We start from the raw sequence: 48,330 nt of genomic DNA, 5'->3' as shown, positions 1-48,330 counted from the left end.
GATGCGGACTAAAGTCCTCACTACAAACCAAGATGGATGCGGACTAAAGTCCTCACTACAAACCAAGATGGATGCGGACTAAAGTCCTCACTACAAACCAAGATGGATGCGGACTAAAGTCCTCACTACAAACCAAATTATAATTGATGGATGCGGATATGATATCAGATAGAATAATAAAGTGGAAATGACTTGGCATCTTTCGGCTTGACGAACACTCTTTGCTGCGGCTGCAACTGCAAGTTATCGAATCTTTCTCTCGTCAAATTAGCATTCAGCACTTGACCGTCATCTAAGGTTAATTCTACCTGGATTTCCCATCCCAAATGAATCAAACGACTGATTCTTGCAGGCACTGTTGCACTATTTTCGGTAGTTTCAATTACTACGTCGTGAGGGCGCAAGAACATCTCTGGGTTGGCCGAGTCAAAGCCGTTGTCTTGAAACATTCTCGAACTGCTGGGCAAGACATTCACGGGCCCGATAAAACTCATGACGAAGGCACTCGCTGGATGGTCGTAAATTTCTGCGGGCGTGCCTACTTGTTCGATTTTACCTTTATTCATTACTGTAATTCGATCGGCAACTTCCATCGCTTCTTCTTGGTCGTGCGTCACAAAGACTGTGGTAACGTGCACTTCGTCGTGGAGTCTTCGCAACCAAGCGCGCAAGTCTTTGCGGACTTTGGCATCGAGAGCTCCAAAAGGTTCGTCTAGCAGCAATACTTTTGGTTCGACAGCTAGGGCTCTGGCAAGGGCTACCCGCTGACGCTGGCCTCCTGAAAGTTGCGACGGGTATCTGTCGCCCAATCCTCCCAATTGAACTAAATTTAACAATTCTTCTACGCGAGATTTGACTTTCGTTGGTGGAGTTTTCTGAATTTCCATGCCGAAAGCGATGTTTTTTCGCACTGTCATGTGCTTGAATAGCGCGTAGTGCTGAAAGACAAATCCAATTTTGCGGTCTTGGACGCTAGTATTGGTGGCATCTTGACCTGTCAGCCAGATTTTGCCGGAGTCGGGCATTTCTAAACCTGCAATCAGTCGCAGCAGCGTAGACTTACCTGAACCAGACGGGCCCAGCAGTGCAACTAGGGAACCTGATTCAATTTTCAAGCTGACTCGATCGAGTGCTTGGAAACTGCCAAACTGTTTTGATACGTCTTCTACAACTATTCCCATAGGAAATTCGGCAACGGATGAGTGTAATGGATTTAACGGATGTTGAGCTTTGAGGTTCGAGGAAAGAGCGAAAAAAGTTAATCCCCGGTTTATGGATAGATTTATGTAAGATTTTATAGCACGATCGCACATCCGTTGCTTAATTTTAGGGTTTTGGCGATCGCACATCCGTTTTTAGATTGGAGATTTTAGATTTGAGATTTACTTGCAGCGCAGTGAATTTGGAACATTGAATAGGAGTCTGAACTTTTGGCCTCTCTACCACAGCCCTGAGAAGCTTTGTCTTCGTTTTTGGGCGGTGTCAAACACCGGAAAATTCACAAAAATCCACGTCTATAACAAAACAACACAATTATTTGCCACCAAAGTTGGCGTTTGGTACTACAATGCAGCAAAAGTTCAAGCGTTTTTGACTTCAAAGGCTGAGGGGATAAAGGAAAATGGGAGATGTTAGACCTGTGCCTGTAGGCATAGTTGGCGCTTCAGGTTATGGCGGCGTACAACTGGTGCGGCTGCTGGCGGATCACCCAGCGGCAGAAGTAGTGTATTTAGGCGGGGATAGCAGTGCGGGAAAACCTTTTTCCAGCCTTTATCCGCATCTGACTAACTGCATTGATTTGACTGTAGAGGCGATCGACCTAGATAAAATAGCGGCAAAATGTGAAGTTGTGTTTCTGTCGCTGCCGAACGGTTTGGCTTGCCAAATGGCACCGACGCTGATCGAAAAAGGCTGCAAAGTCTTGGATTTGTCGGCTGACTACAGATTTGAAAATCTGGACACTTATAAAGCTTGGTACGGCGGCGAGCGATCGGACTCTGAAGTCGCTGCAACGGCTGTTTACGGTTTGCCAGAATTGTATCGCGATCGCATTAAAAACGCTCAATTAGTAGGCTGTGCCGGCTGTTACGTCACGGCTAGTTTATTAGCCCTGGCACCTTTACTCAAACAAGGTCTGATTGTGCCAGAAACAGCAATTATCGACGCCAAATCAGGATCTTCGGGAGGGGGCCGCAAAGCCGAAGTTAATCTGTTGTTGGCAGAAGCGGACAATTCCATAGGGGCTTACGGCGTTGCGCGCCACCGCCACACCCCAGAAATTGAGCAAGTTTGCAGCGATTTAGCGGGACAAGATATCAAAGTCCAATTTACTCCCCACCTGATGCCGATGGTGCGGGGAATTCTGGCAACTGTTTACGCAAATTTGCGCGATCCGGGATTAGTGCGGGAAGATTTAATTACGATTTTCACCGCTTTTTACCGCAATTCTCCTTTGGTAAAAGTGTTGCCTGCTGGCGTTTATCCGCAATCTAAATGGGCTTGCGGCACGAATCTTTGTTACATTGGCGTGGAAGTCGATCCGCGTACCGATCGGGTAATTGTGATGTCGGCGATCGACAATTTAATTAAAGGTCAAGCCGGTCAAGGCATCCAGTGCATGAACTTGATGATGGGTTGGGAAGAAACTTTGGGTTTGCCGAAATTGGCTTTCTATCCTTAATTGTTAATTGGTAATACCCAGATTTAACTGGAATAAATGTCGCTTGTAGTCGAGACCCGATCCCCCTAAATCCCCCTTAAGAAGGGGGACTTTGAATGCTTCTTGTCCCCCCCCTTTATTAAGGGGGTTAGGCAGGAAATTAGGTACGTAGTTGCGCTTCAGCGCTCTTTGCTAATCTTATAAAGAGCGCTGAAGCGCAACTACGTACCTTGGCCCACGATCTACCAAGTTTTATTGTGGCCCGTAACCGATCGTCCCAGCATAAATTGCCCGATCGCCCAATTCGTCCTCAATCCGCAATAAACGGTTATACTTAGCAACCCGTTCGCTGCGGCACAGAGAACCAGTCTTGATTTGACCGGCGCGAGTCGCTACCGCTAAATCAGCAATTGTAGTATCTTCAGTTTCACCGGAACGGTGGCTGATTACCGATCGATAGCTGTTGCGCTTCCCGAGGTCGATCGTATCCAAAGTCTCAGTCAAAGAACCAATTTGATTCAGCTTAATCAAAATCGAATTGCTAGCTTTCAAATCAATCCCTTTTTGCAAGCGCGTGCGATTGGTAACAAACAAATCGTCACCCACCAACTGAACCTTGCTACCCATTCTCTGAGTCAGCGCCACCCAACTATCCCAATCGTCTTCGTGCAAACCATCTTCAATGGAAACGATCGGATATTGACCGACTAAACCCTCCAAATAATCGATTAATTCGGTAGGCGAATGAGCAACACCGTCGTAGGTGTACTTCCCATCTTTGTAAAATTCGCTAGCAGCAACATCCAAAGCCAAAGCAACTTGTTCCCCAGGCTTGTAACCAGCTTTTTCAATTGCCATCACCAACAAATCCAAAGCTTCCTGATTGGAACCCAAATTAGGAGCAAAACCGCCTTCATCGCCAACACCAGTCAGCAAATTTTTGTCTTTTAAGACTTTAGCGAGACTAGCAAATACTTCTGCACCCCAGCGCAAAGCTTCCTTAAAAGAAGGTGCTCCCACCGGTACAATCATAAACTCTTGAATGTCTACGTTGTTGTCGGCGTGGGAACCGCCGTTGATGACGTTCATCAAAGGTACGGGTAAAACGTTAGCCAAAGCGCCACCCAAGTAGCGGTAAAGGGGTATTTGTAAAGTCTCGGCGGCCGCCTTTGCTGTGGCTAGGGAGACTCCGAGAATGGCATTAGCGCCGAGGTTAGACTTGTTGGGGGAACCGTCCAAGTCAATCATGGTGCGATCGATTAATGGTTGGTCGATCGCATCCAGATTAGCCAAAGCGGGAGCAATTTTGTGTTCGACGTTAGCAACCGCTTTCAAAACTCCCTTACCACCGTAGCGGCTTTTGTCATCGTCGCGGAGTTCGTGGGCTTCAAAAGAGCCTGTAGACGCGCCGCTGGGCACTTGGGCGAGTCCGACAACACCATTGGCTAGATACACTTCAGCTTCGATGGTAGGGCGGCCGCGGGAGTCGAGGATTTCTCTGGCTTTGATAGATTCGATCGCAGTGTCTTGCATATTAACGATTCCTGACTTTGCTCAAGGTTTGATGACATTTGGCAGTCTGTCGGTTCTCCCACACTGACTGCTGACGGGTAATAGAGTACGCGATCCCGAGAATTATTGGCGCAGAGTTCAAAATATTTGCGGATTTGGGCGAAATCCAAGTGTCAATAAGCTGTGCTTGTTGAATATTTGTGGCAATTTTGACAGTCATTTAATTTGTTTAACCGCAGATTCACGCACATTTGTTAATTGGAACATTTATTAAAATAAGACTGTCTAGAAAGTTCATATCAATCAATCAGGGAAAACTTAAATGTTAGAAACAAATCTCGGAACAGTTAAAGCCTCAGCTATCGACTCCGATCGAATTATTCCCGATCCACCAAACATCAAATTGCTCACAGGGCCTTTGCCAAATCCCAGCGATCCCAACTTTTTCGACCTTACTCCCAACAACGATACAGTTCAATTAGCAAACGGAATTCTCCGCAACACTCCCGGAGGTTTGCGAGCCTTAGCAGGCGACGATTTTGTCCGAGGTTCCGGTGGTGCGGAACTGATGAATGGGAATGGGGGCGCAGATACTTTAATCGGAGGTTGTGGCAATGATACTATTCGCGGCGGTCAAGATTTTGACATACTGTATGGAGAATGTGGCAACGATTTACTCAGCGGCAATCAAGGCAATGACTACGCCTATGGAGGCACAGGAAATGATTTTGTTAGAGGCGGTCAAGGCACCGACAATTTAGTAGGAGACAGCGGCAACGATACTCTAATCGGTGATGCTGGCATTGACAAACTTTGGGGAGGAGAAGGCGCAGATTTGTTTGTCCTCCGCAGAGAAGCTGGAGCAACTTCGCGTGAAATTGGTTCCGATCAACCACGTCCTGCTGGCACTTTTACGGTAGATGAAGTGCCTGCCGATTTTATTCTCGATTACAATCCTGCCCAAGGAGATGTCATTGGATTGGCCGGAGGACTGACGCGAAATGATATTGTTTTGACCGAAAAGTTTTTAACAATTGGTGATGCCAGAGATTACGACAGCAGCGGCCCTTTTCCTCCGGGAATCCCTCGCACTGCTGATTTTAGAGTCGTGAACACTAAGGCGACGCTGATTCGGGAAGCTAGTACCGGCAATATCTTGGGTTTGGTGAGGGATGTTTCGCCGGCTCAACTTCAGTTTACCTCTGTGTCTGATAGTACGATCGCCCTTGGGTAATCATCCTAAGTTTGATCGTTCGGACTTCAGTCCTTAGAGAGGACTAAAGTCCGAACGATCAAACCATTTGTCTAGTTTTCCAATAATCAAGGACAAAATAACTCAGATGTTAGAAACAAATATCGGACAACTTCAAGCATCAACTCAAAACCTCGATCCAATTATTCCCGATCGCCCCAACATCAGATTAGTAACTGCGCCGTTCAATCCTGGTAGCGACCCCAACTTTTTTTACCTGACTCCCAATGGTGATGTTGCCCAATTAGCCAAAGGACTTTTATCGAATACTCCCGGCGGATTACTAGCATTAGCAGGCGACGATTTTGTCAGAGGTTCCGAGGATGCAGAAGCAATCAATGGCAATGCTGGCTCGGATGTTTTAATCGGAGGTTTCGGTAATGATACTCTTTGGGGCGGTCAAGATTCTGACATTCTTTACGGAGAACAGGGCAACGACTCAATCAATGGCAATCAAGGTGCTGATGTAGTTTATGGAGGCACTGGGAATGACTTTATTCGGGGGGGTCAAGGGAATGATGCTTTAGTCGGAGACAGTGGAGACGATATTCTGGTTGGTGATGCTGGAGTCGATCGACTTTGGGGAGGAGAAGGCGCAGATTTGTTTGTCCTCCGCAAAGAAGCAGGAGCAACATCGCGGGAATTTGGTTCGGATCGACCCCGTCCTATCGGAACTCTTCCCTCTCCTCTAGACGAAGTACCAGCAGATTTTATTCTCGATTACAATCCAGCCCAAGGAGATGTAATTGGACTGGCAGAAGGGCTGACTCGAAATGATATTGTTTTGAGTGAAAAGTTTATCACAATTGGTGACGCCAGACTGTACGATAGTAATGGCCCGATTCGTCCGGGAACCCCTCAAACTCTTGAGTTTAGAAGTTTAGACACGAAGGCGACGGTGATTCGGGAAGCGAACACTGGCAATATTTTGGGTTTGGTGAAAGAAGTTTCGCCGAGTCAACTTCGGTTTAATCTTGTGGGTCTCGATGTGAGAACCTTTGCATAGGATTTGTGAAAAAACCCGGTTTCTTAGATGACTCGCGGGTGGCCAGAAACCGGGTTTTTACGAAAATTGTTGGTGAGAACGTAGAAACTCAAAAAAACCCGGTTTCTTAGATGACTCGCCAGGGGCCAGAAATTCTCACAAAGTCAAAATCAAAAATACTTCCACTTGATTATCAAAGGAGATATAATAGGAATAAGTAAGTGAGTTATCAATCTATTATGTCTGCCAAAGATATTTTTCATGAAGTTGTCAAAACAGCTTTACAAAAGGACGGCTGGCGCATCACCCACGATCCGTTTCAAATTAGTGTGGGTGGTGTAGATATGTCGATCGACCTGGGTGCCGAAAAGCTGATTGCGGCAGAACGGCAAGGCGATAAAATTGCTGTTGAGGTGAAAAGTTTTTTGGCAAAGTCGTCACCCATCTCGGAATTCCATAGAGCCTTGGGGCAGTTCATAAATTATCGAGCAGCACTGAAGCAAAAAGAAGGCGATCGCACCTTGTATTTAGCTGTACCGTTAATAACTTATGAAGAATTTTTTCAACTGGAGTTTCCGAAAGCAAGGGTTGAAGAAAATGAGCTTAAAATAATAGTCTATGATATAGCAAGTGAGGCAATTGTAAAATGGAGAAATTAATAAAATATCGACAAATTGTGCAGCAAATGTTACAGGAGTATGGCAAGCGCAAGCCGGCTCACGGAGATATTGAAGTCGAGACAATTTTTGATACAGAACGAGATCACTACCAAGTCTTCCTGGTGGGTTGGGATGACCAAAAGAGAGTACATCACTGTAGCATTCACATTGATATTAAGCGCGGGAAAATTTGGCTTCAGTGGAATGCGACTGAAGATGATATTGCTGAGGATTTAGTAATAGCAGGAGTTCCCAAGGAGGATATAGTTTGGGGATTTCAGCCGCCTTTGATGCGGAAATATACGGGTTATGCAGTGGAATAGAGAGTAAATCGGCGAGAAAACCCGGTTTCTTAGATGCTCGCGAGGGGCAGAAACCGGGTTTTTACGAAAATTGTTGGTGACAGCGCAGAAACTCAAAAAAACCCGGTTTCTTAGATTCCTCGCGAGTGCCCAGAAACCGGGTTTTTACGAAAATTGTTGGTGACAGCGCAGAAACTCAAAAAAACCCGGTTTCTTCGATTGCGGGTGGGCAGAAACTGGGTTTTTATGGACTCGTATCGAGAGGCTTTTTAAGTTTCAGCTTAACATTGGTTCCTTTTTTCAGGACAACTTCACCACCAGGACTAGACAAGACATAAGCCGCTGCTGCTCCACCTCCAGCTACAGCACCCTGCTTGAAGTTCGCTTTATCACCAAGGAATTTACCGGCCACTGCTCCAGCTAAAATAATGCCAGCATTCTGAACAAACTTGCCTTTGGTTTTGGTTTCTACCTGAGTATTTACTAAGGTAACATCAAGGGGAGCGGCTGCACCATTTGCGAGTTTAATGTCATCAAAAACTAGATGCAAACTCGCTTTTTTGCCTTTAGCTGCTTTGACAACATCTTCGAGATGTCCCTGAATCACGGCATCTTTAAGGGTTTTATTGCCTCCTTTGACTCGCAGAGTAAAACGATCGTTGTTGCGGTTTTTACCCGTGGATAAATCTTGTTGGAGAATCGTATCAAAACTGGTTCCAGCAGGGATGGCGGCTGCCTGATTTTTCAGCTTACCGGAAGTAGCGCTGCTTTGGTTGGCCGGAGCAGAAGTTTTGCCGATCGGCTCGCTTGAGTTCTGACAAGCAACAGTGTTACTCAGTAATACGGCACCGAGTAGTAAGGGGATTAACTTTTTCATCGTTGGTGTCTCCGATTCAATAGGCTATCAGAATCAGATTAGCCTAAAAGCCAACGCTAGCATAAAGGAAGCAATATTTTACTACATTTTGGGCGATCGCCCACCATACATCACTACTTATTTTTGACCACTAAATGCTTCTATCCTATGTGCAGCAGAGGCTTTAGAGTGCGTAACTACCGCAGCAGGGGGGTAAGTTCCGGTTAAGATTGCCAAAAATCTGCCACATCATATCCCATTTCGCCGAGCATTTGCCGCAGCAAAGGCAAACTCAAACCAATCACATTGGTGTGACAGCCTTCGATTTTTTCCACAAAAAAGCCGCCTTTGCCTTCGAGTGCAAAACAGCCAGCACAGGCGAGAGGTTCTCCCGTAGCAACGTAAGCCGCAACTTGACGCGAGGTAACTTCCGCAAAATAAACTTTTGTAACTTGACAGCGAATGAGCGATCGATCCATTGCCTCATCAAAGTTATCAAATCTCGTATCAATTAAAGCATGACCCGTATAAAGTTCGCCTACTTTACCGCGCATTTTTTGCCAGCGCGAGATTGCTTCGTCGGCATCCTTGGGTTTGCCGTGAATTTCACCATCAATGACCAAAATTGAATCGCATCCCAACACTAAACACGCTTTGGGATTGGGGATTTGCGGGTGAGAATTAGCCAGCAAAAAACTAGCTACAGCGTCAGCTTTTCCCTCTGCTAAAACCTGGACTAATTTAGTAGCATCCCTCATTTTTATTTGCCCTTCATCAAAGTCGCTGGGGCAAATCACAGCTTGAATGCCTGCATTGCTTAGCAGGCTGCGGCGCGCCGGGGAAGCTGAAGCTAATACAAAAGTTGGAATCTTCATAATTAATAAGTTATTTGTTACTTGTTATTAGTTATTTGTTACTTGTTATTAGTTATTTGCTGTGGTTGGTTGTTAGTTGTCATTTGTCCTATGTTTCTTGTTAGTTCTTGGTTCTCAAACCAATAGCCAACAACCAACAACCAATAACCAACAACCAACAACCAGCAACCAACAACCAACAACCAACAACCAATAACTAATAACTAATAACTAATAGACAGAGAAAGATTTAACAACTTTCTCAAAAGCTTCTTTGACTTTCGGCCAGCGTTCTTCGGTAGTGGAAACGTTAAGGGTAAATAGTTTGCCGCGGCTGACTGCTACGCTGGCTAAGTTGTGCCGTTGTTGGTTTGGAAGCTTGACGGCGTATTCTAAAATGTAATAGTTTTTCGATCGCGATTCGCGACTTCCTGCATTGACTAATTCAGCTTCGCGGCCGGAATCAACAGGAGCGATGGCACTTTTGCTAAGCTTGTATCCGACATCCGTTGGCGTGCCCAAATCTGCGAGAGTTTTGTTCCCAGCCACTGGACTGATGACCACGCTGACATTCTCGGTTTGCTGGATCAAATCGCGGAACACCACATCGGGCCCGTCAGAAACTGCGATCGGCAACCAGCCGTTAGGATAAAGAAATTGATAGCCGTCGCCAGTATCAACGTAGCTTTTGAGTCCGGTAGCTACAGAGACACAACCGGTCAAGCTGAGAGAGAAAACCACCAGAAGTATTGCTGCAATTCGTTTGAGCATTATTTTTACAAGTACCGTAACACTAAAATATTTAATTTAAATTGTCTCATCAAACCTTGCAAAAATAGTTAAGCTATGGATCGCCAATTGTGTATTGCTGGCAAGCCATAGCCGTACAGTTTAATTTTAAACAAAGTTATTACAGGTTAGTTAGCCAGCTAATCAGTCCGTGCTTGGTAGAAACTTCTAAAGCCAAGAGAGAAACAAAACCAATCATGGCAAGGCGGCCGTTCAAGCGTTCTGCGTAGGGTGTAAAGCCTGTGCGGGCTTCATCGTCAATGTATACTTTGGGCTCGATCGCAAAATTGTTCATTTTACCGTCGTTGTCAAGTAGTAAGCCTCTGTCAGCCATGTCAGTGTCCTAAGTTGTTTTTGGTGTAATGTAAACTAATGTAACAGACTTATGAAGAGATGTAAAGGATTATGAGTTTTTTTTTCAAAGTCGCGACTCAGATACCAGTTTTCCCCAAAAATCCAACGGGCTGACAAGCTCGAAACCCCTATAGAATAAGTAATTCCCAACCTAAAATCTCAAATCTTAAATTTCAAATGGTATGACTCTAGGCAGTAGACTCATGCTCCCGGAGGGGGGAGGATAGAGTTGACAGGTGCAAAAGTCGATGGTGTGGCAAATCCCAGTCTGGGTTTGACGAAAATAGTGGAAGAATGGAGGAAAAATTTATGCGGGCCAGTCTGGAAATGCGGTGGTTTTATAGCGGTGCGCTGCCAAAACCGATCGGGCAATGGTTTGGAAGCGAGAGTCTGGGCGGGTATCTATCCCCGCCTGAAGAGCGAGAAGATTTATATTTGCTGATACCTAGTTGCGACTACTTGGGAGTAAAACTGCGCGGGAAAAATTTACAAGTAAAGTGGCGGCAGGAAGAATTGGGGGTGATGCACTTCGGCAACCGCTGGGAAGGCAAAGTCGAGAAATGGCTGAAGTGGATATGTGCCGACACGATGGCGCCACTACCGGCGGATATGATGGCGACTGGAAAGTGGGTAAAGGTGAAAAAAAAGCGAGCCCAGCGTCTTTACCAAGTTTCTGCCCCGGGCGTGCTCATGTCTGTGCCTGTCGAAGCCCCAATTCCCCAAGGCTGCATTGTAGAAATTACTCAGTTAAATGTTAACGGCACTGCGTCGTGGACTTTGGGATTTGAAGCGTTTGGCAGCGAAAGTTTTTTGGCCGAAAGCCTGCAAACAGTAGCTAATTGGACTAGCAAGAGTTATCAGGCGCAAAAGTTGAAAGCTGAGGATTCTTCTGGTTATCCGATTTGGCTGGCTGGTAATTGACACTCCCCGTGAAGACAGCAGCGGGGATTCTTTGTTCATAGACTCAACTTGCTCAAACAGGATTTCTCCAGCTTCCAGTAGAGGTCGAATTTCCCAAAGCGTTCGGGTCTAAGACCCAAGTTCCGGTATGCCCTACCGTACTCAAGGCTAATTTCAGAATATTAATCGCGGCATTCCAGTCCCTGTCCATAACAAATCCACATTCACAAGCGTGGGTTCTTACGGATAGGGATTTTTTGACGATTGCGCCACAATTAGAACATTTCTGTGAAGTATAAGCAGGATTAACGGCAACCGTTACCCGACCAAACTTTACACCAAAATATTCCAACCACTTTCTGAATTGATACCAACCAGCATCATTAATCGACTTAGCGAGACAGTGATTTTTTACTAGGTTCTTAATCCTCAAATCTTCGTAGGCTACCAAATCGTTAGATTGGATTACGCAACGCGCCAGTCTCTTGGCGTGTTCTTCACGTTGCCTGCTTATTTTGAGGTGCGATCGCCCTAATCGATTAATTGCTTTCTTGCGGTTGGCAGAGCCTTTCTTTTTGCGAGAAACACGGCGCTGTCGAAACTTCAACCGTTTCTCGCTGATTCGATAAAACTTGGGATTCGGTTCGGTATGACCGTCAGAGTCTGTATAAAACTCTTTGAGCCCCACGTCCAATCCAACTGTCTTACCTGCTGGCGCTGTATTCACATTGTTGTCGGCACTGATTGCAAACTGAACGTAGTAACCGTCAGCGCGACGTATTAATCTAACCCGTTTTATCCGATCGATCTGGTAGAAGTTTAGATCCCACGTCCCTTTTAGTTTGAGCTTGCCAATTCCCTTTTTATCGGTGAACGTGATTTGTTTACGAGTTTCCGAAAGTTTCCAACCGCTGACTTTGTACTCAACAGACCGACTGTTTTTCTTGAAAGTCGGATAACCTTTCTTTCCGGGAACGGCTTTCTTGCAGTTGTCGTAAAACCGAGCAATCGCAGAATAAGCCCTTTCCACAGAAGCTTGGCAAGCACTAGAATTCAAATCTTTGACAAAGGCAAACTCTTCTCTGAGTTCCGTGCTGTGACGGTACAATTCTTTCTGTCCCACTCCTCGGTTGTCGATCCAGAAACGGACGCACTTATTGCGAACGAACTGAGTAGTTTTGATTGCCTCGTCTATTGCTGCGTACTGATTTGGTTTTCCTTTAGCCTTGAATTCTAGGACAAACATTTTACGTGGGAAGCCACTACGTTACAATTCTAACACAAAGCCGTCCTAAAAGAACGGGGCTTTAAACCCAAGTTTTTGGTAAGGAGAGGGAGAGGGGGAGAGAGGGGGAGAGGGGGAGAGAATTTGAAACTTTTCTTGAAAGCTCTTTTTCTGAATCTGTGGAATAGCGATTCGGCGTTGCTGATTTACGGTATGAAAGGCTAAATAGGTCTGTCATAGAAACCAGTATCCACAAAGGTTTTGGATTTTAAACTTATTTTTTTCATACCATGATTAAGCAACGCCCGATTCAGATACTTCCAGCCTGGATATGTTGAAAAGTCAACCGGATTCCCTTCTCTGGCATTCTCCATTCTGCGATTCTATCCCTCTCTATTCTCTCATTCTCCTACTCAGACATATTAGCCACTCGATCGGCACTTCTAAGAATTTGACAAGCCAAAATCGCTGCCCCAAACCCATTATCAATATTAACCACACCCACACCAGCCGCACAAGAATTGAGCATAGTTAAAAGAGGAGCAATCCCCCCAAAACTCGCGCCGTAACCTACACTTGTCGGCACAGCAATCACCGGACAATCCGCCAAACCCGCAACCACACTCGCCAAGGCACCTTCCATACCAGCAACCGCAATCAACACATCAGCATCATCAATTACGTGCCGGTTGCTAAGCAAGCGGTGAATGCCGGCAACCCCCACATCCCACAAACGCCGCACCCCAAAACCGCAAAGTTCCGCAGTCACAGCCGCCTCTTCCGCCACAGGCAAATCCGCTGTTCCGGCACTGATAATAGTCACAGTACCCGGACGCTGGGGAGTTGGGGATTTCTCAGAAATTGCACAAATTCTGGCTTTTTGGTAGTAGCACAAGTCGGGTATTTTTTGTTGCAATTTCTCAAAAACCTCTGGTTCAATTCGCGTCGCCATCACCGCAGGATTTCGTCCCCGCATCGCCCCGATAATCTCAACAATTTGGTCTGGTGTTTTTCCCGGGCCCCAGATAACTTCAGGAAAACCGGTTCTTAAGGTGCGGTGGTGGTCAATTTTGGCAAAATCGCCGACTTGTTCAAAGTCAAAATGCTTTAATTTGTCCAAAGCTGCGATCGGGCTAACATCGCCGGCCGCAACAGATTCGAGTAACTTCTGTAAAATTTCAGGTTCCATGAACTAATGATATCTTCTGGGTTCAAACAACAACACTTAAGATGGGTTCGTAGTAAGGACTTCAGTCCTTCTTTCTGAGGACTAAAGTCCTCATTACTTAAGATTGGTTCGTAGTGAGGACTTCAGTCCTTCTTTCTGACGACTAAAGTCCTCATTACTTTAAGATGGGTTCGTAGTAAGGACTTCAGTCCTTCTTTCTGACGACTAAAGTCCTCATTACTTAAGATGGGTTCGTAGTGAGGACTTTAGTCCTTCTTTCTGAGGACTAAAGTCCTCACTACGAACCAATAATGACTATTCAGTAATTTTCAGTTCGTACAAATTCCAGAAAGCACCGCCGATCGCACTATAGCGAATTCCCGAAATGCGATCGCGCACCGCCTCAAAAGTCAGCGGATTCACCATGTAAATAAAAGGCACTTGTTCCGCTATAATCCGCTGAGTCTCCCCATACAGTTCCTTGCGCTTCGCCTCATCCAGCTCCTGGGACGCCTTCACATACAAGTCATCAATTTTCTGCTCCCAGTCGTAGACTTCCCAACCCTTAATCGGCGGTTCTCCGGCTTGCGGGCCCTGGTTGAAACTGTGCAAAGTCCCCTTGACAGACCAAATATTGTAGCCGCTGTGCGGTTCAGTACCTCCAGTAAAACCGCCAAGGTAAGTATCCCAATTTTTAGTCAGGCGCAGCTTTTCCACATAAGTATTAAAACTCAGGAACTGCGTATCAACTTCCATCCCCAGCTTACCCAAATCTTGCTTAATTTGCGTTCCCATTTGCTCCCGCACTTTTTTGCCGGCGGCCATCAACAAAGTAAACCGCACTTTGTTGCCCTCAGCATCCAACAATTCGCCGTTACTATTATACTTGAATCCTGCACTTAACAGTAACTCTTTCGATTTTTGCGGGTCGTAATTGTAAGTTTTCAATCCCTGTTCTGGAGACAAGTAGAACGGACTTTGTGCCGGAATTGGGGAATGCAGCGGCGCGCCAAGTCCGCGATAGATATTGTTAGTCATGCTGTCGCGGTTGATGCCGTAGGCGATCGCCTGCCGAAACTCCTTAATCGCGAACCAGCGAGACTTAACCGGGTCTACAAACGGCTGATTTTGAGCGTTACGCCCCTTATTCAGATTGAAACCCATAAACACGCTGCCAGTGTCCGGGCCGCCGTTGAATATCGTATATTTGCCGCGTTTTTCCTCCCGTTTCAGCAGCGGAAACACCTCCGGCTGCACGTCCAGAGTATCCAAATCGCCCGATCGAAAATTCAGCAGTTGATTGTCAGTATTTTCGATAATTTGCCAGACTATTTGCTGGATGTAAGGCTGACTGTTACCCTCTGTATCTTTGCGCCAAAAATATGGATTTCGTTCCAAAACAACGCGCTGGTTGGGAGTATAGCTCAGCATTCGGTATTGGCCGTTACCGACAATTTTTTTAGGGTCAGTATCCGTACCCCAAGCAGACAGGAATTTAGGCTTGCCGTCAGCTTCTGTCTGGGTGGCAGCTTCCCGCAAGATATGAGCTGGTAAAATTGGTATTCCCCCAGCAAATCTAATAAAAGGAGCAAAAGGTTCTGGCACTGAAAATTCAATGCGGCGGCTGTCAATTTTTTTGAGTTTGGGCAATTGACGGCTGATGCCAACTCTCAGAGTATCTTTCAAGCCGCTAGGAATTTTTTCATTGAAATAAATCTTTTCATAGCTGAAGATAATATCATCAGTTGTCATCGGTTCGCCGTCCGACCATTTCAATCCTTCTCGCAGGGTGAAGACAATCTTTTTGCCATCTTTAGAAACTTCCCAGGATTCAGCTAAACCGGGTTCTAGCTTCGATGTCACCCCGTTTTCATTGAGCAATCCCTCGTACATATAGCCAAACACGCTGTATGCAGACTGATTTAGCGGATAGTTAAACGTGGCGGGGCCGCTGGGGGTGGGAACGACGAGTCTGTTTGCTAATTGCGATCGGGCTGGAGTGCACGCAGACAGAGTTATCGCGGCAATTACCGCCAGTAAAATCAAGAGCGATCGTAGTTTTGAATATAACATCGTAGAATTTTTCATAGCTTTTAAATATACCATTTCCGTCCAACTACGACTGAGATTGCAACCACCCTAGAAAGTCTTCAGTACGCGAAAAATACTTGGTTATCCCTACTTCCCGCAAAGCATCTTGAACTGATGGCAGACCAAATTCCTTTGTATTATTGCTCAAAAATACCTTAACTTGATTAGGTTGTAAGTGTGCATGGTTCAAAATGCAGTTGAGAATTAAATTGTCTGTCGGGTCTTCTTCAATAAAAATTGAATCCAAATTTTCTCGAAGTATTTGCGCTGTTAATTGGATCATTTCTACCTTGGCAACCAACAAATCAAGAGCATTAAAAAGACGTGCATTAATATCATTGAGCAGCCCCTCATTCTCGGTAAGGGCTTCCTCTAAGTGGAAGACAAGAGACTGGGCAGATGCTGAAGTTTTATCTCGCTTTAGCTGACTGATTTGTTTTTGCATTTCACCGAAAAAACGGTTGCGTCGCTTGATCTCGTCTTCTAAAGCTGATAGTGCTTCCATGCAGCAAATATCTGGTATTGCTATGTTGACTGATGTCGGTACACTTAACAACAAGTTGTTAGCATCAGGGTCGCGTCCTGTAGCAATGCTCATCAAAAAGTTAGTCTCGATATATAAAATTGCCACCAATTTCTACTCCTGATTTTGTAGTTCCACCTGCTAGCAGTGGCAGCAAACCGATTTGTTCTATCTGTTCTGACGCAGTTGGAATCTCAGACTTCCAATTATAAGCTAAGTCGCGCAGCCATGCTTCAATCAATCTTGTTAGGTATCGCTTAAATATCCGCTTGTTGTGAAATTCCGGCTCATAATTGCGAAGTATCTCACCAGTGTTTAGAGAACAAACAGGTTCAGATAAATTTACTCCGTCCCATTTGAAAATCTGAATTTGTTCGGTGTCAACAAACATAGCATAGGGAATTATGGTGCGCTGCTCCGACATCTTGGCTAACACAGCTTTCATCCAAGATATCATGTAGTCAGCAATCTTTTGCTTGGCTGCTGGTTCTTGAGCTTGAATAATTTTGACTTCAATCAGCATGACTACCCGATCGTCTTTATCTAATGCGATAATATCAACGTCGATCGGCATTTCGATTTCCAAGTTTGTGGCAAGCATAGATTTGACTCCTAAATCGGTTGACAATCGTCAGAACCTGAAAACTATTTTTTGCCCAGCAAAACTACAGCATAGGCTGCAATTCCTTCCTCTCTCCCCACGGGCCCTAACTTTTCGTTGGTAGTAGCTTTGATGGCAACTTGGTCTGGTTTTAATTGTAGAACAGCAGAAAGGCGATCGCACATTTGCTTAATATGCGGTTTCAGCTTCGGACGTTCGGCCACAACCACCGAGTCAATATTGCCAATTTCCCAGCCTTTATCTAATATTAACTGATTGACTTGTGCCAGCAACACGAGACTGTCTGCACCTTTCCATTTTGGGTCAGTTGGCGGGAAATAGAGGCCGATATCTCCCAAACACAGAGCTCCCAGCATCGCGTCCATAATCGCGTGGGTGAGTACGTCTGCATCGCTGTGTCCTAATAGGCCTAATTCGTGGGGAATGTGGACGCCACCGAGGATCAAGGGGCGTTCTGGAACTAAGCAGTGAATGTCGTAACCGTTACCGATGCGGATGTTCATGTAAAAAAGTAGATGTTTGTCAAATGCAGACAGCAGACAATTATTTCACAGTCTGCGTGGAGATGAGTAAGTTTTTTGGGCGATCGACCTTTTTTATTTTTCGGCAGATATTGGAGAAATGCGATCGGCTGTTAAAATTACTACTTTCCCATCTTGCCAAACAGCAATAGATTCACCTAATTTACGGTGTCTTTCTATAGCTGCTGCCACGGCCGCTTTAACTCCAGCATCAATTTTTTTGTGTAAAGCAATCATTTCTTGTTCGTTCATCTTAATTCATCACTAATTTGATTCCAAATCCCACTGTTATGAATGATGGGTTGTTGCCGATTAATTATCTGTTCAGCGACCAACATTGGATAATTTTCTGAGCTATCGTAGACCATCCACCCATCACATAATGGTAAATACAAAGATAGCAGATTTTTTCTGCCTCTGTCATAGCGGCGGCGGATGACATCTTCTGGGATAGAATGACCGCCGCTAGCTACTCGTCGGGCTACTCTTGCTACGGCCAGTTCGGGCGATCGCAACCAAAAATAAATTAAGTTAATTGTATAATCTTTAGTTTAACAACTTCCAACAGGTTTGTAGTGAGGACTTCAGTCCGCAAAATCCAGGTTTGTAGTGAGGACTTCAGTCCGCAAAATCCAGGTTTGTAGTGAGGACTTCAGTCCGCAAAATCCAGGTTTGTAGTGAGGACTTCAGTCCGCAAAATCCAGGTTTGTAGTGAGGACTTCAGTCCGCAAAATCCAGGTTTGTAGTGAGGACTTCAGTCCGCAAAATCCAGGTTTGTAGTGAGGACTTCAGTCCGCAAAATCCAGGTTTGTAGTGAGGACTTCAGTCCGCAAAATCCAGGCTTGTACGAATTGACTATTTGCTCGTAAAATCCTAACAAATATCAACCAAAAGAGCGATCGCCCAAAACACCAAAAAATTGCCAAACTAAAACGCTAGCTGAGCCCTGGGTCGTCAAGCAACCCGAATCAAATCCGGATAAGCACCCAACAAATCATCGCCCGTCAAACTATCGGTTTCCTGCTGCGGACTCCAAATCACCTCTAAAACCAGTAGATTCTGGGCAGGAGTAGCCGCCGATTTTTCTAACACTGCTTTCAACTTTGCAACATCGCGAATGTCTCCAAACAGAGGTCGGCTATCCTCTGTTCCTATCAAAAACGTGACTGCAATATACTCTCCAGGCTCTTCGTCGCCAGCACTAACAGACTGTCTGTGACGGATATCGCCATTCACCATACTCAAAGTTTCCACACTTAATTTGCTGCGTTCTTGGATGGAAATTTGATTGAATATTTGCGTTGCTTTTTCTCGACTTTCGACTATCTGAGAATTCGCACAAACGTGAGTCCAATTTTCCAGATTCCTCAACACAATCAAGACAGATTCTTGCAAAAACTCCGCACGTTGACTCGCATTTGTTGTATCATAATTTAACGTCAATTCAGTTAACTGACTTGGGACTTCGCGAGCTTCTGCTAACATGACAATTTGCAACTTAGTGACTGCAAAAATGTGTTTCTTAGATTCTTTGGCAGGGTGTTGTCGATAATAGTAAATACAGTAGGCTATTAACGCAACGCAACCTCCAGCAACAAACAGCCAAAACACTACAATTTTCCAATCATCATCAGATTCCGAACTCGGAGGGCTATTCGAGTTATTATCAGTGGTAATTGGTGCTGGTGCATTGACGGCTGGTTGTTGCTCTGAACCGATATTTTGCTGACTGTTATCGAGAGTGTCTGAAGATGGCGAACTGGTATCGCTGTCGCCCGAATTATTGTCAGTGGTAACTGGTGCTGGATTACTTGCGGGCTGTTGGTTGGAACCTGTATTTTGTTGACCGTTACCGGAATTGTAAGGAACTACATAACTCGGCCCTGAATTGTAGGTGCGCTGCTGGATAATTACAGTTCTGTTATTGCTAGATTGTGGCGGAATCGGAGGGTTAGGTGCGGCGACAGGTGCAGGTGCGGCGGGCTTGTCAAAAGAGCCGCTGCGAACTCTTCCCCCAGTGTTGCCGCTGTTGCTGGGGCGGCTGGGACTGGAGCTAGCAGCACTATTCGATCGGCTGTTACTGGAAGTAGAAGAAGTAGAAGAAGTAGAAGAACTAGAACGGCTGGAACTGGAAGAAGAACTGGAAGAAGAACTAGAAGAACTCGATCGCCCGCCACTACTTCCTCCACTGCTGCCGCCGCTGCTTCTGGCCAAAGCTTCCTGGTTAATATTTAACCATTTGCCACCGCTGCTGGGAGTTAAATTTAGAGTAACTTCACCCGCGAGGAAAAAGGCGATCGCCCAACAGCACAAAAGTTGATTTTTCAGCATAAATTCTCTGGGAAAAAATCAGAAGTGTTAAATCAAAAATGTCAACAGCCCACAGCCCACAGCCTACAGTTAATTAATCCGCTAGCAAATCCGGGCGGCGCGATCGAGTTCTTTCAATTTGCTGTTCTTTGCGCCAGCGAGCAATTTCTGCGTGATTACCAGATAGCAACACGTCGGGCACCTTCAATCCCCGAAAATCGGCCGGCCGAGTGTACTGCGGATAGTCCAAAAGTCCGTCTTCAAAACTCTCAAATTTCAGCGAATCTTCCTTCGCCACAGTTCCCCGCAACAATCGCAAAACCCCATTAATCAAAGCCAAGGCCGGAATTTCGCCGCCTGTGAGCACAAAATCGCCTAGAGACACCTCGCGAGTTACCAAGTGCAGCACTCGATCGTCCACACCCTCATAATGACCGCAAATCAACACCAACTGATCGCGCCCGGTGGCGAACTCCCGAAACATCGGCTGCTGCATCGGTTCGCCCTGGGGAGTCAGCAAAATCACCTCCCGCCTCGGCAAAACCGGTAGCGATTCCACCGCAGCAAAAATTGGTTCCGGCTTCATCAGCATCCCCACTCCGCCCCCGTAAGGTTCGTCATCGACTCGCTGGTGCTTGTCTGTGGTAAAATGGCGGGGATTGACAAAATTTACCTCAGCAATATTTTTAGCTAAGGCTTTGCCCATGAGTCCCGACGCTAGGGGAGCCAGGAAAAATTCTGGAAACAGGGTAACAACGTCAAATCGCACAATTATTGGAATTTATTGATACATCACCTCTAGTTTGACCCGGAGAGGCCGATCGGTTTTCAGTAATTGCTTTATTCTTTATAATTTCTTATAATTTCTGAGAATTTTTGCCACTTAAATTCTCTTCCTTTGTCCGCGAGCCGATTTTGTACAACAATCATCTGTTCTCAGGACGGTGACTTTTGTAAAATCGCCCTTAAACAACTGCGCGATCGCGCGATGGCACCTTACTCGCACCAAAAAATATTTACTCTTAAAAAGCCCCATTGTACTCACAGGCACGGCAAAATTTAATTTCACATCTCACAGAGGAAGACACACCATGCAGCAGTTGACATCTCAAGCCCTAGAACACAATCTTTCCCAGCGCACGAAAACCTCGATTATGGTCATCGGAGGAGCCGAAGACAAGGTTCACGGGCGAGAGATTCTGAATACCTTTTTTTGCCGTGCTGGGGGTACAAACGCTCGGCTGGCGATCGTTCCCTGCGCTTCCCGAGATCCCGAAGGAATTAGCAACCGCTATCGCACCATATTTGACGAAATGGGCGTGAGCGCCGTCAAAGTCATTGACATCCGCGAACGCGAACAAGGCGAAAACCCCGTCTGGAAAGATTACTTGGAAGACTGTACGGGCGTATTCATCACAGGTGGCGACCAACTGCGGCTCTGCGGGCTGCTGGCGGACACTCCGCTGATGGAAAAAATTCGCGAATATACTCTGGAAGGGAAGATTACCCTCGCCGGTACCAGTGCGGGTGCTGCGGTGATGGGATATCACATGATTGCAGGTGGCGGAAGCGGCGCGTCACCCAACCGCTCTTTGGTAGACATGGCAAACGGACTTAACATTATTCCCGATATCATCGTAGACCAGCATTTTCACAACCGCAACCGCATGGCTCGCTTGTTGTCGGCTGTTGCTTGCCATCCCGATCGCATCGCTATTGGTATTGACGAAGATACCTGCGCTTTGTTTGAGGGAGACGATACTATGAAGGTTCTAGGTAAAGGCACGGTGACTATTGTTGATTCTAGGGATAATTTTTATACCAACGAGGCAATGGTAGCAGCGACAGAACCCTTAAGTCTGTTCAATATGCGCTTGCACGTCTTGTGTCACGGAGATTGCTACAATATGCCCCTAGGCAAACCAATGCCATCGGCAGCCTGTTCCGAGTCTGGCTGGCCTTTGGAATGCCGCACAGCAAACTAACGCAGAATATCAGAGTCATCGATCGGGCAGAAAGTATGCGGCATTTGGGCCCAATCAAAGATACAACAGAAGGATGTATTCCAAAGCAGCGACGGGCTGACACCAGAAGGTAGAATCACAGTCTTATTCTACCTTCTGGCTTCTAGTTTGTTCCTGCCCTTGACCTGCACTTGTTTCTAGCCGATCGCTGGGGCATTAATTTTCTTTCGCTGGCTGCCTATAACTGGAAATTCAATGCAAAACTGTTCGCAGCGAACAGTCGATCGAGCAATCTAGCTCCAAATTGAATAAATGCTGCAATTACCTATAAGATTTAGCGACCCATACCCCTCTGACAGTCATGAAAATACTTAAAATCCAGACGTTACGCGGCCCCAACTACTGGAGCATCAGACGCCACAAACTCGTCCTCATGCGTCTGGATTTAGAGGAGTTGGCAGATAAAACCACATCTGAAATTCCTGGCTTCTACGAAGGGTTGACCGCCACACTCCCGAGTTTGGACGACCATCACTGTTCGCCCGGCCATCAGGGAGGCTTCCTGCAACGGGTCAGAGAAGGCACAATGATGGGACACGTCATCGAACACGTAGCCCTAGAACTTCAGGAAATGGCAGGAATGCCGGTCGGGTTTGGTCGCACCCGCGAGACTGCTACCCCAGGCATTTACCAAGTAGTAATCGAGTATCAAAACGAACAAGCAGGTCGCTATGCCACCCGGGCGGGCGTGCGGATGTGCCAGAGCATTGCCGATACTGGAAGCTATCCAGCAGCGGAATTAGCCCAAGATTTGAGAGATCTCAGAGAGTTTGCTTTGTCGGCGGCCCTGGGCCCGAGTACCGAAACACTGATCAAGGAAGCAGAAGCGCGGGGCATTCCCTGGATACCTTTGAGCGCCCGGTTTATGATTCAGCTCGGTTACGGGGTGCACCAAAAGCGGATTCAGGCAACTCTCAGCAACCGCACGGGAGTTTTGGGGGTAGAACTAGCCTGCGATAAGGAAGGTACCAAAAATATCCTCGGGGCTGCTGGCGTACCGGTTCCCAGAGGGACGGTGATTAATTATTTAGACGAACTGGAAGGAGCAATAGAAGATGTGGGCGGTTATCCGATCGTCCTCAAACCGCTAGACGGCAACCACGGCCGCGGAATTACGATCGACATCAACTCCTGGGAAGTAGCAGAAGAAGCCTACGATTTAGCCAGCAATGCCTCAAAAACCAAGAGTGTGATTGTCGAGCGCTACTACACCGGGCGCGACCACAGAGTATTAGTAGTCAACGGACAAGTCGTAGCAGTCGCCGAACGAGTCCCCGCTAACGTTGTGGGAGATGGCAAGTCTACAGTAGAACAGCTCGTTGAAGAAGTAAACCGCGATCCGCAGCGGGGAGACGGACACGACAACGTGCTCACCCGAATTACGATCGACAAATTGACCCTCGATTTGCTGCAAAAACAAGGCTACGCGATGGACTCGGTATTGCCGGCCGGCGAAAGAGTATTCTTGCGCGCGACAGCAAACTTGAGTACCGGTGGCATTGCAGTCGATCGCACCGACGAAATTCACCCCGAAAACGTCTGGCTATTTTCCCGAGTCGCCAAAATCATCGGTTTAGACATCGCCGGCATTGACGTAGTAACAGACGATATTTCCGTACCGCTGCGCGATGTCAACGGCGTCATCGTCGAAGTCAACGCAGCACCCGGTTTCAGAATGCACGTCGCCCCGAGCCAGGGTTTGCCCCGCAACGTCGCCGGCGCAGTATTCGATATGCTGTTCCCCTCGCCTCAACCCACCCGAGTGCCGATTTTAGCGGTGACGGGAACCAACGGTAAAACTACAACCACTCGCCTGCTGGCCCACATCGTCAAGCAAACCGGTCAAATTACCGGCTACACGACTACCGACGGCACTTACATCGGCGAATATTTAGTCGAAAGCGGAGATAATACCGGGCCGCAAAGCGCTCATTTGATTTTGTCCGATCCCACCGTGGAAGTGGCGGTGCTGGAAACGGCTAGAGGCGGAATTTTGCGATCGGGCTTGGGCTTCGATCAGTGCGATGTCGGCGTCGTCTTGAACGTCGCGGCGGATCACTTGGGAATCGGCGACATCGACACCGTGGAACAACTAGCCAAACTCAAGAGCGTCCTCGTCGAGTCAGTAATGCCCAAAGGCTATGCAGTTTTGAATGCAGACGACCCGCTAGTATCACAAATGGCGCAGCGTGTCAAGGCTCAAATTGCATATTTTTCAATGAACCCAGACAACGAATTGGTTGCCAAACACACCGCTGCGGGCGGGCTGGCAGCAATTTACGAAAACGGCTACTTGTCTATCCTCAAAGGCGATTGGACGCTGAGAATTGAGCAGGCTGTGAACGTACCGCTGACGATGGGCGGGCGCGCGCCGTTTATGATTGCCAATGCTTTAGCGGCTTGTTTGGCGGCTTTTGCTCAGGGAGTGAAAATAGAAGATATTAGGACTGCTTTGTCAAGCTTCCAAGCATCGGTTGGCCAAACTCCCGGACGGATGAACCTGTTTAATTTGGGCAGCTATCACGCCTTGCTGGACTACGCCCACAACCCGCACAGCTACAAAGCTTTGGGTAGTTTTGTGCAGAATTGGGATGGAATGCGGATCGGGGTAGTTGGCGCGCCGGGGGATAGACGAGATGAAGATTTTGTCACCTTGGGCAAACTTTCTGCCGATATGTTCGATCGGATTATTGTCAAAGAAGATCTTGACAGACGTGGCCGAGATCCCGGTGTGGTGGCTAAGTTAATTTGCCAAGGGATTGCGGAGGCTATTGCCGCACGCACCCCAGACAAGTCTAAAGTTGAATACGAGTTGATTCTCGACGAGACAATTGCTGTTAACCAGGCTTTAGATCAAGCACCAGCAGGCAGTTTGGTGGTGATTTTACCCGAAGGTGTCACGAAAGCTCTGACTTTGATTGAAGCCCGGAAGCCGATTAAGGAATCTGTGGTAAGTCAAAGCAGTTTAGTTAACTCTCCCGAGTCGCGGGACAGTTTAAAACCTTCGGTGGTGAATCAAGGCTAAACTCTTAAATCTCATTAAATTAATAGGTTGGGTTTACTTATGTTAAACCCAACCTATTTTTTTGAGGTTCCTGCTGCATATAATCTTTACCCACCGATCGCAGTATAGAATAAGGAAAAATGAAGCAGCAGGGTTGAAGCATGAATGAGGACGATCGCACCAGAGTCGAAACATTCATCACGCGCTGGGCAGGTTCTAGCGGCAATGAACGCGCAAACTACCAGTTGTTTTTTGCGGAAATGTGCGATGCGCTGGGAGTCGATCGCCCTTGCGATAAAGGCAGAATTCCCAACGATCCCTACTGCTTTGATAAAGATCTCAAAATCTTTCATCCCAGCGGTAAAGTAACTTCGGGGTTTGTGGATTTTTACAAAGCCGAACACTTTTTAATCGAAGCTAAACAGGGCGGAACTACAAGTAAAAAAGGAACTGCAAAACGCGGAACCAATACCTATTTGCGGGAAATGGAAAAAGCCTTCGTGCAAGCCGTTGCTTATACGCGAAATCTCAGCAGCAAGCCGCCGTTTTTATTGACTTGCGATATTGGCGACCATTTTGAATTGTGGATGGGTTTTAGCGGCGATTACGGCGGCTATGGGGCGCGGCGAGAAATTGGATTGGCGGAGTTGCGAAAGGCAGATGTATTCGATTTGTTTGTCGATATTTTTAGCAATCCACAGCAGCGCAACCCTGAGAAAATTGCGGCGCGGGTGACGCGGGAAGTGGCCGCCGATTTGGCAGAGTTGGCGAAGCGGATGGAGGCGAATGTCGATCCGCAGCAAGTCGCCCAGTTTTTGATGCGCTGTATTTTCACCATGTTTGCTGAGGATGTGGGTTTGTTGAAGGAACATCTGTTTACGCAGGCGCTGGAAACGCGATGGATTCTCAATCCGAAGACGTTTAAGCCGGAGGTAGAGGCGCTGTGGGAGGCGATGAACGAGGGGACGAGTTTTGGCTTTCACGGCCAACTGTTGCGGTTTAATGGCGGATTGTTTGCGGAGTCCCAGGCGTTTGCGCTGACAAAGGCGCAGTTAGAAGTGTTGTTACAGGCGGCGAAGCGGGATTGGTGCAATGTGGAACCTGCGATTTTTGGGACTTTGTTGGAAAGGGCGCTGGATGCACGGGAGAGGAGTAAGTTGGGGGCGCATTATACGCCGCGATCGTATGTGGAACGGTTGGTAAAGCCTGTGGTGATGGAGCCTTTGGGCGATCGCTGGATTGCGGTACAAGCGGAGGTTAAACAGTTGCTCAACGCGGGGGAATCGGAACCGACTGCGAATCAAAGAAAAAAGGCGATCGCGGTTTTAGAGGCATTTCTGACGGAGTTACAACAGGTGAAAATTCTCGATCCGGCGTGCGGATCGGGGAATTTTTTGTATGTGACATTGGATTTGTTGAAGGGGTTGGAGTCGGAGGTGTTGCGGCGCTTGGAGGATGTCACCGGATCGGCGCAGTTACGGTTAGATATTGCCCAAGTTAATCCCAGTCAGTTTTTGGGAATTGAGCTCAATCCGAGGGCGGCGGCGATCGCGGATTTGGTGATTTGGATTGGTTATTTGCAGTGGCATTTTCGGCGGTTTGGCGACATTCCGCCGATCGAACCTGTGTTGCGGGAGTACAACAATATTGAATGCCGGGATGCGGTGTTGGCCTATGACGCGAGGGAACCGGATGTGGATGCGACGGGGAAGGTGAGAACTCGCTGGGGCGGGCGGATGATGAAAAGTCCGGTGACGGGGGAGGATATTCCCGATCCGACAAACCAAGTAACGATTTATCAGTATTTGAATCCAAGGGCGGCCGAGTGGCAGGAGGCTGATTATATTGTGTCGAATCCGCCGTTTATTGGCAATGCGAGAATGCGCGAAATGTTAGGGGATGGATATGCAGAAGCGTTGCGGAAAGTTTATAAAGATGTACCCGATACTGTTGATTTTGTGATGTATTGGTGGCACAAGGCAGCAGAACTAACTAGAGCGAGCAAAATTAAACGCTTTGGGTTTATTACCACAAACAGTATTCGCCAAGTTCGGCAGCGGAAAGTTCTGGAGTTTCATTTTACGCAAAAGAGTTCAACCAGATTAATTTTTGCTATTCCCGATCACCCTTGGATTGATGGAGGGGCAGCAGTCAGAATTGCAATTACAGCAGGTGAATTAGATGACCTCAAAAAGCCTGTAAGGATTGCCAACTTTGGTACAGTAGTTGCTGAGAGTGAAGGAGAGACACCGGAAGACTCAGCAGAGCAAGTTGAAGTGCAGTTGCAGAATGTAGGGCTAATTTTTAGTAACCTTAAAGCTGGTTCTGATTTAACTCAATCTCAACCACTCCTGGCTAATGATAGGCTTTCCAGTCGCGGTGTTATGCTATTTAGTTCCGGGTTCATTGTCGATAAATCTGACTTTGGAGAGATTGAGTCTGAGGTTCTTTTTCCATACATCAATGGACGAGACTTTATGCAACGTTCTCGCAATATGCGTCATTAATTTATTTGGCTTAAAAGCTGATAAAGCTCAAGAACTATATCCAAAAGCATTCCAATGGGTGTTGGATAAAGTTAAACCTGAACGAGATACTAACCGTGATAAGAGCCTTCGAGAAAACTGGTGGATATTTGGTCGTCCAAGAACTGAACTTCGACCAGCACTAAAGGGACTACAGCGTTACATGGCTACAGTAGAGACTGCGAAGCATAGAGTATTTCTCTTCCTGTCCGCTGAGGTAATACCGGACAACAAATTGATTGCGATCGCTCTTGATGATGCTTATTTTCTAGGTGTTATGTCTAGCAGAATTCATGTAACTTGGGCGCTGGCAACGGGCGGATGGCTGGGTATAGGGAACGATCCAGTATATGTCAAGACAAAATGCTTCGACCCCTTCCCTTTCCCTGACGCAACCGACACCCAAAAACAAACCATCCGAGAACTCGGAGAACGCCTCGACAGCCACCGCAAACGAGTCCAAGTGACTCATCCCGAAGTCACCATCACCGGGATGTACAACCTCCTCGAAAAACTCCGCAAAGCCGAACCCCTCGACGACAAAGACAAAGCCTTCAACCAAAAAGCCCTAGTCTCCACCCTCAAACAAATCCACGACGAACTGGACACCGCCGTATTTGCCGCCTACGGTTGGGAAACAACCCTTACCGACGACCAAATCCTCGAAAACCTCGTCACCCTCAACGCCCAACGCGCCGAAGAAGAACGCAACGGACTAATTCGCTGGCTGCGCCCCGACTACCAAGCCCCCGGCGAAACCTACATCCAACCATCCCTTGCAGGTATCATAACCGAAACCGAAATCGCCATTACTCCCAGCGAACAACAACCCTTCCCCAAAACCCTCAAAGAGCAACTTTCCGCCATCCGCGACTTATTCCGCACCCAAAGTGGCGAATGGACAGCAGCCCAAGTCACCGCCCATTTCAAAGGCGCAAATCGCAAACAAAAAGTGATTCTCGACTGTCTAGAAAGCCTGGAAGATTTAGGGATTTTGCTCAGTCATGCGGAAAATGGGATGATATTCTGGCATCTCGCAGAAGTTGGAAGCGATCGGTAAGTTTTGCTTGGCAATTGTTATCATAATTTTATCCAGCAAGAGGCGATCTAATGCTAGAAACCACAATCCTAGAAACCTTAGTCAAGTTGCCAGATTCCCTGAAACAGGAAGTTTTGCACTATGTAGAATTCTTAGCGGCAAAATATGCAAATAATGAGGTGGCCGTAAATCCTCCTCAAAAGAAACGTCTAGCAGGGATGATGAAAGGCACGTTTGTCTTACCCCTTGCTGATGATTTTGATGCACCATTAGAGGATTTCCAGGAGTATATGGAATGAGTGCATTGCTCCTCGATACTCACACTTTTATTTGGTTTTCAGAAAATGCTCCTAACCTATCAGTTGCATTGAAAGAGCAGATTGAATCCGCCGATAGAGTCTATTTGAGTATTGCCAGTCTTTGGGAAATTGCCATCAAAATCAGCATTGGTAAACTGACGCTGCAATCAGACTATGCAGATATCGAAGCTCAGTTACCTGCTGCTGGCATCTTGTTACTGCCAATTTCATTTGCGGATACTGTACGGGTTCGCAACCTACCATTCCATCATCGCGATCCATTCGATCGCATTTTAATTGCCCAATCCATTAATCATTCTTTAGTTTTAGTCAGCCGTGATGAAATGTTTGATGCTTATGCTGTTCAAAGACTATGGGTATAAACTAGACTATTCTTCCTCTGCGATCTCTGAATTGTTGTTATGTCCAATCTTCCAAAACCAGTCCTGGGACTTGTGCAAAATCTTGTCGATTTCGCGTCACTAAAATTGAGTTATTAACCAAAGCAATGGACGCAATCCGCAAATCTTGTGTCCCAATTCGTATTCCCTGATGGCGCATTGTCAAATATTGCTCGTAAGCTGACTCGGTAAAATCCAGAACGAGAAAATCGTTGAGAAATTTAACAGCCGATCTCAAGCCCACATAAGCCCAAGTTAAGCGTTGATTCTGTCCGGGTTGCGAAGCTTGACGAATTGCATTGAACCAGCCCTGAATCAATTCCTCAACATTGATGACAGTAATAGCAACATCGCTGGTATGGAGAGTTTCAAAACGTTGCAATATGAGTGGATTAGAGTGTTGCAGCAGTGTGATATGGTCGGTATCGAGAATATATTGAGTCATGGGGTCTCAGACTCAGGAAAATCGATATCGGCATTTCGATCGCGCCGATAGGCTGCAACATATTCCGTGACTTCATTCAACAACGGATTGCATCTCAAAAGAGGCGAAACATTCAACATCGGACGCGCCTCGTACCAAGCAATCCGATCGTCAATTTCTGGCTGATTATCCAGATAAAAGCTAATCGCATCAAACACTTGAGCAGCCGTTACGAGTTGCAGTAACTTCTGTGGGATTTCGTCAGGCTTTATTCCCGATTTCCAAAACACCACAATATCCCGTACAGTAACTTGAGTGCCTGCAATAATCGGTTCCCCCTGCAAAACTTCAGGATTGCGGGTGACATAGCGAGAAATGCTTGTAGGAGACAGCGAACTGGTCATAACGACCTCATCAAAAAATGTAAACCAGCCTTCATCTTAGCATAGTGGACAGAAGACGCCCGCGTTCATTACTGTTTGGTTCATTACGAACCTTTTTTATTATGGTAATCGACCGGACATGATATTACGACAAAGAGCCAGGGAATGGGGAAATAGTCTCGCTAAATGTCCTGACTGTGATTTTCCTACCTAAATCCTGAGCTAATAAATCGATACCGTCAATAACTCGATCGGGTTCTGCAATACTTAAAATATCATAGCATTTTTCCCGATAATCGGGACGCTCTTGGAAATACTGAATCGCTCGATTTAGCGGTTTCATAACTTGATAAGCTGCTTCAGCTTTGTCGATCTCCTCTTGGGGAATCGGACTCGCTAACCTTTGAATTGCCAAGTCAATTAAATCTCTAGAGTTTACTAGATCGCTCGGCCATCGATCGGCATTGGCTAACAGTTTTTCTGCTATACTATCGATTTGATTCAAGCAAGGAACAGGCGACCAATTAGGATAATTTGGTTCGCCAAACTGAATTCGCCCTTCACAAACCATCTCGAATTTAATGGTAGTGCCATCCACAATAACTGGAAATCTGATCCCGTATTGGTTTGATTGAATATCGTTGGGGAGAAAAATGCGCTCGCGATTAGCAAATATCGCATCATAGCCTGCTTCGGCCACTTTTCGGCGCAGGAGACTGTAGCCACCATCCATCGGACACATAAAGTCAATATGCTGGCTTAACCGATATTCCTCATGTTCCATACTTATCAGGGTTCCGCCGCCAAAATAAGCACGACATTCCTGCAAAAACTCGACATTCAAGTGGCTGAGTACAGTTAATATTTTTTGATGAATTTTGCGCTTAAACATTAGTTGCAAATTTACCCGTTTTTCTGTTTTTTGGGGCTGGCAAATGCTTAAGAGTTCCGCTACCAGCCAAGATTGATAGTGTTGGCTAATTTGTTGAATAAAAATTAGTTCCTCAGAGTTGGGTTCTCCCAAAACTCCCCAATAATGCCAGCCTGATTCGTAGCGACATAGCATTTCCGGGAAAGTCAGATTTTTGACATTAGCAATTTGCCAGCAGATAGCCTCAAGAAATGGCAGTTGTGCGGGGATTTTAAATGCGGTTGCTAGTTCTTTATCGTTCATCTTCTTTGCAAAACTCCTTCTCTATTCCATTTGCAAATACTCCAACACCAGCAGTCGCAAATAGTCTAGCATTCGGATATAAGACCGCATTTGAAGATAGCCCGATCGCGTCTCATCATAAAACTGAGCGATCGCAGAACGATCGAACACCCGAAGCTGATGTAAATGTGCGATCGCTTGTTCGCGATTCTCAACCCCTGCGCTAGTCTCAATCTGACTAGCATAACCACGAATACTGACTGTCACTAACTCAAGCTCCTCCAGAAAAGAAAACTCTTCCTCGGAACCAAGATAGTTCTGAGCTATCTCTTTGCGCTCTGATTTAGTGTTTTGATAGTCAACCGTCAACTGTGCCAAAAGCTGCACAATAATATCTTGCTGAATCGCTAACTTATAATGATTCATCTCTCTCATCTCTTCCTCTGTGTTCTCTGCGCTCTCTGCGGTTAAATATTCCTATTTAATCATCGGAATTACCCCTTAACAACCGCCCACTGAGTCACCGGTGCAAGCGGCTTCCAACCCTGAAAAGAACCGATCGCACCAACCCGCTGAATCCCAATTCTAATTAACTCCCCGCCGTGCAAAGAATGCCACTGCAAAACCTTAAATTCGCTCTCAACAGTCACCGCATTCACCACCAATCGTCCGCCTTTACCTAAAGCATTCCAACAAGTTTCTAGCACAGATTCTGCGGTGACACCACCACCGATGAAAATAGCGTCTGGTTGAGGCAAATTTGCTAAACCATCCGGTGCTTCTCCCGCGATAATTTTGAGTTCGGGAACACCCAAATTAGAGGCGTTTTCAGCGATGTATTGCAGTCGAGTTGGATGGCGCTCGATCGCGATCGCCCGACAACTCCGATGACTCCGCATCCACTCAATCGCGATCGAACCGCAGCCCGCCCCCACATCCCACAGCAACTCCCCCGGAATCGGCGCTAAGGCCGACAGCGTAACGGCTCTAACCTCCCGTTTCGTCAACTGTCCATCGTGGCGATAGACTGCATCCGGTAAGCCGGAGGTGCGGGAAACGAGCAGAGTTTCGCGATCGGCTGTAACTGCAATGGCGATCGCATTCAAATCGGCTAAATCCGTCGCATTCCAAGCTGCTGCAAGCCCCTCAATCCGCCGTTCCGCCTCCGATCCCATCCGCTCGAACACAGTCATCAAACTGCTGCCAAACCCCCGCTGTGTCAACAATTCGGCAACTTTTCCCGGCGTGTGTCGATCGGCACTCAAGACTAGCAAGCGCGCACCGGGATATAGAGAAAGTGCGATCGAGGCGATCGGGCGATTGGTTAAACTGAAAGTCTCAACATCCGCCAACGGCCAACCCAAACGGGCGCAAGCCAGACTAAAAGCGGATGCTGCGGGAATCACAGTCATTTCGGCGATCGGAATCCGGCGCGACAGCGTGACACCAATCCCGTGACACATCGGATCGCCACTTGCGAGCACGCAAACAGACTCTGGGCGACGGCTGATGATGCTGTCAACTGTTGTTTGTAATGGTGAAGCCCAAACTAATTTTTCGCGGGTGTCGTCGGTTGGTAGCATTGCGAGGTGACGGGCGCCACCGACAATGATTTTAGATCGATCGAGTAACGAAAGGGCGATCGCGCTCAATCCCGAAAGTCCGTCTTCGCCAATTCCCACCACCGAAAGCCATTTGTGCATTGCGCCCTGACTGCTAATTACTACTTATCGATTCTAAAGAATAATATGGGATTTTCATTGACAATCCTTTCTTCTACTTGTCTCATCCCGAGTCTGGCTGCTAATTTGCATGATTCAATGTTTGGGCGATCGCAACTTGCAACCAGATAATCTAATCCAAGTCCATCAAAACCATACTCTAATATTTTGGTGGATGCTTCAGTAGCGTAGCCTTTTTTAATAGCTTTCGGCAACAGCGCATAAACCAACTGCGGCTGCGGTTCCTCAAAAAAATACCACAACCCCACAAATCCAATAACTTCGCGATCGCTCTTTCTCTCGATAAACCACAAGCCGAATTTCTTTTCTCCAAACAGTTGTTCGTTCTGTTCGATCATTTCTTCCACTGGATCTAGCGACCAAATTTGACCGTCGCACAAATATCTCCTGACATAGGAATCGGTAAAAATGGCGTGCAGCTTGTTGAGATCGTTCTCTACAATCGGTGTCAAAATCAATCTATCAGTTTCAAGTATCATTGGACTTCTATTTGTCAACAGTTCGCAAACTTATAAAACCTGATTCACCAAATATCTAGTCTACCATGATATTATATCCGATCGATTAACCATACAGTGCGATCTAGAAGCTCGCACTAGACAATATCGAAATTTTAATATATTTTATCGAACCCTATGCCAATTTTGTTTTTGGCATACAGAAATAGATCGATCGCCCTTAGAGGCAAGTAACTTTTGAGGAAAGTGCGATCGAAAGAACAATGAGAGACTGGCATCAGTTTGATCGAAAACAAAAAATAATCACCGTCGGCTATGGAACCGCAGTCGCGTTAGTATTAGTAGCGATTGGTTGTACCGCGTGGGATGCGATCGTGGTGACGGCAGGCATCTTTAAAACCACTCTCGGTATCTTTAAAACAACTCCTTGTCTGGCTTACAAATTTGAAGATGTTAACCCTTTAATTGCAGGTAAAAACGTTAAAATAAAAATTGGGGAAGGCAGCGGTTCCGATTGCGGAGTATCAGAACTCGCATCGTTTGGAAAACCAGCAGTTTGGTCGTCACAAGATACCAAAGTTATCCAACTTTCCCAAGATGGAACTGTGACGGGTATTGCGCCGGGAAAGTTTACCGTGTTGGCAAAAACAGGACAAAAAACACTCTTGATGTCTGGTGTTGTTTATCCGCCAGATTGGGATGTTCGGATTCAGCCAGAAGTGGCGACAGTGCGCGTGGGCGATCGCATTACCTTTGAAATGATCGCCTCTGATTCAAAAGGCAATTTGCTACCCCCATTAACTTTCGGGCTGCGGACTCCAGATTATCAGGAACCGGGGCCTGGTGCGCCAACCAAGCCTCCGAATTCGCGGCCGTTACTCGATCGCACCTTTCATCATATGGGCGCGCAACCGGGCACGTTTCGAGCGCTGCGCCCCGGAAAGATTGCGATTGCGGGTAAAATGGGCGATCGTACAAAATCAGCCCAATTAACTATCAAATAAAATAACCAGTTTTGTTGCTATTTTATGAATCTACGCGATCGCATAATTTTGACAGTTGCTGCTTATAGCCTTTTTCAAAAAGATGAGGTATGACTGAGAACTTACATAACCATCCAGACTAGAGGGCCCAAGCCCAACAACGTACCTCATCTTTGTGAGAACCGCTATACACCAATACGGTTTACTTAGAATAGTCCGAAGAGAGGAACGAAGCAATCTCCGTATCTATTTATCATAGGGTTTTACCCTCAGGGCGGTATACCAGTAAACCGTATTGGATTATAAGCTGTCTAGCCTCTAAATTGTAGATTTTGGGGCGGGCTAGAAGCCTTTCTCAAAAAGATGAGGTATGACTGGCAGGTTGTATAACCGCTGAAACCAAGAGGGCCCAAGCCCAACAACGTACCTCATCTTTGTGAGAACCGCTATAAGCCTACCCCACAAGAGTTTTAAAACCCGGAGATTCCTCGTAGCCGAGAGAGGGCGGGCACGGGGGCACCGCCCCTACGATGGGGGGACAAGAGCCTTCTCAAAGTTCCCCTTTCTAAGGGGGATTTAGGGGGATCTGAATTTGAGGTGAAATGTTGAATATTTAATTAGTTAATTCCTACTTCCAACCCAACCACCTTAACAAAGGCACAACTAAATAATGACTGACTCCCAAACAAAGCCCGATCGCACTTCCCAACAAACCAAAAAATGCAATTGAACTCCCAATCTGCAACCAGCCGAAGGAAGCACCAGACGACAGATCCAAAATCCCTAAGAAACTCCCTGGAAAAATGCTCAAAGCATTCAAAAACAGAAACATTCCCGTCGAACAACCAGCCACCACCAAAGCGTGCGCTAATTGGTGACTCCGCAAACCCATGCCGATCGTTAAAGTGGCGATCGCAAATGCCCCCAAAATAATCCCCTGCACGCCGCTAAAAGCAGTCGCTTCCATCCAGCACAAACTCGCTAACAAATAGCCCTGAGCACCCATCAATCCCGACAGCCAATACTGTTTTTGCTGGCGAAAACTCCCCGCATCCGTCAAACCTATCGCAGTGCCCCAGCCCGCAAAAGCAAACAAGAGCACTTCCGGGCCGACATTAAAACTCATATAAGGAATTAATTGGTGCAAACCTTCATTCAAAAAATTCGCAAATTGCGGGCCAATAGGCGAAGAATAGGCTAAAACTAAACCGCCGATCGCCCCTGCACTTCCACCAATCCCGCCGAGCACCATTTCCCAGCCCGTATCTAGAGAAGCTACTACAATTTGGGCGATCGCACCGAACACCAAAACTGTCAAACTTGCCGTTTTTTGCGCCGTCGCCACCACTACTTGCCGGCAAACTTCCACAATAGCTTGACTGACAGGCGCTAACGCAATTTTGCCCTTACTCTTAGCATAAATATCCTGCAAGCGCGATCGAACATCCGACGCCGAAGCCGGACGCTGCTGTATATTCGATCGCACCATATCATCCAACAAATTCGCAAAAGCTGGACTCACAGACACAATATGTCGCCACCGCAACTCCCCCGTCATCGGATCTTCAATTTCCGCCGGATACTTCCCCGTCAGCAAATGAATGCAAGTCCGCCCCAACGCATAAAAATCCGTCGCCGCCACCACACCGCCGCCCACAATTTGTTCCGGCGGGCTGTACCCGGGCGAAATCAACCGCGTCGAGCTCGGAGAATCTTTCCCCGCAGGTTCCCCACCGCCCATCTGTTTAACTCCCCCAAAGTCGATCGCCACCAACTGCAAACCGCCCAAACCCTTACTCAACAAGACTTGGGGCGATTCCGGGTCTCGCAGCATCAAATTGGAGGGTTTAATGTCGCGGTGAATAATCTGACACCGATGCAACTCCTCTAAAATTTGCACAGCTTGACTCAGCCAGCTAAACACCCATTCCTGCGGACATCCCTGAGGGTGATCTTCAAGAATTTCTTCTAGAGTTTTGCCGTGAATCTTTTCCATTACCAAACAAGGTAAGCGCCTCGCTGTGGCATTTCCATCCCCGCTTCCGAAATTTTGGGTTTGCACGTGAAAATAACCGTCCGGCTCGACTCTTGGAACCCCGGGGTGGCGCAAAATTGCCAAAACCCAAGCTTCTTGCTCGAACAGTTTTAGCGCTTTCGGAGAAGTTTCGAGCAACAATTTGAGGACGCGCTCGGTTTGAGTTTCTGTGTCCCAAACTGTGTAGATTGCTGCAAAACCCCCGGTACCGAGCCCTTGTAGAGGTATGTAGCGATTTTTTAGCCGCAGCGGAGTCCCGCAACTCTGACAAAAATTGTTGCCCCAAGTCTGAGGGTAAGGCCTTGGGCAATCTGGATTGATGCAGTGGACGGCTTGCGAAGGGGGGTGAGGCACAACCAGAGTAAAGATGGGACTAGATATCCATAGTAGACTTACGTGCAGCTAACGCAGAAACCCGGTTTGCCGCACAAGTCCTGTCCATATTATGTGCTATGCTGCCGACTTTTGACTTTCTAGGTAGGTACGTTGTTGGGCTTCAGCCCTCTTTACATATATTAGAAGAGGGCTAAAGCCCAACAACGTACCTTTGGAGTTCTGTAAGTATTTATAACTAATTTTTTCCTACCCCCAACCCAAAATTTAATATCTATAATTTAATCGATCTCCACCATGATTTAAGTATTTATGACTAATTTTTTCTCCTTCTCCAATCTAAAATCTAAAATTTAAAATCTAAAATCTCATCGATCCCCAGCACTTACCCCTGCATCCTTCGCCACTTTTGTTTGATAAGATATGTTACATAAGATTTCCTAATGTAAAGCTAAATAAACAATACTTATGATGATTAAAAGAATATTAAAATTGCAGTGCGCCACTTTATTGATATATTTCTAAGAGCCTGCGATCGGGCAAAAAAATTAAGCGAATACTAGGAAGCGAGATATGGCTTACGCGCAAACCCAAACTCAATCAAAGGCTGGGTATAAAGCCGGAGTTCAAGACTATAAACTAACGTATTACACACCGGACTACACGCCGAAAGATACAGATATTTTGGCAGCATTCCGCGTCACACCTCAGCCAGGAGTTCCCCCAGAAGAAGCTGGAGCTGCTGTGGCCGCTGAATCTTCCACCGGTACATGGACAACTGTGTGGACTGACCTCCTGACCGACCTCGACCGCTACAAAGGTCGCTGCTACGACATCGAGCCAGTTCCCGGTGAAGACAACCAATACATCTGCTTCATCGCTTATCCTTTGGATTTGTTTGAAGAAGGTTCCGTCACCAATCTGCTGACCTCTTTGGTCGGTAACGTGTTCGGTTTCAAAGCTCTGCGCGCTCTCCGTTTAGAAGACTTGCGGATTCCCATTGCTTACCTGAAAACATTCCAAGGCCCTCCTCACGGTATTACCGTTGAGCGCGACAAATTGAACAAGTACGGCCGTCCTTTGCTGGGTTGTACAATTAAGCCCAAATTGGGTCTGTCTGCTAAGAACTACGGCCGTGCCGTTTACGAAGTTCTGCGCGGCGGTTTGGACTTCACCAAAGACGACGAAAACATCAACTCGCAACCATTCATGCGTTGGCGCGATCGTTTCTTGTTCGTTCAAGAAGCTATTGAAAAAGCTCAAGCAGAAACCGGCGAAGTCAAGGGTCACTACTTAAACGTAACCGCCCCTACCTTTGAAGAAATGATGGAACGGGCTGAATTCGCCAAAGAAATCAAAACCCCCATCATCATGCACGACTACCTGACCGGTGGTTTCACTGCAAACACCAGCTTGGCCAAATGGTGCCGTCGCAACGGTATTCTGTTGCACATTCACCGCGCCATGCACGCCGTTATTGACCGTCAAAAAAACCACGGTATCCACTTCCGCGTGCTTGCCAAGTGCTTGCGGATGTCCGGCGGCGACCACCTGCACTCCGGTACAGTTGTGGGCAAACTCGAAGGCGAAAAAGGCATCACGATGGGCTTCGTAGACTTGATGCGCGAAGACCACATCGAAGAAGACCGCAGCCGCGGTATTTACTTCACCCAAGATTGGGCCTCCATGCCTGGTGTCATGCCAGTTGCATCCGGTGGTATCCACATCTGGCATATGCCAGCTTTGGTTGAAATCTTCGGCGACGACTCCTGCTTGCAGTTCGGCGGCGGCACCTTGGGCCACCCTTGGGGTAACGCACCTGGTGCAGCAGCTAACCGCGTTGCATTGGAAGCTTGCGTTCAAGCTCGTAACGAAGGCCGCAACCTGATGCGCGAAGGCGGAGACATCATTCGCGAAGCTTGCAAATGGAGCCCTGAACTGGCTGTTGCTTGCGAACTCTGGAAAGAAATCAAGTTTGAGTTCGAGGCAATGGATACCGTTTGATGATTTTTGGTTAGAGATTTTAGGTTTTAGGTCGCAAACTTGCTGTTAAGTCTTTATCTTTGAAGAAGATTTACAAGTAAGTTTGCATCCAAAATCTAAAATTCAAAACCTAAAATTTGAGGGAGCTGGGGTCAAATGGATCTCAAACAAGTTGCGAAAGACACCGCTAAGGTGCTGGCAAGTTACCTAACCTATCAATCCGTGCGGATTGTTGTAGCTCAGTTGAGCGAAACCAATCCTCCTCTGGCAATCTGGCTGAATGACTTTTCCACCAAGGGCAAAATCCAAGATGGAGAAGCTTACATTGAGGAACTGCTGAGGGAAAATCAAGATTTAGGATTTCGGATCATGACTGTGCGAGAGTATCTGGCTCACGATGTGACGGAATTTTTGCCAGAAATGGTTTGTACTGGCATTCAACAGGCGAATATGGAACACAGACGCCAGCATTTGGAGCGAATTACGCAGCTTAATTGGTCTGTGGCTAGCAGCAATCCTGAAACATCCTCAATAGATTCTGAACCGAATCTAGATAATTTGTCGAGTTAATCGATCGAGAAGTGCGATCGAACACACACCTTAGAGATACAAAAAATGAAGACTTTACCTAAAGAGCGTCGTTACGAAACTCTGTCATATTTGCCCCCGCTGACAGACGCCCAAATTGCCAAGCAACTGCAATACATCTTGGATCAAGGCTACATTCCCGGCGTAGAATTCAACGAAACCTCTGCCGCCGAAATGCGCTACTGGACATTGTGGAAGTTGCCTTTGTTTGGTGCTCGCAGCGTCCAAGAAATCATGACTGAAGTTCAAGCTTGCCGCTCTGAAAACCCCACCTGCTACATCCGCGTCATGGGTTTTGACAACGTGAAGCAATGCCAAGTGCTGAGCTTCATCGTGCACAAGCCAAACACCAGAGGCTACTAAAAAGTATTGGCTGGCTAATCTAACTTTTAGATTAACAGTCATTACAGATTTGAGGCGGGGAATATTCCCTGCCTCTTTTTTTTGTATAGCAACCGCCACTATAGCAGTTGACAGTTGACAGTTGACAGTTGACAGTTACATGGTAGAGGTATCAAATCGTTGATGGTAGAGGGTTGGCGCCTCTATTCATGAGCTCCTGAATGTCCTAACCGCTGTGGCGGTTGCTATATAGCAATCCTAAATGAGTCCTAAATTTTTGACCCCACCCCAACCCTGCCCATGAATCAGGGGAGGGAGTAAGAAATTCAAAAATGATTTAGGATTGCTATATCAAACGCGGACATAAATAGCCTCATGAATAGAACCCTGAACCCTTGCTTCATAAACGGTTTTGATTCCGGTACTATTCTATTCATAACTGTCAACTGTTATCTAACAATCTAAATCACCAGATTTTTGCCATCCGCAAGACAAATCCTGGTAACTCCGGATCGCCGCTCACTGTTTCAGGATTATCCAAGATTTCAGCTTCTCGATCGGGACGGTAGATGTAGACTTTTCGGTTTTGGCGATCGATCAACAATCCGAGTGATACACCGTTATCAATATATTCTTGCATCTTTTTTTGCAATCCCTTGAGAGTGTCACTAGCAGACCGCAATTCAATCACAAAGTCTGGACAAATCGGTGCAAATGAGGCTTTTTGTTCTTCAGTTAAGGCATTCCAGCGCTTTAGTTTAATCCATGAGACATCGGGGGATCTGGTTGCTCCATTCGGCAAGGTAAAGCCGGCACTGGAATCAAACGCTTCACCTGTGCCATCTTGTTCTGCCCAGTTCGCAAGTTGCTGAGCAATTTTAATGTTGCGGTTCCCTGTATCTGAAAAGGCTGGTGACATAATGATAACTTCCCCAGTGGCAGTACGTTCAATTCTCAAATCGCGATTAACTAGACAGAATTCATAAAACTGTTCAACAGTCATCGATTCGATCGCAGGGAGATTGACCGTCATTGGGACGCTTTGGGTTTGAATTAGCAGCGTCGTCATGGTTTTTCCTCATTTGGTGTAGGCGTGACAGAATACCTTGAGCTTACCCGATCTTAGCTTGGCGATCGACAGTTTTAGTCGATCGGGGAGTATTGTTTAACGACTTAAAATGATTTACAATCAGAGAGCGAGATCGTCCTGCTGGCACTGCAAAAGACAAGAATCCGCCAGCGGAATAATTGCATTGCATTATTACAAAGAAAACGTCACCCCAAAGTAAACCAATGCCGGATAACAACGAAATCGAAACAGACAGTACCCACTCAGAAGCAGTTCCGCCAGCAACCGAAATAGCAGAAACCAACGATCGATCGGAATCGAAGGTGCAGTCTGAACCAGGAGATACATCAAATTGGTTCGGTTCGGTATTCGGAGTAGTCTCTGCAAAGGCGAGTGCGGTAGGAAATGTGGCAGCGAGTGCCGGAAGTACGATCGCGAATACTGCGAATGCTGTGGGGGACGCAGCAGGTAATGCTGGAAGTGCGATTGTTAATACTGTTAGTTCGATAGGCAATGTGGCTGCGAGTGCTGGAGATGCGATTGTGAATACGGCGAGTGCAGTAGGAAATGCTGCTGCGAGTGCTGGAAGTGCGATCGCGAATACTGCGAATGCTGTGGGGGACGCAGCAGGTAATGCTGGAAGTGCGATTGTTAATACTGTTAGTTCGATAGGCAATGTGGCTGCGAGTGCTGGAGATGCGATCGCGAATACAGCGAGTGCGGTAGGAAATGCGGCTGCGAGTGCCGGCAGTACAGCAATGCAAGTTCCCAATTTTTTGGGTTCAGCCCTCGATTTGATTTCCCAAAGTCCTATCTTGAAAAAACTGACTGAAAAGTTCAAAATTGACTGGTTAGTCAGGGCGATCGATACTGTTGATGTCGTGACTGCCGAGGCGCAAGTTCGAGAGTTGCAGCGCCAATATCCTCACGAGAAACCTCAAGAAATCGCACATCGCTTAATGGTGGAAAAAGCCTTGCTAGCGGCAGGAAGTGGCTTGGTTAGCAGTTTAGTTCCGGGCGCGGCTTTGGCGTTGGCTGGCATGGATTTAGCGGCAATGACGGCCTTATCTGCCGAGTTGGTTTATCAAATTGCTGCCGCCTATGGTATGGATTTGCGATCGAGCGATCGCAAAAAAGAAGTTGTCGCTATTTTCGGTTTATCCTTGGGTAGCAACTTAGCGATCGAAGCTGGAGTTACGCTTGTTAGTAATATTCCCTTGGCGGGTGCGGTGATTAATGCTAGCGCCAGTGCGGCAATGATTTACTCGCTGGGATACGGTGCTTGTCGGTTTTACGAAGCGCATCTCGATTCCTCGGAAATCGAAACCAAGCTCGAAGATTTACGAGAGGTATTGCAAGCGGAAAGCGAGCAATATTTAGAAAGAGCGATCGCACAAGAAACACTAATGGATTGGATTTTAGTCTATGTCGTCTATACCACCCAACAATTCACCAAATGGGATGAGTTTTTAGCGCAATTACAAGCTGCGAATTTAAATTCCACGTGTTTAGCTGAGATTGAATCTGTGAAAAATAAGTCTAAATTGCCTCCCAAGTTGGATGTTTTACTCGAACAACTCGAACTCGACTTTGCCGAACCACTTTTAAAGCGATGCACTGAGACGATCGAGGCTGACGGTGAAATTAATGAGCGAGAGGGGAAAATTTTGCTGAAAATTAAACGGGCTGTTTTGAGTAAAAGAAAGCAAGCCCAAGAGCAAGTGCAGCAAACTTCGATCGAGGATGCGGTATCGGAACCTATACCAGCACAAACTGAAGTCCAGTCTGAATCGCAAACTTCCTCTTCTGCTCATTCTTCTTCTACTAAGTTTAGTACAAATATGCTGAAAAAATTCAAGCAGGTTTTAGCAGTTTCTAAGCTGTTAGAAGTGCCAAAAAATGGAAATTTAAGCGATGATGGCTCGCAAACTCGCCCCTTATCTTCTCATCTTCCTTCTAGTAAGTTGAGCGCAATTCTGCTGAAAAAATTTAAGGATATTTTAGCAGGTTATACCCAGTTAGAAGTACCAGAGATTGGGTATTTAATCGATCGGGTCGATAGAATGACAGGAGAAGAGTTTGAGGAATTTTTAGCCTGCTGTTTTCGCAATCTCGGTTATGCGGTCGAAATGACACCCAAAACGGGGGATTTTGGTGCTGACTTGATTCTCTCTAAAGCGGGAAAGAAAACCGTTATCCAGGCAAAACGCTATCAAGGAAAAGTGGGAAATTCTGCCGTGCAAGAAGTGGTTAGTGCGGTTAAGTATTACGGGGCACAGGATGCGATCGTGATTACCAACAGTAATTTTACATCCAATGCTCATAAACTGGCTCAAGCGAATGGAGTAAAACTCTGGGGACGAGAACAGTTAATCGATCTAGTGATGCGAGCTAAAAAATAACGAATCTATAGCAGTTGACAGTTGACAGTTGGCAGCAATTACCAATTACCAATTATCAACGATCTCAGGTTCGGTCGATTACCATAATAAAAAAGGTTCGTAGTGAGGACTTTAGTCCTTACAATCGAACGACTAAAGTCCTCACTACAAACATTATCGATTAAAGTCCTCACTACAAACATTATCGATCGCGCGTCGCTAATTGATAGGACATGATATCCTTCGGCTATAGCTTGCAAATAGCTTTTAAAACTTGCAACAACAAAATTGAAGGTTCGGGTTCCATCAAAGTCAGAAATGGCATTAGCTGATAGGTTGGGGGGTTTCCTCTGCGGATATTGACAAACTGATAAAACTCTCCGCTAGTTGCCAATCCCCAGACAGACTCTTGATATTCTAAACTTTTACAGGCGTAAGTTAGAAGTTGGGGCAAACCGGCACGGGGAGCAATTAGACTGTTTTTAGATTCTATTACTAAAATCCAAAATCCTATATCAGTCGCGATTTGTTTCTCTTTATTGATTGCTAAAATGTCAAATCTGCCTGTAATCGTTGTGTCTTCATCTTCTATAGTTATGTTAGCAATGTCTTGTTCTAGACTCATCTTGATTGGGCGGCGGTAAAACCCAGCCAATCGCATTAAAGGAAAGGTAGTCAGAGCTTGTACGAGTCCTTCAGAGACTCTTTCAACAGAGAGGTACTCGCGAAAATCGTTGCGAATTTGTACGAGTTCTAGCTGTTCTATCTCTGTTAAGGATTCTAATGATAAAAAGGTTGTGTACGTATCGTTATTAAATATTTGTTGAAACTTCAAAAAATCACTAACTTCATTGAGCGTTAGATTTTTGGCATTAATAACTGTCATAGCTTTCAAACCAATTAAGTCTCTCTTGTAATTTTAACATATTCGCAAAATTAGGTTCGTAGTAAGGACTTCAGTCCGTTTATCTTTTGCTTTAAGGACTAAAGTCCTCACTACGAACCTTATCCATCTGAGCGATTAGAACTCGATCGACTATTTCATAACTTTAAGGACTAAAGTCCTCACTACGAACCTTATCCATCTGAGCGATTAAAACTCGATCAACTATTTCATAACTTTAAGGACTAAAGTCCTCACTACGAACCTTATCCATCTGCTCCACTACAACTCCATCAACTATTTCATAACCCCAACTAGAATGTCTGGCTGCAAGTTGTTTTGCCATGTGGTATTCGCGCAAGGTGCAAAGTTCTGTTAACTGCTGAAAACCTAAATATTTATCGTGCTGCAATCTTTGCTGGCGCAATTTTTCTCTTTCTGAAGTTGAAGGGCTCTGCCGCTCAATACCCAGCGGATTTATATCGCTAATTCGTTTCATTTTAGCCTCATTAAAAAGGGATTGATTCGACTATTTCACCGTCAACAATTTCGTAGCCCCAGTCTGGATTCGCAGATATTTGTTTTTCAACTATACTTCGACCGATCGCACTATTGTAAGCTTTTTGTAAAAAGAAAATACTCGGGATTTCGTCGGTAGTCGGCTGCTGTTGTTGTTCGAGCTTTGGGGGTTCTGGGATTGTTTCAGGTATCGATTGATTCAGGGCAAATTGCGGCGCGATCGCCCCTAATTTCCGCATCACGCTATCCTTGGTGATTTGCGGTTTTTCGTTGAAGGAAGACGGCAGATATGGTGTGTCAACGCCCTGCTGTTTTGCTTTGAGGGCATCATCAGCAATACGATCGCACTTTCGCAAAAAACCCTCCCACAAATCCTTACCCAAAACCGGATTTCTCAAATCAGCGCGGGCTTTAGATACCGCTGCTTCCAGCGGTTCGCCCTTGTGCACGTAATACTGAATTCGCTCCTCCTCAAACGCCGGATAAGGCACTTCCGGCTCAATTTCCCACTCCCGCTTAACTTTCTGACTTTCTCCTAAAGGAATTCCCGCGATAAACTCGTCCCAAAAAGTCGAAGTTAAGCCCTTTGTCATGCTATCAATAATTTTAAAAGCCCATCCCGAAGGATTACCAAACCATAAGTTATGCTGTCTGGCATATTCTTCTAAAGCTCGTTGAAAGTTATGCAGTTCTTCTTGGGAATTCCAAGGCCCGCTAAATCGGTAATTGGGATTGACTGCAACCGCTATTTGCTGGCGGGGTTGCCCGAAAAATTTGTCTGTTTTAACTGTACGCTCTGGGGGGTAAGTTTCGGCTACTATTTCTACAGGAACATTGTTGTTTTCGCGGCTTGTTTGTGTTGTGGTATCGCCGGAAGTACGTGTCAACAAGTTATTAAATTTTTCCTCGAAAGCATCAATATCCGCCCAGAGTTCGAGAGTGTTGCGATTTGTTGATTTTTCCTTCAGGAGCGATCGCACTTTCAGCAGCCGTATCGCTAATTCCTGTTCTTCGCGATTTAAACCAGTAGCTTTTTCAATTTCGCTGCTGTTAGTTTTCACCCATTCGCCGGAGTTAGACTGTTGTGTTTGCCATTGCAATAATTGGCACAGAAAAATGCTCGCTGCGACTCCCCCAGTAATTTTGCCTAGTGTCGGATAGTAGATGGCGGGATTTCCTAGATTTCCTAAAAATATTCCTATTTTCATTTTTATATCCCTAATTCCGTTGAATCCTAATACCAATTTAATGGGTCGTTGCACATATCTCGATCCCCCTCGCATCCCCCGAATAGTCGGGGGACTTTGAGAATAATCTTGTCCCCCCCTCTTATTAAGGGGGAGTAGGGGGCAAGCTAAGGGGGGATCGGATTCTATGCAGCCTCATAAAAAATTGGTATAAGGTAGAGCTACAAGCACCTTACCCTTGAATTTTAGGGCGCGTACTGCCCACCGAGAGTTCCACTCAAGTAGCATCAAAAAACTTAAGATTTTCTTTAAGCTTCTGTCTATTCCTGACTGAATGGAGTTTCTAGAGGAAAGACGGGGATCGCATATTCGATCGCCTGATTGACAGAACCGAGTTAAACGTAATAATAAATTATTTACTGTACATTTCCCCCCAAAATGAATTCAGAACGTCAAGAGGCTTATTTGAACTTGATCGAGCGAGTGCTTACCTGTCCCAACGGCCAGGAACCAGAGGTTTTAAGTTCCTGTTCCGATTTAATAGATGCGGGATTTGTGCAGATGCTAATCCAGATATCAGCTTCAATGGCCCGGGAAGGTGACGAAGATACTGCTAATTTTTTAGTGCAACTTGCTCGCTTGCTGGGGAAATCTTTGGGTTTGTCACCGGATGTCGTGCCTGCGGGCTACAGCCGCGCACAGTAGTAGATAAGCGTAGCTATCTCTACGCAATCCCCTCGTTGTATCATGTTTTAGGAAATTGGGGAATCTTAACTCCATCGATACCTTTACAATTGATATTCAAGAGGCTCGCAAAAATCATTTACCCCAGTTTTAAATACATAAATAATCACCGATGTCACCAAAATCTGCGGGCAAGTTTTGGCAGCAACTAAATCTCTAAAAGCAGCATTCAATTGTCCGTTTATCAAATCTTCTTTTATCTCAGATTTGCAAATAGCAACGCGGCATCTTTTTGCCAATCCGTCCAACCAGTTTTCAGAGATATTCGGTTCTTGTCCAGCTTGAATTGCTAGAGAAATAGCTGCATCTTCGATGTTGCCTTCACAATCTTCGATTTCGTCTAGGGCTTTGAGGGCTGCGGGATATTCCGCTAATTGCGATCGAAATTGGGCAATTTCTTGTGAGGTAATAATCACCATAAGATTTTCTTGTGTTTTCGGCTCGCGGATATTTTTAGCAGTTAAAGTTGGTATTATAGCATTTTTTGCTTGAGGTTGGGATTGGACGATTCACGAAGAGGCATAACTACGCTGCGGGTACTTAATTACATTTGCAACTGATTTGGGCTGCTTCGCAATAGCAGGCCTGGGGGTTAAATCCTCATCTCAAAGCGGAACTCCGCGCGATGGAGACTGATGTTAAAATTGATTAGTTTCCTGTGTAATTGCGAAGTTAAGGTAATAAATCTGTTACTGACAAACAAGTGACTGAATATCAAGACTGCAACCACTTCACAAACTTATCCGTCGCCGTACCTATCGACTGTCCCACCTGTTTCTTCAAACGCCACCTCTGAAAAGCTTGTTCGTAATCTTCCCCTTCAGTTTGATAAACATTCCAAGCATTCAGCGACAATCCCAATCCCCAGGCTAGTAAAATGAAGAGTGACCAAGAAAGCTCGTGGGATCCTGCTAGATTAAACAAAACTAAAAAAGTATTGACAATGCCGTACTTTGTCAAGTTTTTTCGCAATTTGCCGCGACGGTAAGAGTTAAAAACCAGCTTGTCTTGAGATTCCCCTCTAGTGGCTAACCATTGCTGTTCCGCCGCCACGATATCCTGTTCGGAAATGCCTAATTCCGCCCCAATCTCGAAAAGCTGCACTCGGGAAAGTTCGCCGTCATCTTGTCGCCGTGCGATCGCAAGCTGTAAAATACCTTGAGCATCCTCCGCACCGTAAATTTGATTTATTTGACTGTCATTTGTTGCCATAACAAGTTTCCTATAATTCCTGATATCCTTTCCATGATAGAGATAAGCGCTGTTAAACGGTAGGTGGTGCCATTGGCGGATTTCAACACCCGGAAACTGCCGAAAGTCGATCGCACGAGCAAGAAGCCAGTTTTACAAGATAATAGATTAGTTGTAGAATAGGCATCTTGCTTGTTGCTGCTGTATTGTGGAACAGGCATCTTGCTTGTTGCGGCTGTCTTGTGGAACAGGCCAGAAAGCCTGTTGCTGCTGTCTTGTGCAAAATATCAATTCTAACCCAAAGTATACATCCAGCCATCCCGCGCGCAAATCCTTACAATGCCATCCCAAACAACAGGTGTCGCCTCAAACGATAAACCCGGCTTAAATCTCCCCGATTCTTTTACCTTCAAACGGTAAAACTCGCCCTTAGCATTTTTCAAAGCATTCTTATCTCCCGACTTCGCTCGTTCCCACTTCAACTCAAACAAATAAACACCATTATATCCCGCACTAATTAGTTTATTTCCATCAGTAAATATCGGAGTAGAAATCGAAGAACCAATCTCCTTTTTAAACACAATTACCGGAGTATCGTAAGACTGATTTCGCCAAGGTACAGAATTCTTTTTACCTGTAATCGTATCTTGGGAACCGATGTACAAATTGCCATCGATCGCATTTGTGGCAAATAGCGCTGGAAACCCCCCAGGATTGTACTCATCATTCAACGCCACCGAACCGATTATCCCCCCTTCCCAGCCTGAAAGTCGGCGATTTCCGGTAGGTAAAAACCATTCGACGCTGGCATTCGGTTCTTTGTTGGGATTTAGTTTGAGGACTCCGCCGTTACCTGCAATGTATTGTTTTTCAATCGCACAAAACAATTTCCCCGATTTAGATATTACAGCACTTCCATCAATATCTGAGCCAGTAAGCTGTTGTGCATTTAAAACGCATATTGGTATAATATAACATAATGATATCCAGAAAAAGTCAATGCCTGCTAAAAACTTTCTCAGTTCCGAGACAAAGGAAACTCTGCAACAAGCATTAAA

At 46.2% G+C, this 48,330-nt stretch carries 47 protein-coding genes and 2 pseudogenes; 18 read left to right on the top strand and 31 right to left on the bottom strand.

Going from position 1 to position 48,330, the window contains the following annotated elements; genetic code table 11:
- Nucleotides 1-164 precede the first annotated feature (164 nt).
- Nucleotides 165-1,181 (bottom strand): sulfate/molybdate ABC transporter ATP-binding protein, encoded by a 1,017-nt coding sequence (locus tag QZW82_RS24365; RefSeq protein WP_293154119.1) that lies wholly within the window; start codon nucleotides 1,179-1,181, stop codon nucleotides 165-167.
- Between the two features lie 440 nt (nucleotides 1,182-1,621).
- Here QZW82_RS24365 and argC point away from each other — a divergent pair, with 440 nt between their 5' ends.
- Nucleotides 1,622-2,680, top strand: coding sequence for an N-acetyl-gamma-glutamyl-phosphate reductase (gene argC, locus QZW82_RS24360; RefSeq protein WP_293154116.1), 1,059 nt, complete (start codon nucleotides 1,622-1,624; stop codon nucleotides 2,678-2,680).
- Nucleotides 2,681-2,911: 231 nt separating this feature from the next.
- Here the strand turns inward: argC and eno are convergent, their stop codons facing one another.
- Nucleotides 2,912-4,201, bottom strand: a complete 1,290-nt coding sequence (eno, locus tag QZW82_RS24355; protein ID WP_366665090.1) for a phosphopyruvate hydratase — start codon at nucleotides 4,199-4,201, stop codon at nucleotides 2,912-2,914.
- Nucleotides 4,202-4,493: 292 nt separating this feature from the next.
- Here eno and QZW82_RS24350 point away from each other — a divergent pair, with 292 nt between their 5' ends.
- The 4 genes from QZW82_RS24350 (at nucleotide 4,494) to QZW82_RS24335 (ending at nucleotide 7,390) form a co-directional block, all read left to right on the top strand.
- Complete coding sequence (locus QZW82_RS24350; protein ID WP_293154110.1) at nucleotides 4,494-5,405, top strand: calcium-binding protein; 912 nt, start codon at nucleotides 4,494-4,496, stop codon at nucleotides 5,403-5,405.
- 106 nt (nucleotides 5,406-5,511) lie between these two features.
- Nucleotides 5,512-6,429, top strand: coding sequence for a calcium-binding protein (locus QZW82_RS24345; protein WP_293154107.1), 918 nt, complete (start codon nucleotides 5,512-5,514; stop codon nucleotides 6,427-6,429).
- A 218-nt stretch (nucleotides 6,430-6,647) separates the two neighbouring features.
- Entirely contained in the window at nucleotides 6,648-7,067 is a 420-nt protein-coding gene (locus tag QZW82_RS24340; RefSeq protein ID WP_293154140.1) for a XisH family protein, read from the top strand.
- Nucleotides 7,055-7,390: a XisI protein gene (locus tag QZW82_RS24335; protein WP_293154105.1), complete on the top strand. Its 336-nt coding sequence runs from the start codon at nucleotides 7,055-7,057 to the stop codon at nucleotides 7,388-7,390. The genes QZW82_RS24340 and QZW82_RS24335 overlap by 13 nt, the downstream gene beginning before the upstream one ends.
- Before the next feature lie 223 nt (nucleotides 7,391-7,613).
- Here QZW82_RS24335 and QZW82_RS24330 read toward each other — a convergent pair whose 3' ends face one another.
- The 4 genes from QZW82_RS24330 to QZW82_RS24315 all read right to left on the bottom strand — a co-directional run bounded on the left by QZW82_RS24330 (nucleotide 7,614) and on the right by QZW82_RS24315 (nucleotide 10,202).
- Entirely contained in the window at nucleotides 7,614-8,246 is a 633-nt protein-coding gene (locus tag QZW82_RS24330) for a hypothetical protein (protein ID WP_293154102.1), read from the bottom strand.
- A gap of 203 nt (nucleotides 8,247-8,449) precedes the next feature.
- Nucleotides 8,450-9,100 carry a nucleoside triphosphate pyrophosphatase gene (locus tag QZW82_RS24325; RefSeq protein WP_293154100.1) on the bottom strand — a complete coding sequence of 217 codons (651 nt, stop codon included), beginning with the start codon at nucleotides 9,098-9,100 and terminating at the stop codon, nucleotides 8,450-8,452.
- Nucleotides 9,101-9,310: 210 nt separating this feature from the next.
- The gene (psbP, locus tag QZW82_RS24320) at nucleotides 9,311-9,850 is read right to left on the bottom strand and encodes a photosystem II reaction center PsbP (protein ID WP_293154098.1); all 540 of its coding nucleotides are present in this window, start codon (nucleotides 9,848-9,850) and stop codon (nucleotides 9,311-9,313) included.
- Between the two features lie 139 nt (nucleotides 9,851-9,989).
- On the bottom strand, nucleotides 9,990-10,202 hold the full coding sequence (locus tag QZW82_RS24315) for a chlorophyll a/b-binding protein (RefSeq protein WP_293154096.1): 213 nt from the start codon (nucleotides 10,200-10,202) through the stop codon (nucleotides 9,990-9,992).
- 314 nt (nucleotides 10,203-10,516) lie between these two features.
- Between QZW82_RS24315 and QZW82_RS24310 the strand changes: the two genes are divergently transcribed.
- Entirely contained in the window at nucleotides 10,517-11,143 is a 627-nt protein-coding gene (locus tag QZW82_RS24310) for a hypothetical protein (RefSeq protein WP_293154091.1), read from the top strand.
- Nucleotides 11,144-11,182: 39 nt separating this feature from the next.
- On the opposite strand, the pseudogene QZW82_RS24305 reads toward QZW82_RS24310, so the two are convergent.
- From QZW82_RS24305 to trmD, 10 genes and pseudogenes are all read right to left on the bottom strand, one after another.
- A pseudogene (locus tag QZW82_RS24305) lies at nucleotides 11,183-12,368 on the bottom strand (transposase); the annotation flags it as partial.
- A gap of 388 nt (nucleotides 12,369-12,756) precedes the next feature.
- Entirely contained in the window at nucleotides 12,757-13,536 is a 780-nt protein-coding gene (gene larB, locus QZW82_RS24300) for a nickel pincer cofactor biosynthesis protein LarB (RefSeq protein ID WP_293154088.1), read from the bottom strand.
- Between the two features lie 294 nt (nucleotides 13,537-13,830).
- Entirely contained in the window at nucleotides 13,831-15,588 is a 1,758-nt protein-coding gene (locus QZW82_RS24295) for an ABC transporter substrate-binding protein (RefSeq protein ID WP_293154086.1), read from the bottom strand.
- A gap of 43 nt (nucleotides 15,589-15,631) precedes the next feature.
- The gene (locus QZW82_RS24290) at nucleotides 15,632-16,204 is read right to left on the bottom strand and encodes a PIN domain-containing protein (RefSeq protein ID WP_293154137.1); all 573 of its coding nucleotides are present in this window, start codon (nucleotides 16,202-16,204) and stop codon (nucleotides 15,632-15,634) included.
- A 7-nt stretch (nucleotides 16,205-16,211) separates the two neighbouring features.
- Nucleotides 16,212-16,730, bottom strand: coding sequence for a hypothetical protein (locus QZW82_RS24285; RefSeq protein WP_293154084.1), 519 nt, complete (start codon nucleotides 16,728-16,730; stop codon nucleotides 16,212-16,214).
- A gap of 44 nt (nucleotides 16,731-16,774) precedes the next feature.
- Nucleotides 16,775-17,254 carry a 2-C-methyl-D-erythritol 2,4-cyclodiphosphate synthase gene (gene ispF, locus QZW82_RS24280; RefSeq protein ID WP_293154082.1) on the bottom strand — a complete coding sequence of 160 codons (480 nt, stop codon included), beginning with the start codon at nucleotides 17,252-17,254 and terminating at the stop codon, nucleotides 16,775-16,777.
- Nucleotides 17,255-17,347: 93 nt separating this feature from the next.
- Nucleotides 17,348-17,524 carry a hypothetical protein gene (locus QZW82_RS24275; protein ID WP_293154079.1) on the bottom strand — a complete coding sequence of 59 codons (177 nt, stop codon included), beginning with the start codon at nucleotides 17,522-17,524 and terminating at the stop codon, nucleotides 17,348-17,350.
- Nucleotides 17,521-17,787 (bottom strand): hypothetical protein, encoded by a 267-nt coding sequence (locus QZW82_RS24270; RefSeq protein ID WP_293154076.1) that lies wholly within the window; start codon nucleotides 17,785-17,787, stop codon nucleotides 17,521-17,523. The genes QZW82_RS24275 and QZW82_RS24270 overlap by 4 nt, the downstream gene beginning before the upstream one ends.
- A 439-nt stretch (nucleotides 17,788-18,226) precedes the next feature.
- A complete protein-coding gene (locus QZW82_RS24265) occupies nucleotides 18,227-19,603 on the bottom strand; it encodes a DUF1517 domain-containing protein (RefSeq protein ID WP_293154073.1) in 1,377 nt (458 codons plus the stop codon).
- 73 nt (nucleotides 19,604-19,676) lie between these two features.
- Nucleotides 19,677-20,351, bottom strand: coding sequence for a tRNA (guanosine(37)-N1)-methyltransferase TrmD (trmD, locus tag QZW82_RS24260; protein ID WP_293154070.1), 675 nt, complete (start codon nucleotides 20,349-20,351; stop codon nucleotides 19,677-19,679).
- 322 nt (nucleotides 20,352-20,673) lie between these two features.
- Between trmD and QZW82_RS24255 the strand changes: the two genes are divergently transcribed.
- The 6 genes from QZW82_RS24255 (at nucleotide 20,674) to QZW82_RS24230 (ending at nucleotide 28,856) form a co-directional block, all read left to right on the top strand.
- The gene (locus QZW82_RS24255; RefSeq protein WP_293154067.1) at nucleotides 20,674-21,567 is read left to right on the top strand and encodes a cyanophycinase; all 894 of its coding nucleotides are present in this window, start codon (nucleotides 20,674-20,676) and stop codon (nucleotides 21,565-21,567) included.
- A gap of 340 nt (nucleotides 21,568-21,907) precedes the next feature.
- Entirely contained in the window at nucleotides 21,908-24,631 is a 2,724-nt protein-coding gene (gene cphA / locus QZW82_RS24250; RefSeq protein WP_293154064.1) for a cyanophycin synthetase, read from the top strand.
- A 140-nt stretch (nucleotides 24,632-24,771) separates the two neighbouring features.
- Nucleotides 24,772-27,117, top strand: a complete 2,346-nt coding sequence (locus QZW82_RS24245) for a DNA methyltransferase (protein ID WP_293154061.1) — start codon at nucleotides 24,772-24,774, stop codon at nucleotides 27,115-27,117.
- A gap of 181 nt (nucleotides 27,118-27,298) precedes the next feature.
- The gene (locus tag QZW82_RS24240) at nucleotides 27,299-28,195 is read left to right on the top strand and encodes a type IIL restriction-modification enzyme MmeI (protein WP_293154058.1); all 897 of its coding nucleotides are present in this window, start codon (nucleotides 27,299-27,301) and stop codon (nucleotides 28,193-28,195) included.
- Nucleotides 28,196-28,245: 50 nt separating this feature from the next.
- A complete protein-coding gene (locus tag QZW82_RS24235) occupies nucleotides 28,246-28,473 on the top strand; it encodes a DUF2281 domain-containing protein (RefSeq protein WP_293154055.1) in 228 nt (75 codons plus the stop codon).
- Nucleotides 28,470-28,856 (top strand): type II toxin-antitoxin system VapC family toxin, encoded by a 387-nt coding sequence (locus QZW82_RS24230; protein WP_293154052.1) that lies wholly within the window; start codon nucleotides 28,470-28,472, stop codon nucleotides 28,854-28,856. The genes QZW82_RS24235 and QZW82_RS24230 overlap by 4 nt, the downstream gene beginning before the upstream one ends.
- Before the next feature lie 37 nt (nucleotides 28,857-28,893).
- On the opposite strand, the gene QZW82_RS24225 is transcribed toward QZW82_RS24230, so the two are convergent.
- The 6 genes from QZW82_RS24225 to QZW82_RS24200 all read right to left on the bottom strand — a co-directional run bounded on the left by QZW82_RS24225 (nucleotide 28,894) and on the right by QZW82_RS24200 (nucleotide 33,055).
- Complete coding sequence (locus tag QZW82_RS24225; protein WP_293154049.1) at nucleotides 28,894-29,319, bottom strand: type II toxin-antitoxin system VapC family toxin; 426 nt, start codon at nucleotides 29,317-29,319, stop codon at nucleotides 28,894-28,896.
- The gene (locus tag QZW82_RS24220) at nucleotides 29,316-29,702 is read right to left on the bottom strand and encodes a DUF433 domain-containing protein (protein WP_293154046.1); all 387 of its coding nucleotides are present in this window, start codon (nucleotides 29,700-29,702) and stop codon (nucleotides 29,316-29,318) included. Before QZW82_RS24220 ends, QZW82_RS24225 begins: the two co-directional genes overlap by 4 nt.
- 124 nt (nucleotides 29,703-29,826) lie before the next feature.
- Nucleotides 29,827-30,855 carry a nucleotidyl transferase AbiEii/AbiGii toxin family protein gene (locus QZW82_RS24215; RefSeq protein WP_293154043.1) on the bottom strand — a complete coding sequence of 343 codons (1,029 nt, stop codon included), beginning with the start codon at nucleotides 30,853-30,855 and terminating at the stop codon, nucleotides 29,827-29,829.
- Nucleotides 30,856-30,876: 21 nt separating this feature from the next.
- On the bottom strand, nucleotides 30,877-31,260 hold the full coding sequence (locus tag QZW82_RS24210; RefSeq protein WP_293154041.1) for a hypothetical protein: 384 nt from the start codon (nucleotides 31,258-31,260) through the stop codon (nucleotides 30,877-30,879).
- A gap of 68 nt (nucleotides 31,261-31,328) precedes the next feature.
- The gene (cbiE, locus tag QZW82_RS24205; RefSeq protein WP_293154038.1) at nucleotides 31,329-32,537 is read right to left on the bottom strand and encodes a precorrin-6y C5,15-methyltransferase (decarboxylating) subunit CbiE; all 1,209 of its coding nucleotides are present in this window, start codon (nucleotides 32,535-32,537) and stop codon (nucleotides 31,329-31,331) included.
- 20 nt (nucleotides 32,538-32,557) lie between these two features.
- On the bottom strand, nucleotides 32,558-33,055 hold the full coding sequence (locus QZW82_RS24200) for a GNAT family N-acetyltransferase (protein WP_293154035.1): 498 nt from the start codon (nucleotides 33,053-33,055) through the stop codon (nucleotides 32,558-32,560).
- 242 nt (nucleotides 33,056-33,297) lie between these two features.
- Here QZW82_RS24200 and QZW82_RS24195 point away from each other — a divergent pair, with 242 nt between their 5' ends.
- The gene (locus QZW82_RS24195) at nucleotides 33,298-34,038 is read left to right on the top strand and encodes a hypothetical protein (protein ID WP_293154032.1); all 741 of its coding nucleotides are present in this window, start codon (nucleotides 33,298-33,300) and stop codon (nucleotides 34,036-34,038) included.
- A gap of 607 nt (nucleotides 34,039-34,645) precedes the next feature.
- Here QZW82_RS24195 and QZW82_RS24190 read toward each other — a convergent pair.
- Nucleotides 34,646-36,406 carry a serine/threonine-protein kinase gene (locus QZW82_RS24190; RefSeq protein ID WP_293154029.1) on the bottom strand — a complete coding sequence of 587 codons (1,761 nt, stop codon included), beginning with the start codon at nucleotides 36,404-36,406 and terminating at the stop codon, nucleotides 34,646-34,648.
- Nucleotides 36,407-36,958: 552 nt separating this feature from the next.
- Between QZW82_RS24190 and QZW82_RS24185 the strand changes: the two genes are divergently transcribed.
- From QZW82_RS24185 to QZW82_RS24175, 3 genes are all read left to right on the top strand, one after another.
- Entirely contained in the window at nucleotides 36,959-38,389 is a 1,431-nt protein-coding gene (locus QZW82_RS24185; RefSeq protein WP_293154026.1) for a form I ribulose bisphosphate carboxylase large subunit, read from the top strand.
- A 135-nt stretch (nucleotides 38,390-38,524) separates the two neighbouring features.
- Complete coding sequence (locus QZW82_RS24180; RefSeq protein ID WP_293154023.1) at nucleotides 38,525-38,938, top strand: chaperonin family protein RbcX; 414 nt, start codon at nucleotides 38,525-38,527, stop codon at nucleotides 38,936-38,938.
- 45 nt (nucleotides 38,939-38,983) lie between these two features.
- Nucleotides 38,984-39,319 (top strand): ribulose bisphosphate carboxylase small subunit, encoded by a 336-nt coding sequence (locus QZW82_RS24175; RefSeq protein WP_293154020.1) that lies wholly within the window; start codon nucleotides 38,984-38,986, stop codon nucleotides 39,317-39,319.
- Between the two features lie 445 nt (nucleotides 39,320-39,764).
- Here the strand turns inward: QZW82_RS24175 and QZW82_RS24170 are convergent, their stop codons facing one another.
- Nucleotides 39,765-40,367, bottom strand: a complete 603-nt coding sequence (locus tag QZW82_RS24170) for a Uma2 family endonuclease (RefSeq protein WP_293154016.1) — start codon at nucleotides 40,365-40,367, stop codon at nucleotides 39,765-39,767.
- Between the two features lie 224 nt (nucleotides 40,368-40,591).
- Between QZW82_RS24170 and QZW82_RS24165 the strand changes: the two genes are divergently transcribed.
- The gene (locus QZW82_RS24165) at nucleotides 40,592-42,769 is read left to right on the top strand and encodes a restriction endonuclease (protein WP_293154014.1); all 2,178 of its coding nucleotides are present in this window, start codon (nucleotides 40,592-40,594) and stop codon (nucleotides 42,767-42,769) included.
- A gap of 226 nt (nucleotides 42,770-42,995) precedes the next feature.
- On the opposite strand, the gene QZW82_RS24160 is transcribed toward QZW82_RS24165, so the two are convergent.
- From QZW82_RS24160 to QZW82_RS24150, 3 genes are all read right to left on the bottom strand, one after another.
- Nucleotides 42,996-43,634: a restriction endonuclease subunit R gene (locus QZW82_RS24160; protein ID WP_293154012.1), complete on the bottom strand. Its 639-nt coding sequence runs from the start codon at nucleotides 43,632-43,634 to the stop codon at nucleotides 42,996-42,998.
- 235 nt (nucleotides 43,635-43,869) lie between these two features.
- Nucleotides 43,870-44,130: a hypothetical protein gene (locus QZW82_RS24155; RefSeq protein WP_293154010.1), complete on the bottom strand. Its 261-nt coding sequence runs from the start codon at nucleotides 44,128-44,130 to the stop codon at nucleotides 43,870-43,872.
- Between the two features lie 10 nt (nucleotides 44,131-44,140).
- On the bottom strand, nucleotides 44,141-45,358 hold the full coding sequence (locus tag QZW82_RS24150; protein WP_293154008.1) for a hypothetical protein: 1,218 nt from the start codon (nucleotides 45,356-45,358) through the stop codon (nucleotides 44,141-44,143).
- Between the two features lie 417 nt (nucleotides 45,359-45,775).
- Between QZW82_RS24150 and QZW82_RS24145 the strand changes: the two genes are divergently transcribed.
- The gene (locus tag QZW82_RS24145; RefSeq protein WP_293154006.1) at nucleotides 45,776-46,042 is read left to right on the top strand and encodes a hypothetical protein; all 267 of its coding nucleotides are present in this window, start codon (nucleotides 45,776-45,778) and stop codon (nucleotides 46,040-46,042) included.
- Nucleotides 46,043-46,125: 83 nt separating this feature from the next.
- Here QZW82_RS24145 and QZW82_RS24140 read toward each other — a convergent pair whose 3' ends face one another.
- The 4 genes and pseudogenes from QZW82_RS24140 to QZW82_RS24125 all read right to left on the bottom strand — a co-directional run.
- Nucleotides 46,126-46,500 (bottom strand): hypothetical protein, encoded by a 375-nt coding sequence (locus QZW82_RS24140; RefSeq protein ID WP_293154004.1) that lies wholly within the window; start codon nucleotides 46,498-46,500, stop codon nucleotides 46,126-46,128.
- 295 nt (nucleotides 46,501-46,795) lie between these two features.
- Nucleotides 46,796-47,293 carry a 2TM domain-containing protein gene (locus tag QZW82_RS24135; RefSeq protein ID WP_293154002.1) on the bottom strand — a complete coding sequence of 166 codons (498 nt, stop codon included), beginning with the start codon at nucleotides 47,291-47,293 and terminating at the stop codon, nucleotides 46,796-46,798.
- Nucleotides 47,269-47,493, bottom strand: a complete 225-nt coding sequence (locus QZW82_RS24130) for a hypothetical protein (protein WP_293154000.1) — start codon at nucleotides 47,491-47,493, stop codon at nucleotides 47,269-47,271. Before QZW82_RS24130 ends, QZW82_RS24135 begins: the two co-directional genes overlap by 25 nt.
- 72 nt (nucleotides 47,494-47,565) lie before the next feature.
- A pseudogene (locus tag QZW82_RS24125) lies at nucleotides 47,566-48,330 on the bottom strand (hypothetical protein); the annotation flags it as partial.

Source organism: Microcoleus sp. bin48.metabat.b7b8b9.023 (assembly GCF_013299185.1).
Lineage (GTDB): Bacteria > Cyanobacteriota > Cyanobacteriia > Cyanobacteriales > Microcoleaceae > Microcoleus.
Note: the sequence above shows the minus strand (reverse complement) of the source record. Positions and strands in the feature narration are given on the sequence as shown.

Coding starts and splice junctions, on each gene's coding strand:
- QZW82_RS24365 (WP_293154119.1), bottom strand. CDS start 1,181: ATGGGAATAGTTGTAGAAGACGTATCAAAACAGTTTGGCAGTTTCCAA.
- argC (WP_293154116.1), top strand. CDS start 1,622: ATGGGAGATGTTAGACCTGTGCCTGTAGGCATAGTTGGCGCTTCAGGT.
- QZW82_RS24350 (WP_293154110.1), top strand. CDS start 4,494: ATGTTAGAAACAAATCTCGGAACAGTTAAAGCCTCAGCTATCGACTCC.
- QZW82_RS24345 (WP_293154107.1), top strand. CDS start 5,512: ATGTTAGAAACAAATATCGGACAACTTCAAGCATCAACTCAAAACCTC.
- QZW82_RS24340 (WP_293154140.1), top strand. CDS start 6,648: ATGTCTGCCAAAGATATTTTTCATGAAGTTGTCAAAACAGCTTTACAA.
- QZW82_RS24335 (WP_293154105.1), top strand. CDS start 7,055: ATGGAGAAATTAATAAAATATCGACAAATTGTGCAGCAAATGTTACAG.
- QZW82_RS24330 (WP_293154102.1), bottom strand. CDS start 8,246: ATGAAAAAGTTAATCCCCTTACTACTCGGTGCCGTATTACTGAGTAAC.
- QZW82_RS24325 (WP_293154100.1), bottom strand. CDS start 9,100: ATGAAGATTCCAACTTTTGTATTAGCTTCAGCTTCCCCGGCGCGCCGC.
- psbP (WP_293154098.1), bottom strand. CDS start 9,850: ATGCTCAAACGAATTGCAGCAATACTTCTGGTGGTTTTCTCTCTCAGC.
- QZW82_RS24315 (WP_293154096.1), bottom strand. CDS start 10,202: ATGGCTGACAGAGGCTTACTACTTGACAACGACGGTAAAATGAACAAT.
- QZW82_RS24310 (WP_293154091.1), top strand. CDS start 10,517: ATGGAGGAAAAATTTATGCGGGCCAGTCTGGAAATGCGGTGGTTTTAT.
- larB (WP_293154088.1), bottom strand. CDS start 13,536: ATGGAACCTGAAATTTTACAGAAGTTACTCGAATCTGTTGCGGCCGGC.
- QZW82_RS24295 (WP_293154086.1), bottom strand. CDS start 15,588: ATGTTATATTCAAAACTACGATCGCTCTTGATTTTACTGGCGGTAATT.
- QZW82_RS24290 (WP_293154137.1), bottom strand. CDS start 16,204: ATGAGCATTGCTACAGGACGCGACCCTGATGCTAACAACTTGTTGTTA.
- QZW82_RS24285 (WP_293154084.1), bottom strand. CDS start 16,730: ATGCTTGCCACAAACTTGGAAATCGAAATGCCGATCGACGTTGATATT.
- ispF (WP_293154082.1), bottom strand. CDS start 17,254: ATGAACATCCGCATCGGTAACGGTTACGACATTCACTGCTTAGTTCCA.
- QZW82_RS24275 (WP_293154079.1), bottom strand. CDS start 17,524: ATGAACGAACAAGAAATGATTGCTTTACACAAAAAAATTGATGCTGGA.
- QZW82_RS24265 (WP_293154073.1), bottom strand. CDS start 19,603: ATGCTGAAAAATCAACTTTTGTGCTGTTGGGCGATCGCCTTTTTCCTC.
- QZW82_RS24255 (WP_293154067.1), top strand. CDS start 20,674: ATGCAGCAGTTGACATCTCAAGCCCTAGAACACAATCTTTCCCAGCGC.
- cphA (WP_293154064.1), top strand. CDS start 21,908: ATGAAAATACTTAAAATCCAGACGTTACGCGGCCCCAACTACTGGAGC.
- QZW82_RS24245 (WP_293154061.1), top strand. CDS start 24,772: ATGAATGAGGACGATCGCACCAGAGTCGAAACATTCATCACGCGCTGG.
- QZW82_RS24240 (WP_293154058.1), top strand. CDS start 27,299: ATGGCTACAGTAGAGACTGCGAAGCATAGAGTATTTCTCTTCCTGTCC.
- QZW82_RS24235 (WP_293154055.1), top strand. CDS start 28,246: ATGCTAGAAACCACAATCCTAGAAACCTTAGTCAAGTTGCCAGATTCC.
- QZW82_RS24230 (WP_293154052.1), top strand. CDS start 28,470: ATGAGTGCATTGCTCCTCGATACTCACACTTTTATTTGGTTTTCAGAA.
- QZW82_RS24225 (WP_293154049.1), bottom strand. CDS start 29,319: ATGACTCAATATATTCTCGATACCGACCATATCACACTGCTGCAACAC.
- QZW82_RS24220 (WP_293154046.1), bottom strand. CDS start 29,702: ATGACCAGTTCGCTGTCTCCTACAAGCATTTCTCGCTATGTCACCCGC.
- QZW82_RS24215 (WP_293154043.1), bottom strand. CDS start 30,855: ATGAACGATAAAGAACTAGCAACCGCATTTAAAATCCCCGCACAACTG.
- QZW82_RS24210 (WP_293154041.1), bottom strand. CDS start 31,260: ATGAATCATTATAAGTTAGCGATTCAGCAAGATATTATTGTGCAGCTT.
- cbiE (WP_293154038.1), bottom strand. CDS start 32,537: ATGCACAAATGGCTTTCGGTGGTGGGAATTGGCGAAGACGGACTTTCG.
- QZW82_RS24200 (WP_293154035.1), bottom strand. CDS start 33,055: ATGATACTTGAAACTGATAGATTGATTTTGACACCGATTGTAGAGAAC.
- QZW82_RS24195 (WP_293154032.1), top strand. CDS start 33,298: ATGAGAGACTGGCATCAGTTTGATCGAAAACAAAAAATAATCACCGTC.
- QZW82_RS24185 (WP_293154026.1), top strand. CDS start 36,959: ATGGCTTACGCGCAAACCCAAACTCAATCAAAGGCTGGGTATAAAGCC.
- QZW82_RS24180 (WP_293154023.1), top strand. CDS start 38,525: ATGGATCTCAAACAAGTTGCGAAAGACACCGCTAAGGTGCTGGCAAGT.
- QZW82_RS24175 (WP_293154020.1), top strand. CDS start 38,984: ATGAAGACTTTACCTAAAGAGCGTCGTTACGAAACTCTGTCATATTTG.
- QZW82_RS24170 (WP_293154016.1), bottom strand. CDS start 40,367: ATGACGACGCTGCTAATTCAAACCCAAAGCGTCCCAATGACGGTCAAT.
- QZW82_RS24165 (WP_293154014.1), top strand. CDS start 40,592: ATGCCGGATAACAACGAAATCGAAACAGACAGTACCCACTCAGAAGCA.
- QZW82_RS24160 (WP_293154012.1), bottom strand. CDS start 43,634: ATGACAGTTATTAATGCCAAAAATCTAACGCTCAATGAAGTTAGTGAT.
- QZW82_RS24155 (WP_293154010.1), bottom strand. CDS start 44,130: ATGAAACGAATTAGCGATATAAATCCGCTGGGTATTGAGCGGCAGAGC.
- QZW82_RS24150 (WP_293154008.1), bottom strand. CDS start 45,358: ATGAAAATAGGAATATTTTTAGGAAATCTAGGAAATCCCGCCATCTAC.
- QZW82_RS24145 (WP_293154006.1), top strand. CDS start 45,776: ATGAATTCAGAACGTCAAGAGGCTTATTTGAACTTGATCGAGCGAGTG.
- QZW82_RS24140 (WP_293154004.1), bottom strand. CDS start 46,500: ATGGTGATTATTACCTCACAAGAAATTGCCCAATTTCGATCGCAATTA.
- QZW82_RS24135 (WP_293154002.1), bottom strand. CDS start 47,293: ATGGCAACAAATGACAGTCAAATAAATCAAATTTACGGTGCGGAGGAT.
- QZW82_RS24130 (WP_293154000.1), bottom strand. CDS start 47,493: ATGCCTGTTCCACAATACAGCAGCAACAAGCAAGATGCCTATTCTACA.